The organism is Burkholderia sp. HI2714 (genome assembly GCF_002223085.1).
Lineage (GTDB): Bacteria > Pseudomonadota > Gammaproteobacteria > Burkholderiales > Burkholderiaceae > Burkholderia > Burkholderia lata_D.
Genome location: NZ_NKFM01000010.1, coordinates 1 through 46363, shown reverse-complemented (window position 1 = coordinate 46363; position 46363 = coordinate 1). Strand labels below are relative to the sequence as shown.

Annotated in this window: 50 protein-coding genes, 4 tRNA genes, 2 rRNA genes and 1 pseudogene; 3 read left to right on the top strand and 54 right to left on the bottom strand. The window is 61.2% G+C overall.

The window, feature by feature from the left end; genetic code table 11:
- From CFB82_RS02010 to CFB82_RS02000, 3 genes and pseudogenes are all read right to left on the bottom strand, one after another.
- Nucleotides 1-406, bottom strand: a pseudogene (locus CFB82_RS02010) (c-type cytochrome biogenesis protein CcsB); the annotation flags it as partial.
- A 4-nt stretch (nt 407-410) separates the two neighbouring features.
- Nucleotides 411-2627 carry a cytochrome c biogenesis protein ResB gene (locus CFB82_RS02005; protein ID WP_089483308.1) on the bottom strand — a complete coding sequence of 739 codons (2217 nt, stop codon included), beginning with the start codon at nt 2625-2627 and terminating at the stop codon, nt 411-413.
- Between the two features lie 203 nt (nt 2628-2830).
- The gene (locus CFB82_RS02000) at nt 2831-3484 is read right to left on the bottom strand and encodes a c-type cytochrome (protein ID WP_069255537.1); all 654 of its coding nucleotides are present in this window, start codon (nt 3482-3484) and stop codon (nt 2831-2833) included.
- 214 nt (nt 3485-3698) lie between these two features.
- Here CFB82_RS02000 and yihA point away from each other — a divergent pair, with 214 nt between their 5' ends.
- Both yihA and hemB read left to right on the top strand, forming a co-directional pair.
- Entirely contained in the window at nt 3699-4358 is a 660-nt protein-coding gene (gene yihA, locus CFB82_RS01995; protein ID WP_089444802.1) for a ribosome biogenesis GTP-binding protein YihA/YsxC, read from the top strand.
- A 252-nt stretch (nt 4359-4610) separates the two neighbouring features.
- Complete coding sequence (gene hemB, locus CFB82_RS01990; RefSeq protein WP_089483307.1) at nt 4611-5609, top strand: porphobilinogen synthase; 999 nt, start codon at nt 4611-4613, stop codon at nt 5607-5609.
- Between the two features lie 154 nt (nt 5610-5763).
- Here hemB and dsbD read toward each other — a convergent pair whose 3' ends face one another.
- The 49 genes from dsbD to CFB82_RS01740 form a co-directional block, all read right to left on the bottom strand.
- Nucleotides 5764-7626, bottom strand: a complete 1863-nt coding sequence (gene dsbD / locus CFB82_RS01985) for a protein-disulfide reductase DsbD (protein WP_089483306.1) — start codon at nt 7624-7626, stop codon at nt 5764-5766.
- Nucleotides 7619-7945, bottom strand: coding sequence for a divalent-cation tolerance protein CutA (gene cutA / locus CFB82_RS01980; protein WP_046544764.1), 327 nt, complete (start codon nt 7943-7945; stop codon nt 7619-7621). The genes dsbD and cutA overlap by 8 nt, the downstream gene beginning before the upstream one ends.
- Nucleotides 7946-8147: 202 nt before the next feature.
- Nucleotides 8148-8543, bottom strand: coding sequence for a 50S ribosomal protein L17 (rplQ, locus tag CFB82_RS01975; RefSeq protein ID WP_006477175.1), 396 nt, complete (start codon nt 8541-8543; stop codon nt 8148-8150).
- 149 nt (nt 8544-8692) lie between these two features.
- Nucleotides 8693-9670: a DNA-directed RNA polymerase subunit alpha gene (locus CFB82_RS01970; RefSeq protein ID WP_006477176.1), complete on the bottom strand. Its 978-nt coding sequence runs from the start codon at nt 9668-9670 to the stop codon at nt 8693-8695.
- A gap of 124 nt (nt 9671-9794) precedes the next feature.
- Nucleotides 9795-10418, bottom strand: a complete 624-nt coding sequence (gene rpsD, locus CFB82_RS01965; protein ID WP_021161733.1) for a 30S ribosomal protein S4 — start codon at nt 10416-10418, stop codon at nt 9795-9797.
- Between the two features lie 154 nt (nt 10419-10572).
- A complete protein-coding gene (rpsK, locus tag CFB82_RS01960) occupies nt 10573-10974 on the bottom strand; it encodes a 30S ribosomal protein S11 (RefSeq protein WP_004197937.1) in 402 nt (133 codons plus the stop codon).
- Between the two features lie 28 nt (nt 10975-11002).
- Nucleotides 11003-11368 carry a 30S ribosomal protein S13 gene (gene rpsM, locus CFB82_RS01955; protein WP_006477178.1) on the bottom strand — a complete coding sequence of 122 codons (366 nt, stop codon included), beginning with the start codon at nt 11366-11368 and terminating at the stop codon, nt 11003-11005.
- 38 nt (nt 11369-11406) lie between these two features.
- Nucleotides 11407-11523: a 50S ribosomal protein L36 gene (rpmJ, locus tag CFB82_RS01950; protein WP_004199844.1), complete on the bottom strand. Its 117-nt coding sequence runs from the start codon at nt 11521-11523 to the stop codon at nt 11407-11409.
- A gap of 20 nt (nt 11524-11543) precedes the next feature.
- Complete coding sequence (gene infA, locus CFB82_RS01945; RefSeq protein ID WP_004521905.1) at nt 11544-11762, bottom strand: translation initiation factor IF-1; 219 nt, start codon at nt 11760-11762, stop codon at nt 11544-11546.
- A gap of 7 nt (nt 11763-11769) precedes the next feature.
- Nucleotides 11770-13119, bottom strand: coding sequence for a preprotein translocase subunit SecY (gene secY / locus CFB82_RS01940; RefSeq protein ID WP_006482915.1), 1350 nt, complete (start codon nt 13117-13119; stop codon nt 11770-11772).
- 42 nt (nt 13120-13161) lie between these two features.
- Nucleotides 13162-13596 (bottom strand): 50S ribosomal protein L15, encoded by a 435-nt coding sequence (gene rplO, locus CFB82_RS01935; RefSeq protein WP_089483305.1) that lies wholly within the window; start codon nt 13594-13596, stop codon nt 13162-13164.
- Nucleotides 13597-13622: 26 nt separating this feature from the next.
- Nucleotides 13623-13805 (bottom strand): 50S ribosomal protein L30, encoded by a 183-nt coding sequence (rpmD, locus tag CFB82_RS01930; protein ID WP_006400644.1) that lies wholly within the window; start codon nt 13803-13805, stop codon nt 13623-13625.
- Nucleotides 13806-13820: 15 nt separating this feature from the next.
- The gene (gene rpsE, locus CFB82_RS01925; protein ID WP_006482895.1) at nt 13821-14339 is read right to left on the bottom strand and encodes a 30S ribosomal protein S5; all 519 of its coding nucleotides are present in this window, start codon (nt 14337-14339) and stop codon (nt 13821-13823) included.
- A gap of 14 nt (nt 14340-14353) precedes the next feature.
- Nucleotides 14354-14719, bottom strand: coding sequence for a 50S ribosomal protein L18 (gene rplR, locus CFB82_RS01920; protein WP_006477183.1), 366 nt, complete (start codon nt 14717-14719; stop codon nt 14354-14356).
- A gap of 12 nt (nt 14720-14731) precedes the next feature.
- Entirely contained in the window at nt 14732-15262 is a 531-nt protein-coding gene (rplF, locus tag CFB82_RS01915) for a 50S ribosomal protein L6 (protein WP_006758786.1), read from the bottom strand.
- 18 nt (nt 15263-15280) lie between these two features.
- Nucleotides 15281-15676 carry a 30S ribosomal protein S8 gene (rpsH, locus tag CFB82_RS01910; RefSeq protein ID WP_011350677.1) on the bottom strand — a complete coding sequence of 132 codons (396 nt, stop codon included), beginning with the start codon at nt 15674-15676 and terminating at the stop codon, nt 15281-15283.
- A gap of 14 nt (nt 15677-15690) precedes the next feature.
- A complete protein-coding gene (gene rpsN / locus CFB82_RS01905) occupies nt 15691-15996 on the bottom strand; it encodes a 30S ribosomal protein S14 (protein WP_011350676.1) in 306 nt (101 codons plus the stop codon).
- A 7-nt stretch (nt 15997-16003) separates the two neighbouring features.
- Nucleotides 16004-16543, bottom strand: coding sequence for a 50S ribosomal protein L5 (gene rplE / locus CFB82_RS01900; RefSeq protein WP_006477186.1), 540 nt, complete (start codon nt 16541-16543; stop codon nt 16004-16006).
- Nucleotides 16544-16559: 16 nt separating this feature from the next.
- Nucleotides 16560-16868, bottom strand: a complete 309-nt coding sequence (rplX, locus tag CFB82_RS01895; RefSeq protein ID WP_006477187.1) for a 50S ribosomal protein L24 — start codon at nt 16866-16868, stop codon at nt 16560-16562.
- A gap of 9 nt (nt 16869-16877) precedes the next feature.
- Nucleotides 16878-17246, bottom strand: a complete 369-nt coding sequence (gene rplN, locus CFB82_RS01890) for a 50S ribosomal protein L14 (protein ID WP_006482918.1) — start codon at nt 17244-17246, stop codon at nt 16878-16880.
- Between the two features lie 309 nt (nt 17247-17555).
- Nucleotides 17556-17828 (bottom strand): 30S ribosomal protein S17, encoded by a 273-nt coding sequence (rpsQ, locus tag CFB82_RS01885; RefSeq protein WP_006477189.1) that lies wholly within the window; start codon nt 17826-17828, stop codon nt 17556-17558.
- A complete protein-coding gene (gene rpmC, locus CFB82_RS01880) occupies nt 17825-18019 on the bottom strand; it encodes a 50S ribosomal protein L29 (RefSeq protein WP_006400652.1) in 195 nt (64 codons plus the stop codon). The genes rpsQ and rpmC overlap by 4 nt, the downstream gene beginning before the upstream one ends.
- Before the next feature lie 9 nt (nt 18020-18028).
- Nucleotides 18029-18445: a 50S ribosomal protein L16 gene (gene rplP / locus CFB82_RS01875; protein WP_006482873.1), complete on the bottom strand. Its 417-nt coding sequence runs from the start codon at nt 18443-18445 to the stop codon at nt 18029-18031.
- Between the two features lie 2 nt (nt 18446-18447).
- Nucleotides 18448-19248, bottom strand: a complete 801-nt coding sequence (gene rpsC, locus CFB82_RS01870; protein ID WP_006482899.1) for a 30S ribosomal protein S3 — start codon at nt 19246-19248, stop codon at nt 18448-18450.
- Between the two features lie 11 nt (nt 19249-19259).
- Entirely contained in the window at nt 19260-19589 is a 330-nt protein-coding gene (gene rplV / locus CFB82_RS01865; protein WP_004199272.1) for a 50S ribosomal protein L22, read from the bottom strand.
- Nucleotides 19590-19601: 12 nt separating this feature from the next.
- Complete coding sequence (gene rpsS, locus CFB82_RS01860; RefSeq protein WP_004199273.1) at nt 19602-19877, bottom strand: 30S ribosomal protein S19; 276 nt, start codon at nt 19875-19877, stop codon at nt 19602-19604.
- A gap of 10 nt (nt 19878-19887) precedes the next feature.
- Nucleotides 19888-20715: a 50S ribosomal protein L2 gene (rplB, locus tag CFB82_RS01855; RefSeq protein WP_006482900.1), complete on the bottom strand. Its 828-nt coding sequence runs from the start codon at nt 20713-20715 to the stop codon at nt 19888-19890.
- A gap of 2 nt (nt 20716-20717) precedes the next feature.
- Complete coding sequence (gene rplW, locus CFB82_RS01850) at nt 20718-21032, bottom strand: 50S ribosomal protein L23 (protein WP_004199275.1); 315 nt, start codon at nt 21030-21032, stop codon at nt 20718-20720.
- The gene (rplD, locus tag CFB82_RS01845; RefSeq protein ID WP_011350675.1) at nt 21029-21649 is read right to left on the bottom strand and encodes a 50S ribosomal protein L4; all 621 of its coding nucleotides are present in this window, start codon (nt 21647-21649) and stop codon (nt 21029-21031) included. Before rplD ends, rplW begins: the two co-directional genes overlap by 4 nt.
- The gene (gene rplC, locus CFB82_RS01840; protein ID WP_006482922.1) at nt 21649-22299 is read right to left on the bottom strand and encodes a 50S ribosomal protein L3; all 651 of its coding nucleotides are present in this window, start codon (nt 22297-22299) and stop codon (nt 21649-21651) included. Before rplC ends, rplD begins: the two co-directional genes overlap by 1 nt.
- A gap of 178 nt (nt 22300-22477) precedes the next feature.
- Complete coding sequence (gene rpsJ / locus CFB82_RS01835; protein ID WP_004199280.1) at nt 22478-22789, bottom strand: 30S ribosomal protein S10; 312 nt, start codon at nt 22787-22789, stop codon at nt 22478-22480.
- Nucleotides 22790-23076: 287 nt separating this feature from the next.
- Nucleotides 23077-24267 (bottom strand): elongation factor Tu, encoded by a 1191-nt coding sequence (gene tuf, locus CFB82_RS01830; protein WP_011350666.1) that lies wholly within the window; start codon nt 24265-24267, stop codon nt 23077-23079.
- A gap of 43 nt (nt 24268-24310) precedes the next feature.
- A complete protein-coding gene (gene fusA / locus CFB82_RS01825; protein WP_039339232.1) occupies nt 24311-26413 on the bottom strand; it encodes an elongation factor G in 2103 nt (700 codons plus the stop codon).
- 123 nt (nt 26414-26536) lie between these two features.
- Nucleotides 26537-27007: a 30S ribosomal protein S7 gene (rpsG, locus tag CFB82_RS01820; protein ID WP_006477195.1), complete on the bottom strand. Its 471-nt coding sequence runs from the start codon at nt 27005-27007 to the stop codon at nt 26537-26539.
- Nucleotides 27008-27179: 172 nt separating this feature from the next.
- Nucleotides 27180-27560: a 30S ribosomal protein S12 gene (rpsL, locus tag CFB82_RS01815; RefSeq protein WP_006400662.1), complete on the bottom strand. Its 381-nt coding sequence runs from the start codon at nt 27558-27560 to the stop codon at nt 27180-27182.
- Nucleotides 27561-27787: 227 nt separating this feature from the next.
- Entirely contained in the window at nt 27788-29635 is a 1848-nt protein-coding gene (recQ, locus tag CFB82_RS01805; protein ID WP_069246925.1) for a DNA helicase RecQ, read from the bottom strand.
- Between the two features lie 198 nt (nt 29636-29833).
- Nucleotides 29834-34078, bottom strand: coding sequence for a DNA-directed RNA polymerase subunit beta' (gene rpoC / locus CFB82_RS01800; protein WP_069246924.1), 4245 nt, complete (start codon nt 34076-34078; stop codon nt 29834-29836).
- Between the two features lie 21 nt (nt 34079-34099).
- On the bottom strand, nt 34100-38206 hold the full coding sequence (gene rpoB, locus CFB82_RS01795) for a DNA-directed RNA polymerase subunit beta (protein ID WP_069246923.1): 4107 nt from the start codon (nt 38204-38206) through the stop codon (nt 34100-34102).
- A 377-nt stretch (nt 38207-38583) separates the two neighbouring features.
- On the bottom strand, nt 38584-38958 hold the full coding sequence (gene rplL / locus CFB82_RS01790; RefSeq protein ID WP_021161757.1) for a 50S ribosomal protein L7/L12: 375 nt from the start codon (nt 38956-38958) through the stop codon (nt 38584-38586).
- A 63-nt stretch (nt 38959-39021) separates the two neighbouring features.
- Nucleotides 39022-39519: a 50S ribosomal protein L10 gene (gene rplJ / locus CFB82_RS01785; RefSeq protein WP_021161756.1), complete on the bottom strand. Its 498-nt coding sequence runs from the start codon at nt 39517-39519 to the stop codon at nt 39022-39024.
- A gap of 306 nt (nt 39520-39825) precedes the next feature.
- A complete protein-coding gene (gene rplA, locus CFB82_RS01780; protein WP_006482906.1) occupies nt 39826-40524 on the bottom strand; it encodes a 50S ribosomal protein L1 in 699 nt (232 codons plus the stop codon).
- Entirely contained in the window at nt 40525-40956 is a 432-nt protein-coding gene (rplK, locus tag CFB82_RS01775) for a 50S ribosomal protein L11 (protein WP_006477201.1), read from the bottom strand.
- A 142-nt stretch (nt 40957-41098) separates the two neighbouring features.
- Entirely contained in the window at nt 41099-41656 is a 558-nt protein-coding gene (gene nusG / locus CFB82_RS01770; RefSeq protein ID WP_006400672.1) for a transcription termination/antitermination protein NusG, read from the bottom strand.
- Nucleotide 41657: 1 nt separating this feature from the next.
- Nucleotides 41658-42038, bottom strand: a complete 381-nt coding sequence (gene secE / locus CFB82_RS01765; protein WP_006482892.1) for a preprotein translocase subunit SecE — start codon at nt 42036-42038, stop codon at nt 41658-41660.
- A gap of 43 nt (nt 42039-42081) precedes the next feature.
- Nucleotides 42082-42157, bottom strand: a tRNA-Trp gene (locus CFB82_RS01760).
- Nucleotides 42158-42216: 59 nt separating this feature from the next.
- Nucleotides 42217-43407, bottom strand: a complete 1191-nt coding sequence (tuf, locus tag CFB82_RS01755; RefSeq protein ID WP_011350666.1) for an elongation factor Tu — start codon at nt 43405-43407, stop codon at nt 42217-42219.
- Nucleotides 43408-43473: 66 nt separating this feature from the next.
- Nucleotides 43474-43548 (bottom strand) — tRNA-Thr (locus tag CFB82_RS01750).
- A 24-nt stretch (nt 43549-43572) separates the two neighbouring features.
- Nucleotides 43573-43646: transfer RNA gene (locus tag CFB82_RS01745), tRNA-Gly, on the bottom strand.
- A 44-nt stretch (nt 43647-43690) separates the two neighbouring features.
- Nucleotides 43691-43776, bottom strand: a tRNA-Tyr gene (locus tag CFB82_RS01740).
- Nucleotides 43777-44610: 834 nt separating this feature from the next.
- On the opposite strand from CFB82_RS01740, the gene CFB82_RS41890 reads away from it, so the two are divergent.
- The gene (locus CFB82_RS41890; protein ID WP_143750865.1) at nt 44611-45249 is read left to right on the top strand and encodes a hypothetical protein; all 639 of its coding nucleotides are present in this window, start codon (nt 44611-44613) and stop codon (nt 45247-45249) included.
- 733 nt (nt 45250-45982) lie between these two features.
- Here CFB82_RS41890 and rrf read toward each other — a convergent pair.
- Nucleotides 45983-46095: ribosomal RNA gene (rrf, locus tag CFB82_RS01725) — 5S ribosomal RNA — on the bottom strand.
- A gap of 153 nt (nt 46096-46248) precedes the next feature.
- A 23S ribosomal RNA gene (locus CFB82_RS01720) occupies nt 46249-46363 on the bottom strand; the annotation flags it as partial.

Genomic DNA, 46363 nt, shown 5'->3' with positions numbered 1-46363 from the left:
TCGTCGCGAGCACGAACAGCGCGCTCATCCACAGGATGGCCGACTGGCTCGACAGGAAGTACTTGAGGAAGAACGCCGAATCGGCGCGCGCGAGATCGCCCTGGTAGATCTGGATCGACAGCAGCGCCAGCACGGCGATCGACGCCATCATCAGCCGCGCGGGCTTCCAGCGCCAGCCGAGCGCGATGAGCGCCGGCACGGTGCCGATCATCACCGCCTTGTCGTAATAATCCATGTGCGCGTTGTAGTGCACGAGCGCATAGCCCGCGCCCACCACGAGCGCCAGTGCGAACAGCCAGTCGAGCAGCGACAGGCGCGCGAGGAACGGACGGTCGTCGAACAGCGGCGCCGTAACCGGAGCCTGGGCCGACGCCCGATGGGAAGAGGAAACTTGCGTGAGATCCATGATGTTACCGGGTGGAATTCTCGGAATCGGAACCGCCGCCGGCAGGCGGACGGGCCGTCGATGCCGCACCGGCCGGCGCGGCGTCGCGAGGTGCGGCGTGCAAGGCGGCACCGGCCGCGTCGCGCGTCTGCACGAACTCTTTCTCGAAATCGAAGGTCTTGCGGGCCGTGGACATTGCCATCACCACATCGACGCCCGAACCGGCGTCCTTCAACCAGAACCAGAGGCGCCGCTCGCGCACGTAGAACATCGAGAAGATGCCGGCGACCAGCAGCAGGCTGCCAAGATACACCAGATTCTTGCCGGGTGCGCGCGTCAACTGAAATACCGAAGCTTGCACCTGCTTGAATGAGTCAAGCTGCAAATAGACCGGCGATCCATACAAAAAGCTGTCGGATAGCGCATTGATCGCGTTCTGCACGAAGCGGATCGTGTCGGTGCCCTGCTGCGCCGCCGGCTCGCCCGCACGCTCGCGCGCGATCTGCCAGACCTCCCACATCGAGCCCTCGAGCATGCGCAGCAGCAGGCTCGCGGCCTTCTCCTGCTCGGCCTTCGGCACCGAGCGGTCGATGAACGTCGCCACGGCCTGGAAGCCGCCGATCGGCTGGCCGTCGGCGCCACGGCCGACGCTGTCGTCGCCCGCCGCAAAAAGGGTCAGCACCTTCAACGCGCTGTCCTGCAGGCGGCTGCGCAGCGATGCGTCGGTGCCCGGCAGCGAACGCTGCGCGAAGCGTGCAGCGGCCTCGGCGCGCGCGGACGGATCCTCGAGCGCGGCACGCAGGTGCATCCATTCGCCGATCGAATCCTGGCTGTCGGCCGGAATCCGCATGTAGCGGAACGGGTCGTTCGGGCTCGCACGCACGCCGGCGAGGAACACGCGCTCGCCCTTCATGTCGACGGGCAGCATGTAGTTGTTGAATTCGCGCGCCTGGCCGTCCTTGCCGCGGATCTTGTACTGCACGGACGGGCCGATGTTGTGGAGCTGCGTCGGCTTCGACGTCTTCGCGCCGGAGCCGAGGCGTTCGTCGAACGCTTCCTTCAGCGAGCTCGTCGTCGCGACACCGCGCACGTCCGGCTTGCCGTTCGCGTCGGCCATGTTCTCGACGTTGATCGCACGGAAATCGGAGAACTCGATCGTGTCGCCGTCGTTGCCCGGCATCTGCAGCGGCGCCGAACTGCCGATCGTCCCCTTCACGGGGAAGGTCTTCGCGTTGCCGCCCGTCATCGGGTAGGCCGTCATCTGCATCTGCGAGCCGCCGTCCTGGAAGCTCGACTGGTAGATCGACACGCCCTTGTACGTGAACGGCTTGTTGACCTCGACGCGCGCCGGGATCTTCTGGCCGGTCTCGCGATCGATCACGACGATGTCGCTCGCGAACAGCTTCGGCATGCCCGTCGTGTAGTAGTCGACGATGAACTTGTTGAGCTGGATCGAGAACGGCAGGTCCTGGATCAGCGAGCCGCTCGGCTGGTTCAGGATGGCGGTCGACACGAACTGCCCCTCGGGCACCCACGCGTAGCCGCGGAACGTCGGGTTCGACGCGGACAGGCGATGGTCGGGCGAGATCTCGCTGATCGTCGCGCTCGTGTTGACCGGGCTCTTACCGAACATCCACATCTGGAATTTGATCGGCAGGTTGCTGTCGAGCAGGCCGCCGATACAGATCACGACGATCGCGAGGTGCGCGGAGATGTAGCCCCACTTGGTCATCGCGCCGCGCTTCGCGGAGATCAGCGTCGCGCCGTCGTTTTCACGCACGATGTGCTTGTAGCCGGCCTTGGTGACGAACGTGGCGAGCGTCGCCGTGACCGCCGCGCGCGTGCCGGACGTCGTGTATTCGGCCTTGTGGTGGAACGCCCGCAGGCTGCCTTCGCGAACCTTGTCCTTCCAGCTCTTCGCATCGGCGAGCATCTTCGGCGCGTTGCGGATCACGCACAGCGAGATCGACACGACGAGGAAGATCAGGATCAGCATGAACCACCACGCGCTGTACACGTTGTACAGGCCGAGCGAGCGGAAGATGTCCGCCCAGAACGGCCCGAACTGGTTCACGTAGTTCGGATACGGATCGTCCTGGGTCAGGACCGTGCCGATGATGCTTGCAATCGACAGCACCACCAGCAGCGCAATCGCGAAGCGCATCGAGCTCAGCAACTCGACCGCGCGCTTCGGCGCACCCTGACCCGACTTCGACTGCAACCCCGACGTGGTAACGCTCATTCAAACTCCGACTCAGGGGAAACAGCCCCCAACGCTCACTTTGATTATTGCCCCGAAGGGGCGGTCAGCACGCTCGGGACGGCCGGCGCGCGCTGACAAAAAAGAAGGGCGAGGCAACCGCAACGATGCGGCGCCCCACCCTTTTCTTGTTCTGACTCCGGCCGCCCTTCGGGCGCCCGGTCATTCCGTTCGCGGCTGACCGCTCAACGCAGGCCCGCGATGTAATCCGCGACGGCCTTGATCTCGTTGTCCGACAGCCGCGTTGCGATCTGATGCATCGCCTCGTTGTTGTTGCGCGCGCCGGCACCCTGCTGGAACGCGGTCAACTGCGCGACCGTGTAATCGGCCCATTGCCCCGACAGACGCGGGTACTGGACCGGGATCCCTTGCCCTGTCGGCCCGTGGCAGCTCGCGCAGGCCGGTACGCCCTTCTCCGCGATGCCGCCGCGATAGATCTTCTGGCCGATCGGCACGGTTGCTGCATCGCGTGCGGTGCCGAGCTTCGTCGTCTGCGACCCGTAGTACGCGGCGACGTTGCGCATGTCGTCCGCGCTCAGCGCGCTCGCGAATCCGACCATCACCGCGTTGTTCCGCACCGGCCCCTTCGCGCCCGGCTGCGTCTTGAAGTCGTTCAACTGCTTGACCAGATATTCGGGATGCTGGCCGGCAAGCTTCGGGAAACTGCCCGATGCGCTATTGCCGTCGGCGCCGTGACACGACGCACACACCTGCCCGGCAATTGCCTTGCCACGGTCGAGATCCGGCTTTGCCGCATCCGCCGCGTTTGCCTCCGCTACGAAACCTACGAACCCTGCTGCAACCTGAAGCACCATCAGAGACTTGCACAGTCGATTCATTCGCACACCCTGTTTCGTCTTGTGGGAATTTGAGGTTCTGCAAAAAACGACGGCGTTCAGTCTACCGCAGAAGCTACATAAAAGCGCGAGGCAGGCGCCCGGTAGCCTTCGGCAAAACCGCCGTATTGTACAATATCGTGTTGAAAGCTCCCGCGCCTATCGGGGCTACCCCGCCTCCACCAAGCGGCTCGCGCCGCCCGTCCTTCCGGTTCCCATGGCCTTTCTGCTCCATCAAGCCCGCTTCTACACGACCGTCAACCATCTGCGCGACCTGCCGCCGACGGTCCAGCCGGAAATCGCGTTCGCGGGCCGCTCGAATGCCGGCAAGTCGACGGCGATCAACGTGCTGTGCAACCAGAAGCGGCTCGCCTTCGCGTCGAAGACGCCCGGCCGCACGCAGCATATCAACTACTTCTCCGTCGGCCCGGCCGCCGAGCCCGTCGCGAACCTCGTCGACCTGCCCGGCTACGGCTACGCGGAAGTGCCCGGCGCCGCCAAGGCGCACTGGGAAATGCTGCTGTCGTCCTACCTCGCGACCCGCTCGCAGCTCTGCGGCCTGATCCTGATGATGGATTCGCGCCGTCCGCTGACCGATCTCGACCGCCGCATGATCGAGTGGTTCGTGCCGACCGGCAAGCCGATCCACACGCTGCTGACGAAGTGCGACAAATTGACGCGGCAGGAAAGCATCAACGCGCTGCGGACCACGCAAAAGGGGCTCGATGCGTATCGTGATCAGGGTGTTCAGGGCAAGCTGACGGTTCAGCTGTTCTCGGCGATGAAGCGCATTGGGCTCGACGAGGCGCACGAATTGATCGAAAGCTGGGTGCGGCCGTCCGTCGCCGACGAAAAAAGCGAGCCTGTAGCACAATGATCGGGCAACGCGCGGCCGGGATCGGCGGCGCGCACCTGACGGCGCCTGCGGTTTCGGCCGGCTCATAAAAAAACCCGCCGTTGAACGGCGGGTCAAACAGCCTAATCGAAAAACGACAGGCACCCGCTCAGGGAGGAGAAGCGGGGAGCTGCACGCGACGCGTGCCGCTCGATCGCTATCATATACCAACGCTCCCGAAAATGACCTAAGGGTTCCGTAAGGTCTTACTGCCCTGATTTCTACCCAATCGCCATGAGCTTCCATCCGCTTCATCGTCCGCGCCGGATGCGCCGCGACGACTTCTCCCGGCGCCTGATGCGCGAAAACCGCCTGACCACCGACGACCTGATCTATCCGGTATTCGTCGTCGAAGGCACCAACCAACGGCAGCCGGTGCCGTCGATGCCCGGCGTCGAACGCGTGTCGGTCGATCTGTTGATGCACGTTGCCGAGCAGTGCGTCGAACTGGGCGTGCCCGTGCTGTCGCTGTTCCCGGCCATCGAGCCGTCGGTGAAAACGCCCGACGGCCGCGAGGCGGCCAATCCGGAAGGCCTGATCCCGCGCGCGGTGCGCGAGCTGAAGAAGCGCTTCCCCGAACTCGGCGTGCTGACCGACGTCGCACTCGACCCGTACACGAGCCATGGCCAGGATGGCGTGCTCGACGAAAACGGCTACGTGATCAACGACGACACGATCGAGATCCTGATCGACCAGGCGCGCGCGCAGGCGGAAGCCGGCGTCGACATCGTCGCCCCGTCGGACATGATGGACGGGCGCATCGGCGCGATCCGCGAAATGCTGGAAAGCGACGGCCATATCCACACGCGGATCATGGCCTATTCGGCCAAGTTCGCATCGGCGTTCTACGGCCCGTTCCGCGACGCGGTCGGCTCGGCATCCAATCTGGGCAAGGGCAACAAGATGACCTACCAGATGGATCCGGCGAACAGCGACGAAGCGCTGCGCGAAGTGCGCCTGGACATCGACGAAGGCGCCGACATGGTGATGGTCAAGCCCGGCATGCCGTACCTCGACATCGTGCGCCGCGTGAAGGACGAGTTCCGCTTCCCGACCTACGTGTACCAGGTGAGCGGTGAATACGCGATGCTGAAGGCCGCCGCGATGAACGGCTGGCTCGACCACGACAAGGTCGTGCTCGAATCGCTGCTCGCGTTCAAGCGTGCGGGCGCCGACGGCGTGCTCACGTACTTCGCACTCGACGCCGCGCGTCTGCTGAAAGCACAACGCTAAGCGCCTGCCGGCAGGCGGAAAGAAAAACGGCGGGACACTTCGGTGTCCCGCCGTTTTTTGTTTGCTGTCGATCGCGGCCGTATGCCTTGTCGATCGTCAGCTCATGCTGCGCAAGTGCGCCGGTTCGCCACCCGTACGCTCGCGACCCGCATGGTCATACCGTCGGGACCGCAGCCCGGTCGAGACTGCGCAGGAACGTCTCGGCCGCCTGATAGCCGACTACGCGCCCGATCTCGTTGCCGCTTCTATCGAAGAAGATGATGCCCGGCGGCCCGAACAGGTTGAAACGCTTCAGCAGCGCCTGGTCGTCCGGGTTGTTCGCGGTGACATCCGCGCGCACGAGATGAAGCTGCGCGAGCCGCGCCTGCACGCGCGCGTCGGTAAACGTCAGATGCTCCATTTCCTTGCAGCTCACGCACCAGTCGGCGTAGAAGTCGAGCATCACGGGTTGGCCCGAGGTCTTCAGCAGCGTGTCGAGTTCGCCACTCGAGCGCACCGATGCGAACGCGGGCCCATCTTGCGCGGCGGCGGCTGCGCCTGCCGCCGTCGTGCCGCCCGACGCAACCGTGCGTGCCGCCAGCACCGCCAGCGGCTTGACCGGATCGGTCGATCCCGCGGCCAGGCCGACGAGCAGCGTGGCCGCCCAGATCGCGAGCGCAGCGCCCACGCCACGGCCGAGGCGACGCCAGATGGACGTGGCGCCTGCATTCGGCGTGAACAGCCCGAGTGCCGCGGCCGCGATCAGCAGCCACAACGCAGCGAGCACCATCTTCAGGCCACCGGCCAGCACCGGCCACACGATCCACAGCGCGGCTGCGAGCAGCACGATGCCGAAGAACACCTTCACGCCGTCCATCCATGCGCCGGCGCGCGGCAGTACCGTCCCGGCACCGACGCCGACGACCAGCAGCGGCACGCCCAGCCCCAGCCCCATCGCGAACAGTGCAGCGCCGCCGAGCAGCGCATTGCCCGTGTGCGCGATGAAGGCGAGCACCGCGAACAGCGGCGCTGTCATGCATGCGCCGACGACCAGCGCGGACAACGCGCCCATCGCCGCGACCGCTACGAAATGGCCGCCCTGGCGCGCGCTCGATACTTCCGCAGCGCCGTTCTGCCAGCGCGCGGGCAGCGCAATGTCCTTGCCCGAGATTAGCGAGACGGCAAACGCGGTCAACAGCACGCCGAACGCGCCGAGCACCCACGGGTTCTGCAGCCACGCGCCGAGGCTCTGGCCGACCAGCGCCGCGGCGATGCCGAGCACCGTGTAGACCAGCGCCATGCCGACCACATAGGTCATCGACAGCGCGAAGCCGCGCGCATGCGTCGCGCGCGTACCCTGGCCGATGATGATCGCCGACACGATCGGAATCATCGGATACGAACACGGCAGGAGGCTCAGCACGACGCCCGCGACGAAATACAGCGCGACGATCGTGAAGAAGCCATGCCCTTCGAGCAGCGACTGCGCGAAATCGGCGCTCGTGACCTTGTCGAACCAGCTGCCTGTGGCAGCCGCATCGCCGGACGACGGCGACGACGACGAAGCGGCGCCCAGCGCGGCGCCATCGACCTTCACGACGTGCTCGGCCGGCGGATAGCAGATGCCCTCGTCCGCGCACCCCTGCGACGTCACCGCGAGCTCGAACGGTCCCGACGCCTGCTTGACGGGCACATGCACGACGACTTCGTCACGGTAGGTCTCGACGTTCTTCTGGAACGTCTGGTCGAACTTCACGTGGCCGGCCGGGAATTGCGGATCGCCGAGCGTCGCCTGCCCGCTCTTCACCGCGAACGCGAACCGCTCACGGTACAGGTAATAGCCGTTGGCGACCTTGAAGCGGACGTCCACCTGTCCCGGCGATTCGCTTGCACTGAACTTGAATGCAACCGACGGATCGAGGAAATCGTCGGCCGCGCGCGCGACCGACAGGCCGCCCAGCACGAGCATGAACGACAACAGGACTGCGAGAAATCGCAGCGCGCGCACGCGCACGGGAAGCGCCATACCGTTAAACATGAAATAGACGTTGAGTTTCGCTGGTCACCCACTGGCCGTACGCGGCCGATGCCGTCGTCTGCCACGAGACGATTTCGGGTGTCTCGTAAGGATGATGCGCGAGAATAAATCGCTCCAGTTCGAGCGCCCGCACGGGGCTCGTCTTGAACAGCAACTGGATCTCGTCGGCCGTTTCGACCTTGCCCTGCCAGTGGTAGCGCGACTTGATCGCGCCGAGCTCCGACACGCACGCGGCAAGCCGCGCATCGAGCGCACCGTCTGAAAGCGTCTTGGCGATCTCGGCATCGGGCACCGTCGTCAGCATCAGCACCACTATCATCCGCGTCCTCCTGGCTGGTCTATCGGCTCCCGCCGACGCGAATTGCCCACCTGGGACGCGCGCCGGCTGCCCCGTATCGTAGCGCAGCCCGCGCAACGCTGCCGGCACCGCCCTGCGACAATCGATCGCAGCCGGCGCCGGAAAAACAAAAAGGGCCAAGCAATTGCTCGGCCCCTTTCAGATACTGCTGCGTACCGGAAGCTTACTCAGCTTCTTGCACGTTTTCCGTTTCGTCGACTTCCGGACGATCGAGCAGCTCGACCAGTGCCATCGGTGCGTTGTCGCCCACGCGGAAGCCGAACTTCAGCACGCGCAGGTAGCCGCCCGGACGGTTCGCGAAACGCGGACCGAGCACGTCGAACAGCTTCGCCACCGAGTCACGATCGCGCAGGCGGTTGAACGCCAGGCGACGGTTTGCCAGCGACGGCTTCTTGCCGAGCGTGATCAGCGGCTCGACGACTTTACGGAGTTCCTTCGCCTTCGGCAGCGTCGTCTTGATGACTTCGTGCTCGATCAGCGAGTTGGACATGTTACGGAGCATAGCCAGACGGTGGCTGCTCGTGCGGTTCAGTTTCCGCAGACCATGACGATGGCGCATTTCAGTTTCCTTGATTCAAAGTTTTGATCCAGCTCTTCTATCGCACCTCGATGGGTGCACGGGCCGGTAACGAAAAAAAGCAAGATGCGGATTTTAAAGGAAAATCCGCATCTTTGCCAACTACAGCTATAGCCAGGCTACAACCGGGCTTACTTGTCGAGACCAGCCGGCGGCCAGTTTTCGAGCTTCATGCCCAGCGTGAGACCGCGCGAAGCGAGCACTTCCTTGATCTCGTTGAGCGACTTGCGACCGAGGTTCGGCGTCTTCAGCAGCTCGTTTTCCGTGCGCTGGATCAGGTCGCCGATGTAGTAGATGTTCTCGGCCTTCAGGCAGTTCGCCGAACGAACCGTCAGCTCGAGATCGTCCACCGGACGCAGCAGGATCGGATCGATCTGCGGTGCACGCGACGGCGCTTCGGCTGCCGTTTCCGTGCCTTCCAGCGCCGCGAACACGGACAGCTGGTCGACCAGGATGCGGGCCGATTGACGGATCGCTTCTTCCGGCGTGATCACACCGCTCGTCTCGATGTTCATCACGAGCTTGTCGAGGTCGGTACGCTGCTCGACACGCGCGCTTTCGACAGCGTAGCTCACGCGGCGAACCGGCGAGAACGATGCGTCGAGGACGATGCGGCCGATGATCTTGGCCGTGTCTTCGCCGTAGCGACGAACGTTGCCGGGCACATAGCCGCGACCCTTTTCGATCTTGATCTGAACGTCGAGCTTGCCGCCCTTCGACAGGTGCGCAATCACGTGATTCGGGTTGATGACTTCGCAGTCGTGAGCCAGCTCGATATCGCCGGCCGTGACAACGCCTTCACCTTCCTTGCGCAGCGTAACCGTCACTTCGTCACGGTTATGCAGCTTGAACACCACGCCCTTCAGGTTCAGCAGCAGGTTGACGACGTCTTCCTGCACGCCATCCAGCGTCGAGTACTCGTGCACCACGCCTGCGATCGTCACTTCGGTCGGCGCGTAGCCAACCATCGACGACAGCAGCACGCGGCGAAGCGCATTGCCCAAGGTATGGCCGTAACCGCGTTCGAACGGTTCCATGACCACCCTCGCGTGGTTCTCGCCCAGCGATTCCACGGCGATGATCTTGGGTTTCAGCAAACTGGTTTGCATGGGCTTTCCTTTTCAATACCCTCGGCTCGTTACACCGATAAGGCTGACCGGTAACAACCAGAAAATAAACAGCCGAGGCCCCTCCTTGCGCAACGCAATCGGGGTACCTCGGCCGTCAATCGGATTAACGCGAATACAATTCGACGATCAGGCTTTCGTTGATGTCGCCTGCGATTTCAGCGCGTTCCGGCATTTGCTTGAACGTGCCTTCGAACTTCTTCGCATCGACTGCAACCCAGCTCGGCATGCCGCCTTGCTCGGCCAGCGACAGCGCTTCAACGATACGCGCCTGCTTCTTCGCCTTTTCGCGGATCGCAACGATGTCGCCTGCCTTCACTTGCTGCGACGGGACGTTCGCGACGACGCCGTTCACGGTGATCGACTTGTGGCTCACCAGCTGACGCGCTTCAGCGCGGGTCGAGCCGAAGCCCATGCGATACACGACGTTGTCGAGACGCGACTCGAGCAGTTGCAGCAGGTTTTCACCCGTGTTGCCCTTGCGGCGATCGGCTTCGGCGAAGTAGCGGCGGAACTGACGCTCCAGCACGCCGTAGATACGCTTGACCTTTTGCTTTTCGCGCAGCTGCGTACCGTAGTCGGACGTACGTGCGCCCGAGGTACGGCCGTGCTGACCCGGCTTGCTGTCGAGCTTGCACTTGTCGGCGAGCGAGCGGCGCGCGCTCTTCAGGAACAGGTCGGTGCCTTCACGGCGGGACAGCTTGGCCTTCGGGCCGATATAACGTGCCACTTTGCATTCCTCTATCAATCAGTCACGCAGATCTGAATCCGCGCTAGTTCGCGCCCTTTGGGGCGAACGGTGGGCTTAGTCAATCAAAAAAGCAACGCCCGTCGACGCTGAGCGGCGACAGGCAATGTGCTAGCACGAACGTGCCAGCACACCTTTAGATACGACGACGCTTCGGCGGACGGCAGCCGTTGTGCGGAATCGGGGTGACGTCCGAAATCGCGGTGATCTTGATGCCGAGGCCGTGCAGTGCGCGCACTGCCGACTCACGACCCGGGCCCGGGCCCTTGATCCGCACTTCCAGATTCTTCACGCCGTATTCCATCGCGACGCGGCCAGCCGACTCGGCTGCGACCTGAGCAGCGAACGGCGTCGATTTGCGCGAGCCCTTGAAGCCCTGACCGCCCGACGTCGCCCATGCCAGTGCGTTGCCTTGGCGATCGGTGATCGTGATGATCGTGTTGTTGAACGACGCGTGAACGTGAACCACGCCTTCAGCGACGTTCTTCTTAACCTTCTTGCGAACGCGTTGCGCCGCGGTGTTCGAAGCCTTAGCCATTACGTTTTCCTGTAACTGTCAGTTCCGCTTACTTCTTCAGCGCTTGCGCTGCACGACGCGGACCCTTGCGAGTACGTGCGTTCGTACGCGTACGCTGACCGCGCATCGGCAGGCCCTTGCGATGACGAACACCACGGTAGCAACCGAGGTCCATCAGGCGCTTGATGTTCATCGTCACTTCACGGCGCAGATCGCCTTCGACGACAAACTTGCCCACTTCTTCACGCAGCTTTTCTAAGTCTGCGTCGGTCAAGTCCTTGACCTTCTTCGAAAAATCGACGCCAGCTGCCACGCAGATGCTGCGCGAACGGGTGCGGCCGACACCAAAGATTGCCGTCAGGCCGATCTCGGTGTGCTGGTGATTCGGGATGTTAACCCCTGCGATACGAGCCATTGTTTTTCCTCAAACAAAAAGCGCAAACAAACGCGCGGTCAGCCTTGGCGCTGCTTGTGGCGCGGATCCGAGCTGCAGATCACGCGAACGACGCCTTTGCGCTTGATGATCTTGCAATTGCGGCAAATGCGCTTAACCGATGCCATCACTTTCATGATAATACCCTTTTTTCAAATCACTTCGCCCGGAACACGATCCGCGCACGAGACAGATCGTAAGGCGTCAATTCAACCGTCACCTTGTCGCCAGGCAGGATGCGGATGTAGTGCATCCGCATCTTCCCGGAAATATGCCCCAATACGACATGGCCGTTTTCCAGCTTCACACGGAAGGTCGCATTCGGGAGGTTTTCAATCACCTCACCCTGCATCTGGATTACATCGTCTTTGGCCATAGTCCTTTCAACGCATCGGGATGTTGCCGCCCTTGAAGTTCGCCTTCTTGAGCAGTGACTCATACTGTTGCGACATAACGTACGACTGCACCTGCGCCATAAAGTCCATCGTGACGACGACAATGATCAGCAGCGACGTTCCACCAAAATAAAACGGCACGTTCCAGCGCAGCACCAGGAACTCCGGCAGCAGACACACGAAGACGATGTAGATCGCACCGGCCAGCGTCAGACGCGTGAGGATGCGGTCGATATATCGTGCGGTCTGATCGCCCGGACGAATGCCCGGAACAAACGCGCCGCTCTTCTTCAGGTTGTCTGCGGTTTCCCTGCTGTTGAACACCAGTGCGGTGTAGAAGAAGCAGAAAAACACGATCGCCAGCGTGTACAGCAACACATAGACCGGCTGGCCCGGCTTCAGCGCTTCCGCCACGTTATGCAACGTATTGGAAATCCAGCTTCCCGTCGGCTGACCGGTACTGAACCAGCCGAGAATCGTTGCCGGGAACAGAATGATCGACGATGCGAAGATCGGCGGAATCACACCCGACATGTTCAGCTTCAGCGGCAGGTGCGACGACTGCCCACCGTAGATCTTGTTGCCGACCTGGCGCTTCGCGTAGTTCACGAGGATCTTGCGCTGACCGCGTTCGATGAACACGACCAGGTAAGTCACCGCGGCAATCAGAACGACGATGATGATCGCCGAAATGATGCTCATCGAACCCGTACGCACCAGCTCGAACAACCCACCGACGGCATTCGGGAACCCTGCTGCGATCCCGCCGAAGATGATGATCGAGATACCGTTGCCCAGACCACGCTCGGTAATCTGCTCGCCGAGCCACATCAGGAACATCGTGCCCGTCACCAGCGTCACGACCGTCGTCAGACGGAACAGCATGCCGGGGTCGGTGACGAGGCCCGGCTGGTTTTCCAGCGCAGCCGCGATACCGAACGCCTGGAAGGTCGCGAGCACCACGGTGAAATACCGCGTGTACTGCGTGATCTTCCGTTGCCCTGCCTGCCCTTCCTTCTTCAGCGCCTCAAGCTGCGGCGAGACAATCGCCAGCAACTGCATGATGATCGATGCCGAGATGTACGGCATGATCCCCAGCGCAAAGATCGTGAAGCGGGAAAGCGCGCCACCCGAGAACATGTTGAACATGCCCAGGATGCCGCCCGCCTGGCTTTGGAACAGCTTCGCCAGTTGATCCGGATCGATGCCCGGCACGGGAATGTGCGCGCCGATGCGATAGACGATCAGCGCCAGGAGCAAGAACATTGCTCGCCGGCGCAGATCGCCGAATTTCGCCGTGCTTCGACCGGGTTTTGCAAGACTCGGGCTGTTAGCCAAGTACCTTCTCCGATGAATGCAAGTGACGACGCGCTACGCGTGTCACTCGGCGAACGAACCGCCAGCCGCTTCGATCGCAGCGCGCGCACCCTTGGTGGCACCGAGACCCTTCACGACGATCTTGCGCTTCAGTTCGCCCGTCGCGATGATCTTTGCGCTCTTCGTCAGCTCACCGACCAGGCCGGCTTGCTTCAGTGCGAGCAGATCGATCTCATCGACCGGCAGCTTCTCGAGGTCGGCCAGGCGCACTTCACCGACGAATTCCTTCGTCAGCGACGTGAAGCCGCGCTTCGGCAGACGACGTTGCAGCGGCATCTGACCGCCTTCGAAACCGACTTTGTGGAAGCCGCCCGAACGCGATTTCTGACCCTTGTGACCACGGCCAGCCGTCTTGCCGAGGCCCGAACCGATGCCACGGCCGACGCGACGCTTGGCGTGCTTGGCGCCAGCTGCCGGCTTCAGGTTATTCAATTCCATATCAACTCCTTGATCCGTAGGGCCGCTTACGCGATGACCTTAACGAGGTACGAGACCTTGTTGATCATGCCGCGGACCGCCGGCGTGTCCTGAAGCTCGCTGACCGAGTTGAGTCGGCGCAGGCCCAGGCCACGCACGGTCGCGCGGTGCGATTCGCGGGTCCCGATCAGGCTCTTAACGAGCTGAACCTTGACAGTTTTTTCAGACATGGTGACCACCCGGGCTTAGCCCAAAATTTCTTCGACGGACTTGCCGCGCTTCGCCGCGATGTCTGCCGGGGTGGACTGCTTGCGCAGACCGTCCAGCGTGGCGCGAACGAGGTTGTACGGGTTCGTCGAACCGTGGCTCTTCGCCACAACGTTCTGAACGCCCATCACGTCGAACACTGCGCGCATCGGGCCGCCGGCGATCACGCCCGTACCTGCCTTCGCCGGAGCGAGGAGGACAGCGGATGCGCCATGCTTGCCGTGCACTTCGTGTTGCAGCGTGCCGTTCTTGAGCGGCACCTTGAACATGTTGCGACGAGCTTGTTCCATTGCCTTCTGGACAGCGACCGGCACTTCCTTCGCCTTGCCCTTGCCCATACCGATGCGGCCATCACCGTCGCCAACCACGGTCAGTGCGGCGAAGCCGAGAATACGGCCACCCTTCACGACCTTGGTCACGCGATTGACCGAAATCATCTTTTCACGAAGGCCGTCGTCGCGCTCGTCAGCCTGAACTTTCGCTTGCATCTTTGCCATGACGAATTCCTTCCTTAGAACTTGAGCCCAGCTTCGCGAGCTGCCTCAGCCAGCGCCTTGACGCGGCCGTGGTAGCGGAAGCCCGAGCGGTCGAAGGCGACGGATTCGATGCCGGCAGCCTTTGCCTTTTCGGCAATACGCTTGCCGATCAGCGTCGCAGCATTGACGTTGCCGCCCTTGCCCGACTTGTCGGCCAGTTCTGCGCGCACTTCTGCTTCGAGCGTCGACGCGCTGGCGAGCACCTTGGTGCCGCACGGCGAGAACACTTGAGCGTAGATGTGCGTATTCGTGCGATGCACGGCGAGACGCGCGACCTGCAGCTCAGCGATCTTGATACGCGTCTGGCGAGCGCGGCGCAGGCGAGATTGAGTCTTATCCATGATTGCGCACCCTTACTTCTTCTTCGTTTCTTTGAGGATCACAACCTCGTCGGAATAGCGCACGCCCTTGCCCTTGTACGGCTCCGGCGGACGGTAACCGCGGACTTCCGCAGCTACTTGACCGACTTGTTGCTTGTTGATCCCCTTGATCACGATTTCGGTTTGCGTCGGGGTTTCTGCCTTGACGCCTTCCGGCATCTGGTGCACCACCGGGTGCGAGAAACCCAGCGACAGGTTCAGCTTGTCGCCTTGCGCTTGTGCACGATAACCGACGCCAACCAGCGTCAGCTTGCGCTCGAAACCCTTGGTCACGCCGTGCACGGCATTCGCGATAATCGCGCGCATCGTGCCCGACAGTGCATTTGCTTCGCGGCTTTCGTCCACCGGCGACAGGTTCAGCGTGCCGTCGTTGTTCGCCACGTTCACGAGCGGATTGATCGCTTGCGTGATGGTGCCCAGCGGGCCCTTGACGGTGATCGCACCGTCGGCCAGCTTGACTTCCGCGCCTTGCAGCGCGATCGGGCTCTTACCTACTCGAGACATGTTTCTCTCTCCTCGGCTTTAAGCGACGTAGCAGATGACTTCGCCGCCGACGCCGGTAGCGCGCGCCTTGCGGTCGGTCATCACGCCCTTCGGCGTCGACACGATTGCCACACCGAGGCCATTCATGACCTGCGGAATGTCGTTACGGCCACGGTACACTCGCAGGCCAGGCTTCGACACGCGTTCGATGCGTTCGATGACCGGACGGCCGGCGTAGTACTTCAGCGCGATATTCAGTTCGGACTTCGCACCTTCCGCCTTCACGGCGAAATCGTCGATATAGCCTTCGTCTTTCAGGACTTGCGCGATTGCAACCTTGACTTTCGACGAGGGCATCGACACCGATACCTTCTCGACCATCTGCCCATTGCGGATGCGAGTCAGCATATCGGCGATAGGATCACTCATGCTCATTTACGTTTCTCCTATTACCAGCTCGCCTTGGTCAGGCCAGGAATCTCGCCACGGAATGCGATTTCACGAATCTTGTTACGCGCGAGGCCGAATTTACGGAACGTGCCACGCGGACGGCCCGTGATCGCGCAGCGGTTACGCTGGCGGGTCGGGTTTGCGTTGCGGGGCAGTTGCTGCAGCTCAAGGCGTGCTTCGTAGCGCTCTTCTTCCGACTTGCTTTGGTCTTCGACGATCGCCTTCAGCGCATCGCGCTTTGCTGCGAACTTCGCGACCAGGCGGGCGCGCTTCTTTTCACGTTCGATCAGTGCCAGTTTAGCCACGGTAACCTCAGTTTCTGAACGGGAACTTGAAGCTGGCGAGCAGAGCCTTTGCTTCGTCGTCAGTCTTCGCAGTCGTCGTGATGCTGATGTTCAGCCCACGCAGTGCGTCGATCTTGTCGTAGTCGATTTCGGGGAAAATGATCTGCTCTTTCACACCGATGTTGTAGTTGCCACGGCCATCGAAAGCACGACCCGACACGCCGCGGAAGTCACGCACGCGGGGCAGGGCAACCGTCACGAAACGGTCGAGGAATTCGTACATTGCTTGGCCACGCAGCGTCACCATCGCGCCGATCGGGTAACCCTGGCGGATCTTGAAGCCTGCGATTGCCTTGCGTGCCTTCGTCACGACCGGCTTCTGACCAGCGATCTTCGTGAGGTCGCCAACGGCGTTCTCGATGATCTTCTTGTCAGCGATCGCTTCGCCAAGACCCATGTTCAGCGTGATCTTGGTGATGCGCGGCACTTCCATGACCGACTTGTAACCGAACTTCTCGATCAGGCCGGGCACAACCTTTTCTTTGTAAAACTCTTGAAAACGAGCCATTTTTTACTCCGCTGCGTCAGGCGCTCAGTACAGCACCGGTCGTCTTCAGGAAGCGAACCTTCTTGCCTTCCTCGACCTTGATGCCAACACGCGACGCCTTGCCATTCGCGTCGACCAGTGCGACGTTCGAAATATGCAGGGGCATCGTCTTCGCTTCCACGCCGCCAGTCGTACCCTTCATCGGGTTCGGCTTCACATGCTTCTTGACGAGGTTGATACCTTCAACCGTCACATGCTCTGCACCGACTGCCAGCACGACGCCGCGCTTGCCCTTGTCCTTGCCAGTGACGACGATGACTTCGTCACCTTTGCGAATCTTGTTCATCGCGACTCCTTACAGCACTTCCGGCGCCAGCGAAACGATCTTCATGAATCGTTCGCTACGCAGCTCACGCGTGACCGGCCCGAAGATACGGGTGCCGATCGGCTCGAGCTTGTTATTCAAAAGCACAGCGGCGTTGCCGTCGAACTTGATCAGCGAGCCGTCTTGACGGCGCACGCCCTTGGCGGTGCGGACCACCACGGCGTTGTAAATTTCGCCTTTCTTCACGCGCCCGCGCGGCGTTGCCTCTTTGACGCTCACCTTGATGATGTCGCCAATGCCGGCATAACGACGCTTCGAGCCGCCGAGCACCTTGATGCACAGGACTTCACGTGCACCCGTGTTGTCGGCTACTTCGAGCCGAGATTCGGTCTGGATCATGGTTTGTCTTTCCCAACTTAATCCGGATGCACCACCATGATGCATTCGGTCAGTCTTGGTCCCGTCAGCCAATCGGCTGCTTGGGTTGGAACAGCAGCGACGGCAAACGAAACCCGCCATCGCAATTCGGTGAATCTTTCGGACAGGCAGGCGCCAGTCCGCTTCCCCCACCAACTTCGCCCGCGACGGGGCTCCCATAAAGAGGGAAGACCAGGATTATAACAAATAATCCTGGTCACGCAAGCAAATACTTTGCGATTTCAAGCACTTCGCGGAGAAGTGCCCGTTACTGCCTACTGCGCTGCCCGCTTAGATGACGCGAGCTGCTTCGACGAGGCGCGACACCGTCCAGGCCTTCGTCTTCGAAACAGGACGAGTTTCCTGGATTTCGACGAGATCGCCTTCGTTGTAGGTGTTCGCTTCATCGTGCGCGTGGTACTTCTTCGAACGCACGACATACTTGCCGTAGATCGGGTGCTTGACGCGGTGCTCGATCAGCACGGTGACGGTCTTGTCCATCTTGTTGCTGACGACCCGACCGACCAGCGTCCGCTTCAGCGAGGTTTTCACGCTATCGTTCATTTCTGGTTCGCCTTCTGAGTCATGACGGTCCGCACACGTGCGATGTCGCGACGAACCTTCTTCAGCTGGCTCGTGTTAGTGAGCTGCTGGGTCGCGAGTTGCATGCGCAGGCCGAATTGCGCCTTCAGCAGGTCCGCCAGCTCCTTGTTGAGCGCGGCCTGGTCTTTCTGGAGAAGTTCGGAAGCCTTCATATTTTCTCCTTAGGCGCCGAGCTGGCGCACGATGAACGCCGTCTTCAGCGGCAGCTTGGCTGCAGCCAGACGGAACGCTTCGCGTGCCAGTTCTTCGGTTACGCCGTCCATTTCATAGAGCATCTTGCCCGGCTGAATCTCGGCGACGTAGTACTCAGGGTTACCCTTACCGTTACCCATACGCACTTCGGCCGGCTTCTGCGAAATCGGCTTGTCCGGGAAGATCCGGATCCAGATGCGGCCGCCACGCTTGATGTGACGCGTCATTGCACGACGCGCCGCTTCAATCTGGCGTGCGGTCAAACGACCGCGACCGATAGCCTTCAGGCCGAATTCACCGAACGACACTGCGTTGCCGCGCGTCGCCTTGCCGGTGTTACGACCTTTCTGCTCTTTACGATACTTTCTGCGTTTCGGTTGCAGCATCGTTATTCTCCAGTCTTGCCGTCTTCGGGCTTGCCGGCGCCGCGGCGCGGTGCGCCACGACGAGCACCCGGAGCGCCGCCTTCGCCGTCACGGCGCGGACGACGGTCGCCCGGACGCGCATTGCGACGCGGACGCTTGTCTTCGGCTACTTCTTCCACCACCGGTGCGTCGTTGCGGCCGAGCGTATCGCCCTTGTAAACCCACACCTTGACGCCGATGATCCCGTAGGTCGTCTTCGCTTCCGAGGTCGCGTAGTCGATATCAGCACGCAGCGTGTGAAGGGGCACGCGACCTTCGCGATACCACTCCGTACGAGCGATTTCGATACCGTTCAGACGGCCCGCGCTCATGATCTTGATGCCTTGGGCACCCAGACGCATCGCGTTCTGCATCGCACGCTTCATCGCGCGACGGAACATGATCCGGCGCTCGAGCTGTTGCGTGATCGAGTCAGCGATCAGCTGAGCATCGGTTTCCGGCTTGCGGATTTCCTCGATGTTGACGTGAACCGGCACGCCCATGCGGCGTTGCAGTTCCGTCTTCAGCTGTTCGATATCCTCGCCCTTCTTGCCGATGACCACGCCCGGACGCGAGCTGTAAATCGTGATGCGCGCGTTCTTCGCCGGACGCTCGATGACGACCCGACCGACCGAAGCGTTCTTCAGCTTCTTCTTCAGGTATTCACGAACACCGATGTCTTCCTGCAGCATCGCCGCGAAATTGTTGTTGTTCGCGTACCAACGCGAAGCCCAATTGCGGCTGACAGCCAGGCGGAAGCCAGTCGGATGAATTTTCTGTCCCATCGTATGGCTCCTTAATTCCCGACCGTCACAGTGATGTGACAGGATTGCTTCTCGATGCGGTTACCGCGGCCCTTGGCGCGCGCGGTGAAACGCTTGAGCGATGCAGCCTTGTCGACGTAGATGCTCTTGATCTTGAGCTCGTCGATATCAGCGCCTTCGTTGTGCTCCGCATTCGCGATTGCCGACAGCACAACCTTCTTCACGATGCCAGCCGCCTTCTTCGGCGAGAACGTCAGAACGTTCAGCGCCTTGTCGACCGGCAAACCGCGGATCTGGTCAGCCACAAGGCGCGTTTTCTGCGCCGAGATGCGGGCACCGCGATGAATTGCTTTCACTTCCATCTTGATTGCCCCTTATTTCTTGGCCTTCTTGTCGGCTGCGTGACCCTTGAACGTACGGGTCAGTGCGAACTCGCCAAGCTTGTGGCCGACCATGTTTTCCGAGATGTACACCGGAACGTGTTGACGGCCGTTGTGAACAGCGATCGTCAGGCCGATGAAATCCGGCAGAATCGTCGAGCGACGCGACCAGGTCTTGATCGGCTTTTTGTCGCGCGAAGCTGCAGCCGCCTCAACTTTCTTCAGCAAATGGGCGTCGCAGAACGGACCTTTTTTAACAGAACGTGCCATTGCCTACTCCTTAACGCTTGTGACGGCGCTGGACGATCATCGTCGTCGTGCGCTTGTTGCTGCGGGTGCGGTAACCCTTAGCCGGCGTACCCCACGGGCTCACCGGGTCGCGACCTGCAGCCGTCTTGCCCTCACCACCACCGTGCGGGTGATCGACCGGGTTCATCGCAACGCCACGCACCGTCGGGCGGATACCGCGCCAGCGGTTCGCGCCAGCCTTGCCGATCTGGCGCAGGCTATGCTCTTCGTTGCCGACTTCACCGATCGTTGCACGGCACTCGATGTGCACGCGGCGGATTTCGCCCGAACGCAGACGAACCTGCGCGTAGACGCCTTCACGTGCCAGCAGCATGGCCGACGTGCCAGCCGAACGCGCCATTTGCGCGCCCTTGCCCGGCAGCATCTCGATGCAGTGGATCGTCGTACCGACCGGAATGTTGCGGATCGGCAGCGTGTTGCCTGCTCGGATCGGCGCTTCCGAACCCGACATCAGCTGTTGGCCGACGGTCAGGCCCTTCGGGGCGATGATGTAGCGACGTTCGCCGTCTGCGTAGAGCACCAGCGCGATGTTCGCGCTACGGTTCGGGTCGTACTCGAGACGCTCGACCTTTGCCGGAATGCCATCCTTCGTGCGACGGAAATCGACGATACGGTAGTGCTGCTTGTGACCACCACCCTTGTGACGCGTGGTGATACGACCGTTGTTGTTACGGCCGGCGGTCGAGCTCTGCGAGTCGAGCAGTGCCGCGAACGGCTTGCCCTGGTGCAGGTTCTTGTTGACCACCTTGACCATCGCGCGGCGACCCGGCGATGTCGGCTTAACTTTAACGATTGCCATGATTACTTGGCCTCCGCTTCAAAGTTGATTTCCTGGCCGGGCTTCAGGCAAACGTACGCCTTCTTCACGTCCTTGCGGCGGCCCATCGAACGGCCAAAGCGCTTTTGCTTGCCCTTCTGAACCAGCACGTTGACGGAATCAACTTCAACCTTGAACAGCAGCTCGACAGCCGCCTTCACTTCCTGCTTCGTGGCATCCGGTGCGACTTCGAACACGACTTGCTCGTTCTTGTCGGCAACCAGCGTCGCCTTTTCCGAGATCACCGGTGCGAGCAGGACCTGCATCAAACGATGATCGTTCTTGCGAATCTCGCTCATGACAGCAACTCCTCGATCTGGGCGACCGCAGCCTTCGTGACCAGCACTTTCTTGAAGTAGATCAGCGAGAGCGGGTCAGCGTAGCGCGGCTCGACAATTGCCACGTGCGGCAGGTTGCGCGATGCCAGGTACAGGTTTTCGTCAACCGTGTCGGTGATGATCAGCACGGAGTCGAGACCCATGGTCTTGAATTTTTCGGCCAGCAGCTTGGTCTTCGGCGCTTCGAGGATGATGTCCTCGACGACCGACAGACGGCCTTCACGGGCCAGCTGCGAGAAGATCGAGCAGAGACCTGCGCGATGCATCTTCTTGTTGACCTTGTGCGAGAAGTTTTCTTCCGGCGAATTCGGGAAGATACGACCACCGCCGCGCCACAACGGGCTCGACGACATACCGGCACGAGCGCGGCCCGTACCCTTCTGGCGCCACGGCTTCTTCGTCGTGTGCTTGACTTGCTCACGGTCCTTCTGTGCGCGGTTACCTTGGCGAGCATTCGCCTGGTAAGCGACGACGACCTGGTGGATCAGCGCTTCGTTGTAGTCACGACCGAACACGACGTCCGATGCGTTGACCACTGCACCTTCCTGACCATTTTCGTTCAGGAGCTTGAGTTCCATTATTTCGCCCCCTTGGTCTTGACGGCCGGCGTCACGAAGACCTTGCCGCCCTTCGCGCCCGGAATCGCACCCTTCACGAGCAGCAGCTTGCGCTCTGCGTCGATACGAGCGATTTCGAGGTTCTGCACCGTCACCGTCACGTCACCCATGTGACCCGTCATGCGTTTACCCGGGAAAACACGACCCGGATCCTGCGCCATACCGATCGAGCCCGGCACATTGTGCGAGCGCGAGTTACCGTGCGTAGCACGGCCGGAGGAGAAGTTGTAACGCTTGATCGTACCGGCGTAGCCCTTACCGATCGACACGCCTTGCACGTCGACCTTCTGGCCCACTTCGAAAAGATCGGCACCGACCACGGCGCCATTCGACAGCTCAGCTGCCTTGGCCGCGTCAATGCGGAATTCCTTGAGGATTTCACCGGCTTCGACACCGGCTTTGGCGAGATGACCTGCCAGCGGCTTCGTCACGCGCGAGGCACGACGGGAGCCGAATGCAACCTGCACGGCCGTGTAGCCGTCGGTTTCAACAGTCTTGATCTGCGTCACGCGGTTGTCCGACACGTCCAGCACGGTGACGGGAATCGAATCCCCTTCCGCCGTGAAGATACGGGTCATGCCAACCTTGCGACCTACGAGTCCAAGGCTCATCATTTTCTCCATTCCCGACTGCGATTGGTCGGGGCTGATTTACAAAATGCCGGGCACGCAAGGCCCAACTTTTTTACACGAATACGCGAAAAGCCAAGCAGTATAGCCCGACTTCTCGATTTCCGCAAGCAATACAAAGACTTAGCGCCGCCCGGCATGCCGATCGGCGCTGGAAGCCTTACTGCAGCTTGATTTCCACGTCGACGCCAGCCGGCAGGTCGAGCTTCATCAGCGCGTCAACCGTCTTGTCGGTCGGATCGACGATGTCCATCAGGCGCTGGTGGGTACGGATTTCGAGCTGATCGCGCGACGTCTTGTTGACGTGCGGCGAACGCAGGATGTCAAAACGCTGAATGCGCGTCGGCAGCGGCACCGGGCCACGGACGATTGCGCCAGTCCGCTTCGCGGTATCGACGATTTCGGCAGCCGATTGATCGATCAGACGATAGTCGAAAGCCTTCAGGCGAATGCGGATTTTCTGTTGCTGCATGACGATTCCTTGGAAAGAGCGAGGCGATGTTGCATCGCCGGACACTAAAAGAACGTGAAACATGACGCCTGCGGGGAGCGAGACATCAGGTTCCGGACGGTACTTCCACTGCTAAGCCCGCGATTCTACACGAAATTCTGGAGCGATGGTGCGAGTTTCTCGCCCCGCGCAACGGCGCACCGGAAAAACAAAACCGGGTGCCAGCGCAAGCTGGACACCCGGTTTCGACGGTACGGACTGCATACCGCGGAATCGCGGACCCCGTCGGGATCCGCGGATCGTCGATATTACTCGATGATCTTGGCGACGACGCCGGCGCCGACCGTACGGCCGCCTTCGCGGATTGCGAAGCGCAGACCTTCTTCCATCGCGATCGGGGCAATCAGCTTCACCGTGATCGACACGTTGTCGCCCGGCATCACCATTTCCTTGTCCTTCGGCAGCTCGATCGAGCCCGTCACGTCCGTCGTACGGAAGTAGAACTGCGGACGGTAGTTGTTGAAGAACGGCGTGTGACGGCCGCCTTCGTCCTTGCTCAGCACGTACACTTCAGCCGTGAAGTGCGTGTGCGGCGTGATCGAACCCGGCTTCGCCAGAACCTGGCCACGCTCCACGTCTTCACGCTTCGTGCCGCGCAGCAGGATACCAACGTTGTCGCCTGCTTGACCTTGGTCCAGCAGCTTGCGGAACATTTCAACGCCCGTGCAGGTCGTCTTCACCGTCGGCTTGATACCGACGATTTCGATTTCTTCGCCGACCTTCACGATGCCGCGCTCAACGCGACCCGTCACAACCGTACCACGGCCCGAGATCGAGAACACGTCTTCCACCGGCATCAGGAACGCGCCGTCAACTGCACGCTCCGGCGTCGGGATGTACGTGTCCAGCGCGTCGGCCAGGCTCATGATCGCCACTTCGCCCAGCTCGCCCGTGTCGCCTTCCAGCGCCAGCTTCGCCGAACCCTTCACGATCGGCGTGTCGTCGCCCGGGAAGTCGTACTTCGACAGGAGTTCGCGAACTTCCATCTCGACCAGCTCGAGCAGTTCAGCGTCGTCCACCATGTCGCACTTGTTCAGGAACACGATGATGTACGGAACGCCAACCTGACGCGCCAGCAGGATGTGCTCACGCGTTTGCGGCATCGGGCCGTCTGCTGCCGAGCAAACCAGGATCGCGCCGTCCATCTGCGCTGCGCCCGTGATCATGTTCTTCACATAGTCAGCGTGGCCCGGGCAGTCGACGTGTGCGTAGTGGCGGTTAGCCGTTTCGTACTCGACGTGTGCCGTGTTGATCGTGATGCCGCGCGCCTTTTCTTCCGGTGCCGCGTCGATCTGGTCGTATGCCTTCGCTTCGCCGCCGAACTTCTTCGTCAGAACCGTCGTGATCGCTGCCGTCAGCGTCGTCTTGCCGTGGTCAACGTGACCAATCGTACCAACGTTCACGTGCGGCTTGGTCCGCTCGAATTTACCTTTTGCCATGATTCTCTTCTTTCAAAAAATTAATCGATTGGTAGCTACAGATTTACTTCGACTTCGCGCTGATGATCGCGTCTGCAACGTTGCGCGGAGCTTCAGCGTAGTGCTTGAACTCCATCGTGTACGTTGCGCGACCTTGCGTCAGCGAGCGCAGCGACGTCGAATAGCCGAACATTTCCGACAGCGGGACTTCGGCGCGCACGATCTTGCCGCCGCCAACCATGTCTTCCATGCCCTGGACGATACCGCGACGGCCCGACAGGTCGCCCATCACGTTGCCCATGTAGTCTTCCGGCGTCTCGACTTCGACAGCCATCATCGGCTCGAGGACGACCGGGTTCGCCTTGCGCATTGCTTCCTTGAACGCCATCGAACCGGCCATGCGGAACGCGTTTTCGTTCGAGTCAACGTCGTGGTACGAACCGAACGTCAGGTGAACCTTCACGTCGACGACCGGGAAGCCAGCCAGCACGCCCGACTTCAGCGTGTCCTGGATACCCTTGTCGACCGCCGGGATGTATTCACGCGGAATCACACCACCCTTGATCTCGTCGAAGAACTCGTAGCCCTTGCCTTGTTCGTTCGGCTCGAGCGTGATCACTGCGTGACCGTACTGGCCACGACCGCCCGACTGCTTGACGAACTTGCCGTCGACGTCCTTCGCCGTCGAACGGATCGTTTCGCGGTATGCAACCTGCGGCTTGCCGACGGTTGCTTCCACGCCGAATTCACGCTTCATCCGGTCGACCAGAATTTCGAGGTGGAGCTCGCCCATGCCCGAAATGATGGTCTGGCCCGACTCTTCGTCGGTCTGCACGCGGAACGACGGATCTTCCTGAGCCAGACGGTTCAGCGCCAGGCCCATCTTTTCCTGGTCAGCCTTGGTCTTCGGCTCGACAGCCTGCGAAATCACCGGCTCCGGGAACACCATGCGCTCGAGCACGATCGGGTTTGCCGGATCGCACAGCGTATCGCCGGTGGTCGCTTCCTTCAGGCCGACCGCAGCAGCGATGTCGCCTGCACGGACTTCCTTGATTTCTTCACGCTGGTTCGCGTGCATCTGCAGAATACGGCCGAGGCGTTCCTTCTTGCCCTTGGTCGAGTTCAGCAGCGTGTCGCCCGAGTTGACGACGCCCGAGTACACACGGAAGAAGATCAGCTGGCCGACGAACGGGTCGGTCATGATCTTGAACGCGAGCGACGAGAACTTCTCCTCGTCCGACGCCTTGCGCTCTGCTTCTTCACCGTTTTCGAGCTCGCCCTTGACCGGCGGGATGTCGACCGGCGACGGCAGGAAGTCGATCACGGCGTCGAGCATACGCTGCACGCCCTTGTTCTTGAACGCGGTACCGCACAGCATCGGCTGGATTTCGCACGCGATCGTACGGTCGCGCAGCGCCTTGACGATGTCGGCTTCCGGCAGGTCGCCTTCTTCCAGGTACTTGTTCATCAGGTCTTCGCTGGCTTCAGCAGCCACTTCGACCATCTTCTCGCGCCATTCCTTGCAGGTCTCTGCGAGCTCGGCCGGGATGTCGACGTAGTCGAACTTCGTGCCTTGCGACGCTTCGTCCCAAATGATCGCCTTCATCTTGATCAGGTCGACGACGCCCTTGAAGTTTTCTTCCGCGCCGATCGGCACCACGACCGGAACCGGGTTCGCCTTCAGGCGCAGACGGAGCTGGTCGTAGACCTTGAAGAAGTTCGCACCGGTACGGTCCATCTTGTTGACGAACGCGAGACGCGGCACCTTGTACTTGTTAGCCTGGCGCCACACCGTTTCCGACTGCGGCTGCACGCCGCCCACTGCGCAGTACACCATGCACGCGCCGTCGAGCACGCGCATCGAGCGCTCGACTTCAATCGTGAAGTCGACGTGGCCCGGGGTGTCGATGATGTTGATGCGGTGTTCCGGATAGTTGCCGCCCATGCCCTTCCAGAAGGCGGTGGTAGCAGCGGACGTGATCGTGATGCCACGCTCCTGTTCCTGCTCCATCCAGTCCATCGTGGCTGCGCCGTCGTGGACTTCACCGATCTTGTGGTTCACACCGGTGTAAAACAGAATGCGCTCGGTCGTCGTCGTTTTGCCGGCGTCGATGTGAGCGCTAATACCGATATTGCGGTAGCGCTCGATAGGAGTCTTGCGAGCCACTTTGATCCTCTACTGGGATGACACGATGCAGCCCTGCTGCATCATGCTTCAACACAAACGGGCGAGGCGCCTGAAAAGCGCACCCGCCCGGAATTTATTTCCGCTAAAAGCCCAGCCAGGCGCTTAGAAACGGAAATGCGAGAACGCGCGGTTGGCTTCTGCCATGCGGTGAACTTCGTCGCGCTTCTTCATCGCGCCGCCACGGCCTTCGGCCGCTTCGGAGAGTTCACCTGCCAGGCGCAGGGCCATCGACTTCTCGCTACGCTTCTTCGCAGCCTCACGCAGCCAGCGCATCGCCAATGCCATACGACGCGACGGGCGCACTTCGACCGGAACTTGATAGTTGGCACCACCAACGCGACGGCTCTTCACTTCGACCACCGGCTTGACGTTGTTGAGCGCAACCGTGAACACTTCCAGCGGGTCCTTGCCACCCTTGGTCTGGATTTGTTCGAATGCGCCATAAACGATGCGCTCTGCGACCGACTTCTTGCCGGACAGCATCAGCATGTTCATGAACTTGGCTACATCAACGTTACCGAACTTCGGATCCGGCAACACTTCCCGCTTGGGGACTTCGCGACGACGCGGCATGATTCTTCCTTTACTTGTTCAGTTGGAGCTGGTTCCAGCTCCGCGGCCACCAACAAACCCGATCACATCTTCACGACTAACCAGCTTGGCCGGGTGACCACTTACTCGACAGCACCGGCAATCCGGCACTCCCGCCTTGACCGCCCTGCGGCGATCCCTGATCAAAAACTGCTTACTTGGCAGCCTTTGCACGCTTCGCGCCGTACTTCGAGCGCGCTTGCTTACGGTCCTTGACGCCCTGGGTATCCAGCGAGCCGCGAACCATGTGGTAACGCACACCCGGCAAGTCCTTTACACGGCCGCCGCGGATCAGCACAACCGAGTGTTCCTGCAGGTTGTGGCCTTCACCGCCGATGTACGAAATCACTTCGAAGCCGTTCGTCAGACGAACCTTGGCGACCTTACGGAGTGCCGAGTTCGGCTTCTTCGGCGTCGTCGTGTACACACGGGTGCACACGCCGCGACGCTGGGGGCAGTCCTGCAGGGCCGGGCTCTTGCTCTTCGTCGTTTCCGACTGACGGCCTTTGCGAACCAGTTGGTTGATGGTTGGCATTGTTTATTCCTGAAATTGAACAAAATCTGCGCATCGATTTCGGGCAAAGCGAGAATCGGCGCACAGTTGACTTCCGATCCGGCGAAACGGGTGCGAACCTTGGAACGCGACTCGGCCCACCGAATACCGGAACCCAACATCATATTCCGGAAATACCAACTAAGTCAACGGCTTGCGTGATTCGCCGGCCGAGCGCGTGGTTTGCCGGAAGGGTCGGAACGCCTGTGTCAGGCCGACTCGACGACGTCGATGATCTCGTCGCCGAAGCGTTCGAGCTTGCGCACGCCCATGCCGGGGATATGGCGCAGGTCGTCGATCGTCTCCGGCGCGTTGCGTGCGATCTCGGCGAGCGTTGCGTCGTGGAAGATCACGTAGGCCGGCACGCCGTCCGTTTTTGCCGTTTCCGCGCGCCACGCGCGCAGCGCATCCCACCGTGCGCGCTCACGCGTGCCCATTCCGGCCGTCGGATCGACGCGCGTACCGCTGCGGCTCGACGACTGGCGCGTGCGCTGCGGCTTCACGTAGCGGCGCAGCGTGACCTTCTCCTCGTTCTTCAGCACGGGCTTCGCGGCCTCGGTCAGCATCAGTGCGCCGAAGCCGCCATGGTCGACGGCCAGGTAGCCGTACGCGACGAGCTGCCGGAAAATCGCACGCCACTCCGGCTCGGACAGCGCCGCGCCGATCCCGAACGTGCTCAACTGGTCGTGGCCGCGCTGCAACACCTTCTCGGTGCGCCCGCCGCGCAGGATCTCGATCAGGTGGCTCGAGCCGAAATTGAAGCCGCTCGCGCGCTGCGCGCGGAACACGCACGACAGCGCCATCTGCGCCTCGCGCGTCGCGTCCCATGAATCGGGCGGCTCGAGACACGTGTCGCAGTTGCCGCACGGCTTGCTCTCCTCGCCGAAGTAGTTCAGCAGCCGTACGCGGCGGCACGAGATCGTCTCGCACAGCCCGAGCAACGCGTCGAGCTTCGACGTCTGGACGCGCTTGTGTGCGTCGTCCGCATCGGACTCGTCGATCATCTTGCGCTGCTGGACGACGTCGCCGAGACCGTACGCCATCCACGCATTCGCGGGCATCCCGTCGCGGCCGGCGCGGCCCGTTTCCTGGTAGTAGCCCTCGACGCTCTTCGGCAGATCCAGATGCGCGACGAAGCGCACGTCGGGCTTGTCGATGCCCATGCCGAACGCGATCGTCGCGCACATCACGATGCCTTCCTCACGCTGGAACATTTCCTGGTGCTTCTGCCGCACCTCGAACTCCATCCCCGCGTGATACGGCAGCGCACGCACGCCCTGCGCCTTCAGCCATTCGGCCGTTTCCTCGACCTTGCGGCGCGACAGGCAATAGACGACGCCCGCGTCCGTCGTACCGTCGGCGTTCGTATGTTCGGCGCGGATGAAATCGAGCAGCTGTGAACGCGCGTTGTCCTTTTCGACGATCCGGTAGCGAATGTTCGGGCGGTCGAAGCTCGACACGAACACGCGCGCGTCGTCGAGCGCAAGACGATGGATGATCTCGTCGCGCGTGATCGCATCGGCGGTGGCGGTCAGCGCGATGCGCGGCACCGACGGAAACCGCTCATGCAGCACCGACAGCTGGATGTATTCCGGGCGGAAATCGTGCCCCCATTGCGACACGCAGTGCGCTTCGTCGATCGCGAACAGGCCGATCTTCGCGCGCTCGAGCAGGTCGAGGAAGCGCCCCGTCATCAGCCGCTCCGGCGCGACGTACAGCAGGTCGATTTCGCCTTCGCGCAGCGCGCGCTCGGTCGCCGCAGCCTCGGCACCCGACAGTGTCGAATTCAGGTACGCGGCGCGCACGCCCACTTCGCTCAGTGCGGCGACCTGGTCCTGCATCAGCGCGATCAACGGCGACACGACAATGCCGGCGCCCTGCCCGGCCTCGCGGCGCAGCAGCGCCGGGATCTGGTAGCACAACGACTTGCCGCCGCCGGTCGGCATCAGCACGAGACAATCGCCGCCGCCGGCGACGTGTTCGACGATCTCGCCCTGCTGGCCGCGAAATGCGGGATAACCAAATACTTCGTCGAGGATTTCGAGGGCGCGGGACATGAATGAGGGCAGGGACGGCTAAGCGATGACCGCAATTTTAACAACCCGCTCGCGCGACGCGTGGCGAATCGTTCGGTTTTGGCCGATTGGCCAGGATTCGTTCACTCGGATGAACGACGGACGAAAAAAAACCGCCCGGCGGAACCGGGCGGTTTCGGTGACAGCGAGGTAAGGCAAGGCGGCTCGCGCCGCCCGCACTTACTCGGCTGCCGGGTGTTGCTGCGGCTCTTCCGCCGGCGCGCTCGGCGTGCCGAAGTCGAATGCCTCTTCCGCTGCGATCTGGTCGAAACGCTCGCGATCCGACGATTCCTTCGCCTTGCGTGCCTTGTGGAACGCGAGACCCGTACCGGCCGGAATCAGACGGCCGACGATCACGTTTTCCTTCAGGCCACGCAGATCGTCGCGCTTGCCCATGATCGCCGCTTCGGTCAGCACGCGGGTCGTTTCCTGGAACGATGCCGCGGAGATGAACGAGTCGGTCGACAGCGATGCCTTCGTGATACCGAGCAGCACGTTGTCGTACGAAGCCGGACGCTTGTCCTCGGCGATCATGCGATCGTTCTCGTCCAGCATGTCGGAACGCTCGACCTGTTCGCCCGGGATGAAGCGCGTATCACCGTTGTCGGTGATCTGCACACGACGCAGCATCTGGCGAACGATCACCTCGATGTGCTTGTCGTTGATCTTCACGCCCTGCAGACGATACACGTCCTGCACTTCGTCGACGATGTAGCGCGACAGCGCCTCGATACCCTGCAGACGCAGGATGTCGTGCGGATCCGCCGGACCGTCCACGATCATTTCGCCCTTGTTGACGACCTGTGCATCGTGAACCAGAACCTGCTTTTCCTTCGCGATCAGGAACTCGTGCTGGTTGCCCTCGAGATCCGTGATGACGAGACGCTGCTTGCCCTTCGTGTCCTTACCGAACGACGTCGTACCGGTGACTTCCGCGAGAATGCCGGCATCCTTCGGCGAACGCGCTTCGAACAGCTCCGCCACCCGCGGCAGACCGCCGGTAATGTCACGCGTCTTCTGCGCTTCCGTCGGGATACGTGCGAGCACTTCACCGACCTGCACCTGCTGGCCATCCTTCACGGTGATCAGTGCGCCGACCTGGAAGCCGATCTGCACTGCGTGCTCCGTGCCCGGAATCTTCACTTCGTCGCCGTTCGCGTCGAGCAGCTTGACCTGCGGACGCACGCTCTTCGAAGCCTGCGAACCACGGCGCTTCACGTCGATCACGACCAGCGTCGACAGGCCGGTCACGTCGTCGATCTGCTTCGCGACGGTCACGCCTTCCTCGACGTTCTCGAACTTCACCGTACCACCGTACTCGGTGATGATCGGACGCGTCAGCGGATCCCACGTGGCGAGCTGCGTGCCTGCCTTGATCGTCGCACCGTCGAGCTGCAGCAGCGTCGCGCCGTACGGCACTTTGTGACGCTCGCGCTCGCGACCGAAATCGTCGGTGATCATCGCTTCGCCCGAACGGGAAATGACGATCTGCTCGCCCTTCGCGTTCGTGACGTAGCGCATCGTCGCCGTAAAGCGCACGATACCGTTGCTCTTCGCTTCGACCGACGAAGCCACTGCCGCACGCGATGCCGCACCACCGATGTGGAACGTACGCATCGTCAGCTGCGTGCCCGGTTCACCGATCGACTGTGCGGCGATCACGCCAACCGCTTCGCCGACGTTCACGAGCGAGCCGCGGCCGAGGTCACGGCCGTAGCAGGCTGCGCACAGGCCGTAACGCGTTTCGCAGGTCAGCGGCGTGCGCACGCGCACTTCGTCGATGCCGAGGCGTTCGATTTCCTCGACCGCCGTTTCGTCGAGCAGCGTGCCCGATTCGTACACCGTTTCCTGCGTTTCCGGGTTCACGACGTCCGCAACCGCAACGCGGCCGAGGATACGGTCACGCAGCGCTTCGACGACTTCACCGCCTTCGACGAGCGCCTTCATCGCCACGCCGTTCGACGTGCCGCAATCGTCTTCCACCACGACCAGATCCTGCGTGACGTCGACGAGACGACGCGTCAGGTAACCCGAGTTCGCGGTCTTCAGTGCCGTATCAGCCAGACCCTTACGTGCACCGTGGGTCGAGATGAAGTACTGCAACACGTTCAGACCTTCGCGGAAGTTCGCGGTAATCGGCGTCTCGATAATCGAGCCGTCCGGCTTCGCCATCAGGCCACGCATACCGGCCAGCTGACGAATCTGAACCGCCGAACCCCGGGCGCCCGAGTCGGCCATCATGTAGATCGAGTTGAACGACTCCTGGCGCGTCTCGTTGCCGTCGCGGTCCGTCACCGGCTCCGTCGACAGCTGCTCCATCATCGCCTTGCCGACCGCTTCCGACGTTGCCGACCAGATGTCGACCACGTTGTTGTAGCGTTCCTGCGCGGTGACGAGACCCGACATGTACTGGCGGTCGTACTCCTTCACCTTCTTCGCGGCGTCGCCGACGATCGTTTCCTTCTGCGGCGGCACGAGCATGTCGTCCACGCAGATCGAGATGCCGGCACGCGTCGCGAGACGGAAACCCGACTGCATCAGCTGGTCGGCAAACACCACCGTCGCACGCAGACCGCACTTGCGGAACGCCGTGTTGATCAGGCGCGAGATTTCCTTCTTCTTCAGCGGCTTGTTCAGCACCGAGAACGGCAGGCCGTGCGGCAGGATCTCCGACAGGATCGCGCGACCGACGGTCGTCGCGTACAGCGAGATCTTCGGCACGAACGGCGGTGCGCCTTCCGACGTGTCTTCGTTGTGGACCATTTCGGTGATCCGCACGTTGACGCGCGATGCCAGCTCGACTTCCTTGTTCTCGTACGCGCGGATCACTTCCGACACGCCCGTGAACGACAGGCCTTCGCCCTTGGCATTGACCGCTTCGCGGGTCGCGTAGTACAGACCCAGCACGATATCCTGCGACGGCACGATCGACGGATCGCCGTTGGCCGGGAACAGCACGTTGTTCGACGCCAGCATCAGCGTACGCGCTTCCATCTGCGCTTCGAGCGACAGCGGCACGTGAACGGCCATCTGGTCACCGTCGAAGTCGGCGTTGAACGCCGCGCAAACGAGCGGGTGCAGCTGAATTGCCTTGCCTTCGATCAGCACCGGCTCGAACGCCTGGATACCGAGACGGTGCAGCGTCGGCGCACGGTTCAGCATCACCGGGTGCTCGCGGATCACCTCTTCGAGGATGTCCCACACCACCGGCGTCTGGTTCTCGACTTCCTTCTTCGCAGCCTTGATGGTCGTCGCGACGCCCATCACTTCCAGCTTGTTGAAGATGAACGGCTTGAACAGCTCGAGCGCCATCAGCTTCGGCAGACCGCACTGGTGCAGCTTCAGCGTCGGGCCGACCACGATGACCGAACGGCCCGAGTAGTCGACGCGCTTGCCCAGCAGGTTCTGACGGAAACGACCGCCCTTACCCTTGATCATGTCGGCGAGCGACTTCAGCGGACGCTTGTTCGCGCCCGTCATCGCCTTGCCTCGACGACCGTTGTCGAGCAGCGAGTCGACGGCTTCCTGCAGCATCCGCTTTTCGTTGCGGACGATGATTTCAGGTGCCTTCAGCTCGAGCAGGCGCTTCAACCGGTTGTTACGGTTGATCACGCGGCGATACAGGTCGTTCAGGTCCGACGTCGCGAAACGGCCGCCGTCCAGCGGCACGAGCGGACGCAGTTCCGGCGGCAGCACCGGCAGCACTTCGAGGATCATCCACTCGGGCTTGATGCCCGAGCGCTGGAATGCCTCGAGGACCTTCAGGCGCTTCGCGTACTTCTTGATCTTCGCTTCCGAGCCGGTGTTCTTCAGCTCGGTGCGCAGCGTCTCGACCTGCTCGTCGATGTTGATCGCGCGCAGCAGTTCACGCACGCCTTCCGCGCCCATTTCGGCACGGAATTCGTCGCCGTATTCCTCGACCTTGTTGTAGTAATCCTCTTCGGTCATGATCTGCCGCGCTTTCAGCGGCGTCATGCCCGGTTCGATCACCACATAGGCTTCGAAGTACAGCACGCGTTCGATGTCGCGCAGCGTCATGTCGAGCACCATGCCCAGACGCGACGGCAGCGACTTCAGGAACCAGATGTGAGCGACCGGCGAGGCCAGCTCGATGTGGCCCATCCGTTCGCGACGCACCTTCGCCAGCGTCACTTCGACGCCGCACTTCTCGCAGATCACGCCGCGGTGCTTCAGACGCTTGTACTTGCCGCACAGGCACTCGTAGTCCTTGATCGGCCCGAAGATCTTCGCGCAGAAGAGACCATCGCGTTCCGGCTTGAACGTACGGTAGTTGATGGTCTCCGGCTTCTTCACTTCGCCGAACGACCACGAACGGATCTTGTCCGGCGAGGCCAGACCGATCTTGATCGCGTCGAAAACTTCTTCCTGTTGGACTTGCTTGAATAGATCGAGCAGAGCTTTCATTGCTTTCTCTCCGTAGTCCGATTAATTGCGGTCGAGATCGATATCGATACCGAGCGAGCGGATTTCCTTCACGAGCACGTTGAAGGATTCCGGCATGCCTGCATCGATCACGTGATCGCCCTTGACGAGGTTTTCGTACACCTTCGTCCGGCCGTTCACGTCGTCCGACTTCACCGTCAGCATTTCCTGCAGCACGTAGGACGCGCCGTACGCTTCGAGTGCCCACACTTCCATTTCACCGAAACGCTGGCCACCGAACTGCGCCTTACCACCCAGCGGCTGCTGCGTGACGAGCGAGTACGGGCCGGTCGAACGCGCGTGCATCTTGTCGTCGACCAAGTGGTGCAGCTTCAGGTAGTGCATGTAGCCGAGCGTCACGCGACGTTCGAACATTTCACCCGTGCGGCCGTCGTACAGACGGACCTGGTTCTTCGACGGGTTCATGCCGAGCTGTTCAGCGATGTCGTCCGGGAACGCGAGGTCGAGCATCTTGCCCATTTCTTCCTCGGTCGCACCGTCGAACACCGGCGTTGCGAACGGCACGCCTTCGCGCAGGTTCTTCGCGAGTTCGAGGATCTCTTCGTCGGTGAAGCTTTCCAGGTCTTCCTGGCGGCCCGAGTCGTTGTAGATCTTCGTCAGGAACACGCGCAGTTCCTCGATCTTCGCCTGACGCTGCAGCATTTCGCCGATTCGCCAGCCGAGGCCCTTCGCGGCCCAGCCGAGGTGCACTTCCAGAACCTGACCCACGTTCATCCGCGACGGGACGCCCAGCGGGTTCAGCACGACGTCTGCCGGACGGCCATCGGCCATGTACGGCATGTCTTCGATCGGGACGATCTTCGACACGACACCCTTGTTACCGTGACGGCCTGCCATCTTGTCGCCAGGCTGCAGGCGACGCTTGACCGCAAGGTACACCTTGACCATCTTCAGCACGCCCGGCGGCAGTTCGTCGCCTTGCGTGAGCTTCTTGCGCTTCTCTTCGAACGCGAGGTCGAACTGGTGACGCTTTTCTTCGATCGAGTTCTTGATCGCTTCGAGCTGCGCCGCTGCTTCGTCGTCCGCGAGGCGGATGTCGAACCAGTGGTAATGGTCGAGGTCTTCCAGGTAAGCCTGGTCGATCTTCGTGCCCTTCGCGAGCTTCTTCGGACCGCCGTTCGCGACCTTGCCCACGAGCATGCGTGCGAGACGCTGGAACGCGTCGCCTTCCACGATGCGCAGCTGGTCGTTCAGGTCGAGACGGTAGCGCTTCAGTTCGTCGTCGATGATCTGTTGCGCACGCTTGTCACGCTGGATGCCTTCACGCGTGAACACCTGGACGTCGATCACGGTACCGCTCATGCCCGACGGCACGCGCAGCGACGTGTCCTTCACGTCCGAAGCCTTCTCGCCGAAGATCGCGCGCAGCAGCTTCTCTTCCGGCGTCAGCTGGGTCTCGCCCTTCGGCGTGACCTTGCCGACCAGCACGTCGCCTGCTTCGACTTCAGCACCGATGTACACGATGCCCGATTCGTCGAGACGGCCGAGCTGGACTTCCGCCAGGTTCGAGATGTCGCGCGTGATTTCTTCCGGTCCGAGCTTCGTGTCGCGTGCAACGACGTTCAGCTCTTCGATGTGGATCGACGTGTAGCGATCGTCCGCAACGACCTTCTCCGAGATCAGGATCGAATCCTCGAAGTTGTAGCCGTTCCACGGCATGAACGCGATCAGCATGTTCTGGCCGAGCGCGAGCTCACCCAGGTCCGTCGAGGCGCCGTCGGCCAGCACGTCGCCGCGCGAGACCTTGTCGCCCATCTTCACGATCGGACGCTGGTTGATGTTCGTGTTCTGGTTCGAACGCGTGTACTTGATCAGGTTGTAGATGTCAACACCGACTTCACCTGCGACTGCTTCGTCGTCGTTCACACGAATCACGATACGGCCTGCGTCGACATAGTCGACGACGCCGCCACGGAACGCCTGAACCGTCGTACCCGAGTCGACCGCGCAGGTGCGCTCGATGCCCGTACCGACGACCGGCTTTTCCGGACGCAGACACGGCACGGCCTGACGCTGCATGTTCGAACCCATCAGTGCACGGTTCGCGTCATCGTGCTCAAGGAACGGAATCAGCGAAGCTGCCACCGACACGATCTGCGACGGCGCGACGTCCATGTACTGGATACGGTCCGGCGTGACCATCATCGTTTCGCCGGCTTCACGCGACGACACGAGTTCGTCGATCAGCTGGCCGTTCTCGTCGATCGCGGCGTTTGCCTGAGCGATCATGTAGCGGCCTTCTTCGATCGCCGACAGGTAGTCGATCTGGTCGGTCACCTTGCTGTCCACGACCTTGCGGTACGGCGTCTCGAGGAAGCCGTACTCGTTCAGGTGCGCATACAGTGCGAGCGAGTTGATCAGACCGATGTTCGGACCTTCCGGCGTTTCGATCGGGCACACGCGGCCATAGTGGGTCGGGTGCACGTCGCGAACTTCAAAGCCTGCGCGCTCGCGCGTCAGACCGCCCGGACCCAGTGCGGAAACACGGCGCTTGTGCGTGATTTCCGACAGCGGGTTGGTCTGGTCCATGAACTGCGACAGCTGCGACGAACCGAAGAACTCGCGGATCGCCGACGAAATCGGCTTCGAGTTGATCAGGTCGTGCGGCATCAGGTTTTCGCTTTCGGCCTGGCCGAGGCGTTCCTTGACCGCGCGCTCGACACGCACGAGACCTGCGCGGAACTGGTTTTCCGCCAGTTCGCCGACGCAACGCACACGACGGTTGCCGAGGTGGTCGATGTCGTCCACTTCGCCCTTGCCGTTGCGCAGCTCGACGAGGATCTTGATCGTCGCGAGGATGTCGTCGTCCTGCAGCGTCATCGGGCCGGTGATCTCGTCACGGCTGACGCGGCGGTTGAACTTCATACGGCCGACCTTCGACAGGTCGTACGCTTCTTCGCTGTAGAACAGACGGTTGAACAGCGCCTCGACCGCTTCTTCGGTCGGCGGCTCGCCCGGACGCATCATGCGGTAGATCGCGATGCGCGCGGCCGTACGATCGGTCGTTTCGTCGACACGCAGCGTCGACGAAATGTACGGACCCTGGTCCAGGTCGTTCGTGTAGAGCGTCTGGATGTCCTTGATGCCCGCTTCGCGCAGCTTCTCGAGCACGCTTTCCGTGACTTCGTCGTTCGCGCTCGCGATCACTTCGCCGGTATCGCCGTCGACGACGTTCTTCGCCAGCACGCGGCCGAGCAGATAGTCTTCCGGCACCGAGATGAACTTGGTCTTCGCGGCTTCGAGGTCGCGAATGTGCTTCGCGTTGATCCGCTTGTCCTTCTGGACGATGACCTTGCCATCACGATCCGTGATGTCGAAACGCGCGACTTCACCACGCAGGCGCTCGGGCACGAACTCGAGTTGCGCGCCTTCGCCCATCAGCGTGAAGTTGTCGAACACGAAGAAGTTCGCGAGGATCTGTTCCGGCGTGAGGCCGATGGCCTTCAGCAGGATCGTGACCGGCATCTTGCGGCGACGGTCGACGCGGAAGTACAGGATGTCCTTCGGATCGAATTCGAAGTCGAGCCACGAGCCGCGGTACGGAATGATCCGTGCCGAGAACAGCAGCTTGCCCGAGCTGTGCGTCTTGCCCTTGTCGTGTTCGAAGAACACGCCCGGCGAACGGTGCAGCTGCGAGACGATGACACGCTCGGTGCCGTTGATGACGAACGAGCCCGTCGGCGTCATGAGCGGAATTTCGCCCATGTACACTTCCTGCTCTTTCACTTCCTTGACGACCGGCTTGTTCGGCGATTCCTTGTCGAGGATGACAAGGCGGACCTTCGCGCGCAGCGCGGAGCAGTACGTCAGGCCGCGCTGCTGGCATTCCTTGATGTTGAATGCCGGCGCGGACAACGCATAGCTCACGAACTCGAGACGTGCGAAACCGTTGTGCGAAACAATGGGAAACACCGATGTGAACGCGGCCTGCAAACCTTCAGGCTTGCGTTGCGTGGCCGGCACATCGGCTTGCAGAAACGTGCTGAATGATTCAAGCTGGGTAGCCAGCAGGAAAGGAACTTGGTGAACGATGGGGCGCTTCGCGAAACTCTTGCGAATGCGCTTCTTCTCGGTGAAGGAATATTGCATACGATCTCCGAATCACGGCGGGTGCTATCGAGGCGGAATACCTGGACGTTTCAAACCCGAGTGTTCACCGACTGAGACCCGATGGCCGTCCGACGGCTTGAACGAGCCGAGAAGCTTGGTGGTTGGCCGCTACCAACCGCTGGCTGACGGCAGCGGATGCCTGTGTTGCCCGCTACCCGACCAAACTTGCCTTCTGCAGTCGCTTCAGAAGACAAAGAGAACCGCCATTCGTGATCAATGACAACGATCAGGCGGTTTTCCTTGGCTTCTGGGGCCGATTATTCGGGCTCCCGAATGAGTGCCAGAATAACGTCCCCACAAAGCACAAAAAGGCCGGCGGTGAAAATACCGCCAGCCTTCGCACAGCGCGTCGAAACTTACTTGACTTCGACCTTCGCGCCTGCTTCTTCCAGCTTCTTCTTGGCTTCTTCAGCAGCAGCCTTGTCGACGCCTTCCTTGACAGCCTTCGGTGCGCCGTCAACGACGTCCTTCGCTTCCTTCAGGCCCAGGCCCGTCAGTTCGCGAACTGCCTTGATGACTGCAACCTTGTTGCTGCCTGCTTCAGCCAGAACGACCGTGAATTCGGTCTTCTCTTCTGCTGCAGCAGCTGCGCCGCCGCCTGCCGGGCCAGCGACTGCCACTGCAGCTGCCGACACGCCAAACTTCTCTTCGAATGCCTTGACCAGTTCGTTCAGTTCCAGAACGGTCATCCCTTCGACTGCTGCCAGGATGTCTTCTTTTGCGATTGCCATTTGAAATACTCCTAAATTGAATTCGGATACAGCCAGCGATCAATGACGCTGATGCACGCTCGATTACGCAGCTTCCGCTTGCTTCTTCTCGGCCAGCGCGGCCAGAGCGCGCGCGAAGCCCGAAACAGGCGATTGCATAACGAACAGCAGCTTCGAGAGCAGTTCTTCGCGGCTCGGGATGCTTGCCAGCGCTTGCACGCCAGCCTTGTCCATCACCTTGCCATCGAACGAACCAGCCTTGATGACCAACTTGTCATTGCTCTTGCTGAAGTCGTTGACGACCTTAGCAGCAGCAATTGCATCTTCCGAGATGCCGTAGATCAACGGGCCAGTCATCTGCTCTGCCAGCGGAGCAAACGGGGTACCTTCAACAGCGCGACGCGCCAGCGTGTTCTTCAACACGCGCAGGTAAACCTGTTGCTCACGCGCTTTCGCGCGCAGCTTGGTCAGATCGCCAACCGCAATTCCACGATACTCAGCCAGCACAACGGTCTGGGCCTTCGCGACTTGCGCGGAAACCTCAGCGACGACGGCTTGCTTGTCTTCTCTATTAAGCGGCACGGTTAGCCTCCAGAAACGATACGTTCGGCGCGGCCGGCGGCCGAAACCTCACGTACCTCGTTCAACAACGGCGTCCGACCTCGTTAGGAGTATTTCCACCTCACGCCGGGAATCGCTTCACGGCCTGCGGCTTCACCACTGCAAAACTTTTTCGGGTTCGCCATCTGCGTTGGCTTGAATTAAGGGATCACCTGACTGCTGCGCCCCACCAACGGTCTTTGATAACCGGTTGCCCGCCGTACCGCACGAGCAACCGCCCAAAGCCCATGTAGGCCGCTTCGCGAACGAAGCGGCCCGAATACTTGCTTACTGTGCTGCCAGCGTAGCCTGGTCGACACGCACGCCGACGCCCATCGTGCTCGACAGTGCGATCTTGCGCAGGTAGACGCCCTTGCTCGTTGCCGGCTTTGCCTTCTGCAGCGCTTCGATCAGCGCCGACAGGTTCGAACGCAGTGCGGTCGGTTCGAACGATGCACGGCCGATGGTCGCGTGGATGATACCGGCCTTGTCGACACGGAATTGCACCTGACCAGCCTTCGCGTTCTTGACGGCGGTTGCGACGTCCGGCGTGACCGTACCGACCTTCGGGTTCGGCATCAGGCCGCGCGGGCCGAGGATCTGACCGAGCGTACCGACGATACGCATCGTGTCCGGCGAAGCGATCACGATGTCGAAGTCCATCTGGCCAGCCTTGATCTGCTCTGCCAGGTCTTCCATACCGACGATTTCCGCGCCTGCTGCACGTGCTTGCTCAGCCTTCTCGCCTTGCGCGAACACAGCAACGCGAACCGACTTGCCCGTACCTGCCGGCAGAACGACCGAACCACGAACGACTTGATCCGACTTCTTCGCATCGATGCCGAGCTGGACTGCGACGTCGATCGACTCGTCGAACTTCGCGCTCGCGCATTCCTTCACGAGGCTCAGTGCGTCTTCGATCGCGTACAGCTTCTGACGATCAACCTTGGCAGCAAATGCCTGACGGCGCTTGGAGATCTTAGCCATTTACACGCCCTCCACAGTGATGCCCATCGAGCGTGCGCTACCAGCGATGGTGCGAACGGCTGCGTCCAGATCAGCTGCCGTAAGGTCCGGCATCTTGGTCTTCGCGATTTCTTCAGCTTGAGCGCGCGTGATCGAACCGACCTTGTCGGTGTGCGGCTTGCTCGAGCCCTTGTCCACCTTCGCCGCCTTCTTGATCAGGACGGTCGCCGGCGGCGTCTTCATCACGAACGTGAAGCTCTTGTCAGCGAATGCCGTGATGACCACCGGCACCGGCAGACCCGGCTCCATGCCTTGAGTCTGCGCGTTGAACGCCTTGCAGAACTCCATGATGTTCAGGCCGCGCTGGCCCAGTGCCGGACCGACCGGCGGAGACGGGTTGGCTTTACCTGCAGGGATCTGCAGCTTGATAAAGCCGATAATCTTCTTTGCCATTTGTGAACCTCATTGGAACGCCGGAGAAGGCGTTCGGTGAGTAATAACGCGCTTTCGCTACTGGCTACTGACGCTCCTCAACGACCATGACGCGGGCCGTAAGCGCGAAGGTGGGCAGCCGAGGCTGCCCACCGAATCGGGATCAAACTTTTTCGACCTGGCCGAACTCGAGTTCGACCGGGGTGGATCGGCCAAAAATGGTGACCGACACACGCACGCGCGATTTTTCGTAGTTGACTTCTTCGACGGTGCCATTGAAGTCCGTGAACGGGCCTTCCTTGACACGCACCATCTCGCCGACTTCGAACAGGGTCTTCGGGCGCGGCTTCTCAACGCCTTCCTGCATCTGCGACATGATCTTCTCGACTTCCTTCGGGGAAATCGGGGTCGGGCGGTTACGTGCACCGCCGACGAAACCGGTGACCTTCGCTGTGTTCTTCACGAGGTGCCACGTTTCGTCCGTCATTTCCATCTCGACCAGCACGTAGCCGGGGAAGAAACGACGCTCGGTCACAGCCTTGTGGCCGCCTTTGACTTCGACCACTTCTTCGGTCGGAACCAGGATCTGACCGAATTTGTCCTGCATGCCAGCACGTTCGATGCGCTCTTGAAGCGCGCGTTGCACGCTCTTCTCCATACCGGAGTAGGCGTGCACGACGTACCAACGCTTTCCGCTCGGGGATGCCGGAGTATCGCTCATATCATTTCCAACCCAGAATCGCCGAGAAAATCACCCATTCGATCGATTTGTCACTCAACCAGAGGAAAATCGCCATCACGAGCACGAAACCGAACACGACGAGTGTGGTTTGCGTTGCTTCCTTGCGGGTGGGCCAAACGACCTTCCGGACTTCCTTGTACGAATCCTTGGCAAAGGCGATGAGACTCTTGCCAGGTGCGGACATCAGCCCGACGGCCACGCCGGCGATGATACCTACCGCCAATGCGGCACCGCGGACATACCACTGCTGATTGGCCAGCCAGAAGAAGCCCACGAATCCGGCCAAGACCAACAATACGCCCAGGGCCAGCATCAGCTTATCGCCGGAGGTATTTACAGTTTCGACGGATGGATTCGCCATAACACCTTAAAACAAATGCCACGTAGGACACGTGGCTATTTTTTGGCAGGGGCAGAGGGAATCGAACCCCCAACCTTCGGTTTTGGAGACCGACGCTCTGCCAGTTGAGCTATACCCCTAAACCATGTTGGGGCTGGCTGTTGCCAGCCCCAAAACTGTCGATCAACGAATAACTGGCTTACTCGATGATCTTGGCGACGACGCCGGCGCCGACCGTACGGCCGCCTTCGCGGATTGCGAAGCGCAGACCTTCTTCCATCGCGATCGGGGCAATCAGCTTCACCGTGATCGACACGTTGTCGCCCGGCATCACCATTTCCTTGTCCTTCGGCAGCTCGATCGAGCCCGTCACGTCCGTCGTACGGAAGTAGAACTGCGGACGGTAGTTGTTGAAGAACGGCGTGTGACGGCCGCCTTCGTCCTTGCTCAGCACGTACACTTCAGCCGTGAAGTGCGTGTGCGGCGTGATCGAACCCGGCTTCGCCAGAACCTGGCCACGCTCCACGTCTTCACGCTTCGTGCCGCGCAGCAGGATACCAACGTTGTCGCCTGCTTGACCTTGGTCCAGCAGCTTGCGGAACATTTCAACGCCCGTGCAGGTCGTCTTCACCGTCGGCTTGATACCGACGATTTCGATTTCTTCGCCGACCTTCACGATGCCGCGCTCAACGCGACCCGTCACAACCGTACCACGGCCCGAGATCGAGAACACGTCTTCCACCGGCATCAGGAACGCGCCGTCAACTGCACGCTCCGGCGTCGGGATGTACGTGTCCAGCGCGTCGGCCAGGCTCATGATCGCCACTTCGCCCAGCTCGCCCGTGTCGCCTTCCAGCGCCAGCTTCGCCGAACCCTTCACGATCGGCGTGTCGTCGCCCGGGAAGTCGTACTTCGACAGGAGTTCGCGAACTTCCATCTCGACCAGCTCGAGCAGTTCAGCGTCGTCCACCATGTCGCACTTGTTCAGGAACACGATGATGTACGGAACGCCAACCTGACGCGCCAGCAGGATGTGCTCACGCGTTTGCGGCATCGGGCCGTCTGCTGCCGAGCAAACCAGGATCGCGCCGTCCATCTGCGCTGCGCCCGTGATCATGTTCTTCACATAGTCAGCGTGGCCCGGGCAGTCGACGTGTGCGTAGTGGCGGTTAGCCGTTTCGTACTCGACGTGTGCCGTGTTGATCGTGATGCCGCGCGCCTTTTCTTCCGGTGCCGCGTCGATCTGGTCGTATGCCTTCGCTTCGCCGCCGAACTTCTTCGTCAGAACCGTCGTGATCGCTGCCGTCAGCGTCGTCTTGCCGTGGTCAACGTGACCAATCGTACCAACGTTCACGTGCGGCTTGGTCCGCTCAAATTTACCCTTGGCCATTTTCGACTCCCAGAAGGAATTTCACAGGTTGCGCCGCGCGCAAACAAGACACTGACTTTTTACTGCTGGTGCCCATGGGCAGGATCGAACTGCCGACCTCTCCCTTACCAAGGGAGTGCTCTACCACTGAGCCACATGGGCGCTTTACGCTTCAACTTCGCGGTCTGGAGCGGGTGAAGGGAATCGAACCCTCGTCGTAAGCTTGGAAGGCTTCTGCTCTACCATTGAGCTACACCCGCACGGGCCACAAACGATTCCTTACCGCTCACTGCGCTGATAATCTTGGTGGAGGAGGTTGGATTCGAACCAACGTAGGCGTAAGCCAACAGATTTACAGTCTGCCCCCTTTAGCCACTCGGGCACCCCTCCGTAGAGAACTGACGATTATGGGGGTGCATCGCACTTCTGTCAAGCGAATCCGGAAGATTATTTTTCATTCTCTCCCCGACACCTGCTTGACCACCGATCTCCCGTCCTTGCCCGGCTAAGGCAAGCATGGGTGCTACTGATCAGCGCCACATCTTCGTCAGACTCCGCCCTCAACGTCGATCTGCATCTACGCTGAAAACGAAAGACCGCCATCATACGACCTCTTACGCACTCTGCCAAGCGGGTAAACGAAAAATTTCCGCAAATTTCGTGCCGGGCGGATTCATTGATCCATCCCCGATTTTTTGGGGGGATGTCGCCTCCAATCTCGTGGGTTGTCAGACCGGACCTGCAGGCGATACACGCGACAAGGCTTTCGGGCGTTTTCCAGCAACTGCATCGGGTTCTGCGACCAGGGCTGCCGACGGGAAGTGGCAGGCCAGACGCCGACCCTTGCCGACTTCAGCGACTGGCGCGATATCATCGCGGGCCAACTGCCCGCCTCGGTTCTGAGCCTCATGCGCCTGCTTGCCCTCGTGATGACCTTCATGGCTTTGACTGCGCATGCCGCCGGTCCATCAGATGCCTGGTGTCGCTCGAGCGCGATCACCAGGATCCGGCAGCAGGCGCTGGCTGACGGCCACGCGCCAGGACGCCCCGCGGCAGCCTCATTGCTCGCCGCATATGACCGACTGAAACCCGCGCTCGATGCCGGGTGCCTCGGTTCGGCACACGTCGGTTCCGCCGGGACGCCCCCGCCGCTAAGCCAAGATGCAATCGCCTATGCGTGGCTGCTCAACGATGCGTCCACGTACCTCGTCGGCGCTGGCGATAATGCACCAGAAGGTGAGTCCGGCGGCCCAGCCTGCATCGACGTATTGCAGCCATCCATTACTCGGCGACGATATGCGGCCCCGCCCGGGCCTCCCCCGCAGGCTTGTCGACGCGATCTCGGCGAACATTCTGCAATGTGCCACCCACTGCATTTCGCCGTCACGCAAGCCGACCAACGTCAACATCTGGTCGGCCTACCGCAGCGAATCCTCGGCATACGCACGACATCCCACATGCCCGTGCGATGCCCGCCTCGTGCAGCTGAACGCGAGTACCTGCGTAGGATTCGACGCCGGCGCGTTCCCCGCTCCGCATCAGTCCGACGACGCCGGAAAGCTGGCGTGCGACATCCAGTCTTCAACATCGACCGCTCGCTGCCCGGCGTTGGTCGTGCTAACCCGAGATCAAGGCCGGAACACGACCCGCCGGTTTCCGCCGGGCGATGGCACCGCGCTCCGGGATCCGAGTACCGCATGCACGGTGCGATCGACCGGCATCGACGCCAGCGGCAAGCACTTCGCGTTAATGGGCGAAGGGCGAGACTGCTTTGGCGGCACGGCCTATTCGCTCATCGAAGAAATCTACGCGTTGCGAGACGGGCAGCCCGTGCTCGTCAAAAGGAACAGCGCGGATTTCTGATGCTATCGGGTCAACGAACTCGCGGACGCAGGTTCGCGCTACGCAGCTCCGCTTTCCATCCTGTGGTTACACGCGCCCGTTTTTCGGTCAAGTCGACTTGAGCGAAGATGCATCGAATTGAGCCGCAAACGACCCTGGATGGCCACACAATGCCACTCGCGGCACCATCCGATTTCGCGCGCTCGATGGAGCAACGGTCGCTCAGCGCGCGCAGCGAGAACGTGCCAAACGTCCGAAGAGGCGACCCGTCGCCCGGTATGCTGACGGCTCGTATGGTGACGGAGGCCGTGAAACATGCTCGATAGGCACGAAATTGCAATAGTGACTTTTGGCCGAGGATGAGCTCGATACGCCGATGAACGGCGCCTGATAATCGGCAATCGAGGAGTTCGCGATTCCACACCGGGCCGAAACCCGCGACGTTCAAATCTGCCCCGAGAGGCAGTCAGGTACGCGAGAGGAAGTCGCTACGCAACCTGGCGGCCGTCGTCGTGAGCAGCAGGGGGATCGATGTTTGAATATAGGTTTCAGCCAGCGCCAGCTACCAGTGCGGGGGCAGCTCGATCGGGTTGATCAGTAGCGCTGCGAGTTGCTCGAGAACGGCAGGTGTCTGAATCGACGCATTCGGGGCCTGGATATGCGCCAGGCCGCCCACTCCGCTCTCCCCCATGCATTTCCATCGCCCAAAATGCAAAAACCCCCGCCTTTCGGGCGGGGGTTCTTGGCTTAGGGAGCCTGACGATTACCTACTTTCACACGGGAATCCGCACTATCATCGGCGTAGAGTCGTTTCACGGTCCTGTTCGGGATGGGAAGGGGTGGGACCGACTCGCTATGGTCATCAGGCAAAGAGGGTTGTTGTGCTGGCTTCGCAGCACAACCAATCTTGGAAGAAGCAGTAATTTTGAGTTGTGTGTATCACACACGAGAATCAACTTGTCGCTTTGGATCGCGGCCGGTGCTTGCGCACGGCGCCGATCTACAAGGCAGACTTGTTATAGGATCAAGCCTTACGGGCAATTAGTATCAGTTAGCTGAACGCATTACTGCGCTTACACACCTGACCTATCAACGTCCTGGTCTCGAACGACCCTTCAAGGGGATCTAGTCCCCA

What these genes read in the sequence shown, in the direction of transcription:
- CFB82_RS02005 (WP_089483308.1), bottom strand. Translation starts at nt 2,627, where the DNA reads ATGAGCGTTACCACGTCGGGGTTGCAGTCGAAGTCGGGTCAGGGTGCG.
- CFB82_RS02000 (WP_069255537.1), bottom strand. Translation starts at nt 3,484, where the DNA reads ATGAATCGACTGTGCAAGTCTCTGATGGTGCTTCAGGTTGCAGCAGGG.
- yihA (WP_089444802.1), top strand. Translation starts at nt 3,699, where the DNA reads ATGGCCTTTCTGCTCCATCAAGCCCGCTTCTACACGACCGTCAACCAT.
- hemB (WP_089483307.1), top strand. Translation starts at nt 4,611, where the DNA reads ATGAGCTTCCATCCGCTTCATCGTCCGCGCCGGATGCGCCGCGACGAC.
- dsbD (WP_089483306.1), bottom strand. Translation starts at nt 7,626, where the DNA reads ATGTTTAACGGTATGGCGCTTCCCGTGCGCGTGCGCGCGCTGCGATTT.
- cutA (WP_046544764.1), bottom strand. Translation starts at nt 7,945, where the DNA reads ATGATAGTGGTGCTGATGCTGACGACGGTGCCCGATGCCGAGATCGCC.
- rplQ (WP_006477175.1), bottom strand. Translation starts at nt 8,543, where the DNA reads ATGCGCCATCGTCATGGTCTGCGGAAACTGAACCGCACGAGCAGCCAC.
- CFB82_RS01970 (WP_006477176.1), bottom strand. Translation starts at nt 9,670, where the DNA reads ATGCAAACCAGTTTGCTGAAACCCAAGATCATCGCCGTGGAATCGCTG.
- rpsK (WP_004197937.1), bottom strand. Translation starts at nt 10,974, where the DNA reads ATGGCTAAGGCTTCGAACACCGCGGCGCAACGCGTTCGCAAGAAGGTT.
- rpsM (WP_006477178.1), bottom strand. Translation starts at nt 11,368, where the DNA reads ATGGCTCGTATCGCAGGGGTTAACATCCCGAATCACCAGCACACCGAG.
- rpmJ (WP_004199844.1), bottom strand. Translation starts at nt 11,523, where the DNA reads ATGAAAGTGATGGCATCGGTTAAGCGCATTTGCCGCAATTGCAAGATC.
- infA (WP_004521905.1), bottom strand. Translation starts at nt 11,762, where the DNA reads ATGGCCAAAGACGATGTAATCCAGATGCAGGGTGAGGTGATTGAAAAC.
- rplO (WP_089483305.1), bottom strand. Translation starts at nt 13,596, where the DNA reads ATGGAATTGAATAACCTGAAGCCGGCAGCTGGCGCCAAGCACGCCAAG.
- rpmD (WP_006400644.1), bottom strand. Translation starts at nt 13,805, where the DNA reads ATGTCTGAAAAAACTGTCAAGGTTCAGCTCGTTAAGAGCCTGATCGGG.
- rpsE (WP_006482895.1), bottom strand. Translation starts at nt 14,339, where the DNA reads ATGGCAAAGATGCAAGCGAAAGTTCAGGCTGACGAGCGCGACGACGGC.
- rplR (WP_006477183.1), bottom strand. Translation starts at nt 14,719, where the DNA reads ATGGATAAGACTCAATCTCGCCTGCGCCGCGCTCGCCAGACGCGTATC.
- rplF (WP_006758786.1), bottom strand. Translation starts at nt 15,262, where the DNA reads ATGTCTCGAGTAGGTAAGAGCCCGATCGCGCTGCAAGGCGCGGAAGTC.
- rpsH (WP_011350677.1), bottom strand. Translation starts at nt 15,676, where the DNA reads ATGAGCATGAGTGATCCTATCGCCGATATGCTGACTCGCATCCGCAAT.
- rplE (WP_006477186.1), bottom strand. Translation starts at nt 16,543, where the DNA reads ATGGCTCGTTTTCAAGAGTTTTACAAAGAAAAGGTTGTGCCCGGCCTG.
- rplX (WP_006477187.1), bottom strand. Translation starts at nt 16,868, where the DNA reads ATGAACAAGATTCGCAAAGGTGACGAAGTCATCGTCGTCACTGGCAAG.
- rplN (WP_006482918.1), bottom strand. Translation starts at nt 17,246, where the DNA reads ATGATCCAGACCGAATCTCGGCTCGAAGTAGCCGACAACACGGGTGCA.
- rpsQ (WP_006477189.1), bottom strand. Translation starts at nt 17,828, where the DNA reads ATGAACGATAGCGTGAAAACCTCGCTGAAGCGGACGCTGGTCGGTCGG.
- rpmC (WP_006400652.1), bottom strand. Translation starts at nt 18,019, where the DNA reads ATGAAGGCTTCCGAACTTCTCCAGAAAGACCAGGCCGCGCTCAACAAG.
- rplP (WP_006482873.1), bottom strand. Translation starts at nt 18,445, where the DNA reads ATGCTGCAACCGAAACGCAGAAAGTATCGTAAAGAGCAGAAAGGTCGT.
- rpsC (WP_006482899.1), bottom strand. Translation starts at nt 19,248, where the DNA reads ATGGGACAGAAAATTCATCCGACTGGCTTCCGCCTGGCTGTCAGCCGC.
- rplV (WP_004199272.1), bottom strand. Translation starts at nt 19,589, where the DNA reads ATGGAAGTGAAAGCAATTCATCGCGGTGCCCGCATCTCGGCGCAGAAA.
- rpsS (WP_004199273.1), bottom strand. Translation starts at nt 19,877, where the DNA reads ATGGCACGTTCTGTTAAAAAAGGTCCGTTCTGCGACGCCCATTTGCTG.
- rplB (WP_006482900.1), bottom strand. Translation starts at nt 20,715, where the DNA reads ATGGCAATCGTTAAAGTTAAGCCGACATCGCCGGGTCGCCGCGCGATG.
- rplW (WP_004199275.1), bottom strand. Translation starts at nt 21,032, where the DNA reads ATGAGCGAGATTCGCAAGAACGATCATCGTTTGATGCAGGTCCTGCTC.
- rplD (WP_011350675.1), bottom strand. Translation starts at nt 21,649, where the DNA reads ATGGAACTCAAGCTCCTGAACGAAAATGGTCAGGAAGGTGCAGTGGTC.
- rplC (WP_006482922.1), bottom strand. Translation starts at nt 22,299, where the DNA reads ATGAGCCTTGGACTCGTAGGTCGCAAGGTTGGCATGACCCGTATCTTC.
- rpsJ (WP_004199280.1), bottom strand. Translation starts at nt 22,789, where the DNA reads ATGCAGCAACAGAAAATCCGCATTCGCCTGAAGGCTTTCGACTATCGT.
- tuf (WP_011350666.1), bottom strand. Translation starts at nt 24,267, where the DNA reads ATGGCAAAAGGTAAATTCGAGCGGACCAAGCCGCACGTGAACGTTGGT.
- rpsG (WP_006477195.1), bottom strand. Translation starts at nt 27,007, where the DNA reads ATGCCGCGTCGTCGCGAAGTCCCCAAGCGGGAAGTGTTGCCGGATCCG.
- rpsL (WP_006400662.1), bottom strand. Translation starts at nt 27,560, where the DNA reads ATGCCAACCATCAACCAACTGGTTCGCAAAGGCCGTCAGTCGGAAACG.
- recQ (WP_069246925.1), bottom strand. Translation starts at nt 29,635, where the DNA reads ATGTCCCGCGCCCTCGAAATCCTCGACGAAGTATTTGGTTATCCCGCA.
- rpoC (WP_069246924.1), bottom strand. Translation starts at nt 34,078, where the DNA reads ATGAAAGCTCTGCTCGATCTATTCAAGCAAGTCCAACAGGAAGAAGTT.
- rpoB (WP_069246923.1), bottom strand. Translation starts at nt 38,206, where the DNA reads ATGCAATATTCCTTCACCGAGAAGAAGCGCATTCGCAAGAGTTTCGCG.
- rplL (WP_021161757.1), bottom strand. Translation starts at nt 38,958, where the DNA reads ATGGCAATCGCAAAAGAAGACATCCTGGCAGCAGTCGAAGGGATGACC.
- rplA (WP_006482906.1), bottom strand. Translation starts at nt 40,524, where the DNA reads ATGGCTAAGATCTCCAAGCGCCGTCAGGCATTTGCTGCCAAGGTTGAT.
- rplK (WP_006477201.1), bottom strand. Translation starts at nt 40,956, where the DNA reads ATGGCAAAGAAGATTATCGGCTTTATCAAGCTGCAGATCCCTGCAGGT.
- nusG (WP_006400672.1), bottom strand. Translation starts at nt 41,656, where the DNA reads ATGAGCGATACTCCGGCATCCCCGAGCGGAAAGCGTTGGTACGTCGTG.
- secE (WP_006482892.1), bottom strand. Translation starts at nt 42,038, where the DNA reads ATGGCGAATCCATCCGTCGAAACTGTAAATACCTCCGGCGATAAGCTG.
- tuf (WP_011350666.1), bottom strand. Translation starts at nt 43,407, where the DNA reads ATGGCCAAGGGTAAATTTGAGCGGACCAAGCCGCACGTGAACGTTGGT.
- CFB82_RS41890 (WP_143750865.1), top strand. Translation starts at nt 44,611, where the DNA reads ATGCACCAGAAGGTGAGTCCGGCGGCCCAGCCTGCATCGACGTATTGC.